This window comes from Rhizobium favelukesii, from assembly GCF_000577275.2.
Lineage (GTDB): Bacteria > Pseudomonadota > Alphaproteobacteria > Rhizobiales > Rhizobiaceae > Rhizobium > Rhizobium favelukesii.
Genome location: NZ_HG916855.1, coordinates 1,256,806 through 1,314,476, shown reverse-complemented (window position 1 = coordinate 1,314,476; position 57,671 = coordinate 1,256,806). Strand labels below are relative to the sequence as shown.

General features: G+C 59.7%; 48 protein-coding genes and 7 pseudogenes (2 of these 55 only partly in view). 30 read left to right on the top strand and 25 right to left on the bottom strand.

Features of this window, described 5'->3' with window-relative positions; translation table 11 throughout:
- The 3 genes in view from LPU83_RS69700 to LPU83_RS69690 are tightly spaced (at most 54 nt apart) and all read right to left on the bottom strand, a layout consistent with a single transcriptional unit that may run on beyond the window.
- Positions 1-155 carry the 5' portion of an electron transfer flavoprotein subunit beta/FixA family protein gene (locus LPU83_RS69700; RefSeq protein ID WP_040680962.1) on the bottom strand. The gene continues 607 nt to the left of window position 1, outside the view, so only the first 155 of its 762 coding nucleotides appear in the window; the start codon lies at positions 153-155; its stop codon lies off the left edge, out of view.
- 42 nt (positions 156-197) lie between these two features.
- On the bottom strand, positions 198-788 hold the full coding sequence (locus LPU83_RS69695; protein ID WP_024315973.1) for a dimethylsulfoniopropionate lyase: 591 nt from the start codon (positions 786-788) through the stop codon (positions 198-200).
- A 54-nt stretch (positions 789-842) separates the two neighbouring features.
- Entirely contained in the window at positions 843-2,879 is a 2,037-nt protein-coding gene (locus tag LPU83_RS69690) for an NADH:flavin oxidoreductase (protein WP_024315972.1), read from the bottom strand.
- Between the two features lie 146 nt (positions 2,880-3,025).
- On the opposite strand from LPU83_RS69690, the gene LPU83_RS69685 reads away from it, so the two are divergent.
- The 8 genes and pseudogenes from LPU83_RS69685 to LPU83_RS69650 all read left to right on the top strand — a co-directional run bounded on the left by LPU83_RS69685 (position 3,026) and on the right by LPU83_RS69650 (position 10,775).
- Complete coding sequence (locus tag LPU83_RS69685; protein WP_024315971.1) at positions 3,026-3,655, top strand: TetR/AcrR family transcriptional regulator; 630 nt, start codon at positions 3,026-3,028, stop codon at positions 3,653-3,655.
- A gap of 11 nt (positions 3,656-3,666) precedes the next feature.
- A complete protein-coding gene (locus tag LPU83_RS69680) occupies positions 3,667-4,461 on the top strand; it encodes a pyrroline-5-carboxylate reductase family protein (protein ID WP_024315970.1) in 795 nt (264 codons plus the stop codon).
- A 71-nt stretch (positions 4,462-4,532) separates the two neighbouring features.
- Positions 4,533-5,534 (top strand): ABC transporter substrate-binding protein, encoded by a 1,002-nt coding sequence (locus tag LPU83_RS69675; RefSeq protein ID WP_024315969.1) that lies wholly within the window; start codon positions 4,533-4,535, stop codon positions 5,532-5,534.
- Positions 5,535-5,629: 95 nt separating this feature from the next.
- Entirely contained in the window at positions 5,630-6,517 is an 888-nt protein-coding gene (locus LPU83_RS69670) for an ABC transporter permease (RefSeq protein WP_024315968.1), read from the top strand.
- Positions 6,510-7,589, top strand: coding sequence for a quaternary amine ABC transporter ATP-binding protein (locus LPU83_RS69665; protein WP_024315967.1), 1,080 nt, complete (start codon positions 6,510-6,512; stop codon positions 7,587-7,589). Before LPU83_RS69670 ends, LPU83_RS69665 begins: the two co-directional genes overlap by 8 nt.
- A 22-nt stretch (positions 7,590-7,611) precedes the next feature.
- Positions 7,612-7,749 (top strand): annotated as a pseudogene (locus tag LPU83_RS69660) (DUF3422 domain-containing protein); the annotation flags it as partial.
- 36 nt (positions 7,750-7,785) lie between these two features.
- Positions 7,786-9,771 carry an oxidoreductase gene (locus tag LPU83_RS69655; protein ID WP_024315966.1) on the top strand — a complete coding sequence of 662 codons (1,986 nt, stop codon included), beginning with the start codon at positions 7,786-7,788 and terminating at the stop codon, positions 9,769-9,771.
- A gap of 11 nt (positions 9,772-9,782) precedes the next feature.
- Positions 9,783-10,775: an Ldh family oxidoreductase gene (locus LPU83_RS69650; RefSeq protein WP_244656161.1), complete on the top strand. Its 993-nt coding sequence runs from the start codon at positions 9,783-9,785 to the stop codon at positions 10,773-10,775.
- Between the two features lie 326 nt (positions 10,776-11,101).
- On the opposite strand, the gene LPU83_RS69645 is transcribed toward LPU83_RS69650, so the two are convergent.
- The 5 genes from LPU83_RS69645 to LPU83_RS69625 form a co-directional block, all read right to left on the bottom strand.
- Positions 11,102-12,082 (bottom strand): ABC transporter ATP-binding protein, encoded by a 981-nt coding sequence (locus LPU83_RS69645; RefSeq protein WP_024315965.1) that lies wholly within the window; start codon positions 12,080-12,082, stop codon positions 11,102-11,104.
- A gap of 3 nt (positions 12,083-12,085) precedes the next feature.
- Positions 12,086-12,910, bottom strand: a complete 825-nt coding sequence (locus LPU83_RS69640) for a carbohydrate ABC transporter permease (RefSeq protein WP_024315964.1) — start codon at positions 12,908-12,910, stop codon at positions 12,086-12,088.
- Positions 12,907-13,770: a carbohydrate ABC transporter permease gene (locus tag LPU83_RS69635; RefSeq protein ID WP_024315963.1), complete on the bottom strand. Its 864-nt coding sequence runs from the start codon at positions 13,768-13,770 to the stop codon at positions 12,907-12,909. Before LPU83_RS69635 ends, LPU83_RS69640 begins: the two co-directional genes overlap by 4 nt.
- A 57-nt stretch (positions 13,771-13,827) precedes the next feature.
- Positions 13,828-15,102 carry an ABC transporter substrate-binding protein gene (locus LPU83_RS69630; protein WP_024315962.1) on the bottom strand — a complete coding sequence of 425 codons (1,275 nt, stop codon included), beginning with the start codon at positions 15,100-15,102 and terminating at the stop codon, positions 13,828-13,830.
- Between the two features lie 73 nt (positions 15,103-15,175).
- The gene (locus tag LPU83_RS69625; RefSeq protein WP_024315961.1) at positions 15,176-17,509 is read right to left on the bottom strand and encodes a family 78 glycoside hydrolase catalytic domain; all 2,334 of its coding nucleotides are present in this window, start codon (positions 17,507-17,509) and stop codon (positions 15,176-15,178) included.
- Positions 17,510-17,655: 146 nt separating this feature from the next.
- On the opposite strand from LPU83_RS69625, the gene LPU83_RS69620 reads away from it, so the two are divergent.
- Positions 17,656-18,675 (top strand): LacI family DNA-binding transcriptional regulator, encoded by a 1,020-nt coding sequence (locus LPU83_RS69620; RefSeq protein ID WP_024315960.1) that lies wholly within the window; start codon positions 17,656-17,658, stop codon positions 18,673-18,675.
- 306 nt (positions 18,676-18,981) lie between these two features.
- Here the strand turns inward: LPU83_RS69620 and LPU83_RS74950 are convergent, their stop codons facing one another.
- The 9 genes and pseudogenes from LPU83_RS74950 to LPU83_RS69575 all read right to left on the bottom strand — a co-directional run bounded on the left by LPU83_RS74950 (position 18,982) and on the right by LPU83_RS69575 (position 26,640).
- Positions 18,982-19,200, bottom strand: a complete 219-nt coding sequence (locus LPU83_RS74950) for a hypothetical protein (RefSeq protein WP_024315959.1) — start codon at positions 19,198-19,200, stop codon at positions 18,982-18,984.
- 121 nt (positions 19,201-19,321) lie between these two features.
- Positions 19,322-19,503, bottom strand: a pseudogene (locus LPU83_RS74945) (hypothetical protein); the annotation flags it as partial.
- 8 nt (positions 19,504-19,511) lie between these two features.
- Entirely contained in the window at positions 19,512-20,441 is a 930-nt protein-coding gene (locus LPU83_RS69605; protein WP_024315958.1) for a TIM barrel protein, read from the bottom strand.
- Between the two features lie 67 nt (positions 20,442-20,508).
- Positions 20,509-21,450, bottom strand: coding sequence for a sugar phosphate isomerase/epimerase family protein (locus tag LPU83_RS69600; RefSeq protein WP_024315957.1), 942 nt, complete (start codon positions 21,448-21,450; stop codon positions 20,509-20,511).
- An 82-nt stretch (positions 21,451-21,532) separates the two neighbouring features.
- Entirely contained in the window at positions 21,533-22,705 is a 1,173-nt protein-coding gene (locus LPU83_RS69595) for a Gfo/Idh/MocA family protein (protein ID WP_024315956.1), read from the bottom strand.
- A gap of 54 nt (positions 22,706-22,759) precedes the next feature.
- Positions 22,760-23,662, bottom strand: a complete 903-nt coding sequence (locus LPU83_RS69590) for a sugar phosphate isomerase/epimerase family protein (RefSeq protein WP_024315955.1) — start codon at positions 23,660-23,662, stop codon at positions 22,760-22,762.
- Positions 23,663-23,757: 95 nt separating this feature from the next.
- A complete protein-coding gene (locus LPU83_RS69585; RefSeq protein WP_024315954.1) occupies positions 23,758-24,570 on the bottom strand; it encodes an ATP-binding cassette domain-containing protein in 813 nt (270 codons plus the stop codon).
- 9 nt (positions 24,571-24,579) lie between these two features.
- On the bottom strand, positions 24,580-25,575 hold the full coding sequence (locus LPU83_RS69580) for an ABC transporter permease (RefSeq protein ID WP_024315953.1): 996 nt from the start codon (positions 25,573-25,575) through the stop codon (positions 24,580-24,582).
- A gap of 87 nt (positions 25,576-25,662) precedes the next feature.
- On the bottom strand, positions 25,663-26,640 hold the full coding sequence (locus tag LPU83_RS69575; RefSeq protein WP_024315952.1) for a substrate-binding domain-containing protein: 978 nt from the start codon (positions 26,638-26,640) through the stop codon (positions 25,663-25,665).
- Positions 26,641-26,800: 160 nt separating this feature from the next.
- On the opposite strand from LPU83_RS69575, the gene LPU83_RS69570 reads away from it, so the two are divergent.
- Complete coding sequence (locus LPU83_RS69570) at positions 26,801-27,835, top strand: LacI family DNA-binding transcriptional regulator (RefSeq protein WP_024315951.1); 1,035 nt, start codon at positions 26,801-26,803, stop codon at positions 27,833-27,835.
- 12 nt (positions 27,836-27,847) lie between these two features.
- Positions 27,848-28,132 (top strand): annotated as a pseudogene (locus LPU83_RS69565) (FCD domain-containing protein); the annotation flags it as partial.
- 116 nt (positions 28,133-28,248) lie between these two features.
- Here LPU83_RS69565 and LPU83_RS69560 read toward each other — a convergent pair.
- Positions 28,249-28,749 (bottom strand): Lrp/AsnC family transcriptional regulator, encoded by a 501-nt coding sequence (locus LPU83_RS69560; RefSeq protein WP_024315949.1) that lies wholly within the window; start codon positions 28,747-28,749, stop codon positions 28,249-28,251.
- 107 nt (positions 28,750-28,856) lie between these two features.
- On the opposite strand from LPU83_RS69560, the gene LPU83_RS69555 reads away from it, so the two are divergent.
- From LPU83_RS69555 to LPU83_RS69540, 4 genes and pseudogenes are all read left to right on the top strand, one after another.
- Positions 28,857-30,068 carry a diaminopropionate ammonia-lyase gene (locus LPU83_RS69555; RefSeq protein ID WP_024315948.1) on the top strand — a complete coding sequence of 404 codons (1,212 nt, stop codon included), beginning with the start codon at positions 28,857-28,859 and terminating at the stop codon, positions 30,066-30,068.
- Positions 30,065-31,299 (top strand): annotated as a pseudogene (locus LPU83_RS69550) (hydantoinase/carbamoylase family amidase). The gene LPU83_RS69555 and the pseudogene LPU83_RS69550 overlap by 4 nt, the downstream one beginning before the upstream one ends.
- 1 nt (position 31,300) lies before the next feature.
- Positions 31,301-32,461: a M20 aminoacylase family protein gene (locus LPU83_RS69545; protein WP_024315947.1), complete on the top strand. Its 1,161-nt coding sequence runs from the start codon at positions 31,301-31,303 to the stop codon at positions 32,459-32,461.
- Positions 32,462-32,514: 53 nt separating this feature from the next.
- Entirely contained in the window at positions 32,515-33,309 is a 795-nt protein-coding gene (locus tag LPU83_RS69540; RefSeq protein WP_024315946.1) for an aldolase, read from the top strand.
- 201 nt (positions 33,310-33,510) lie between these two features.
- On the opposite strand, the gene LPU83_RS69535 is transcribed toward LPU83_RS69540, so the two are convergent.
- Together LPU83_RS69535 and LPU83_RS69530 are read right to left on the bottom strand one after the other, a co-directional pair.
- Positions 33,511-34,218, bottom strand: a complete 708-nt coding sequence (locus tag LPU83_RS69535) for a type 1 glutamine amidotransferase domain-containing protein (RefSeq protein WP_024315945.1) — start codon at positions 34,216-34,218, stop codon at positions 33,511-33,513.
- Positions 34,219-34,471: 253 nt separating this feature from the next.
- Positions 34,472-34,561: pseudogene (locus tag LPU83_RS69530) on the bottom strand (nuclear transport factor 2 family protein); the annotation flags it as partial.
- Between the two features lie 329 nt (positions 34,562-34,890).
- Here LPU83_RS69530 and LPU83_RS75520 point away from each other — a divergent pair.
- The 3 genes from LPU83_RS75520 to LPU83_RS69520 all read left to right on the top strand — a co-directional run bounded on the left by LPU83_RS75520 (position 34,891) and on the right by LPU83_RS69520 (position 38,905).
- Entirely contained in the window at positions 34,891-35,142 is a 252-nt protein-coding gene (locus tag LPU83_RS75520) for an MEDS domain-containing protein (protein ID WP_024315944.1), read from the top strand.
- Between the two features lies 1 nt (position 35,143).
- The gene (locus LPU83_RS69525) at positions 35,144-38,086 is read left to right on the top strand and encodes a PAS domain-containing sensor histidine kinase (RefSeq protein ID WP_024315943.1); all 2,943 of its coding nucleotides are present in this window, start codon (positions 35,144-35,146) and stop codon (positions 38,084-38,086) included.
- Between the two features lie 135 nt (positions 38,087-38,221).
- A complete protein-coding gene (locus LPU83_RS69520; RefSeq protein ID WP_024315942.1) occupies positions 38,222-38,905 on the top strand; it encodes a response regulator transcription factor in 684 nt (227 codons plus the stop codon).
- Positions 38,906-39,166: 261 nt separating this feature from the next.
- On the opposite strand, the gene LPU83_RS69515 is transcribed toward LPU83_RS69520, so the two are convergent.
- The gene (locus tag LPU83_RS69515) at positions 39,167-40,252 is read right to left on the bottom strand and encodes an NAD(P)H-dependent flavin oxidoreductase (protein WP_024315941.1); all 1,086 of its coding nucleotides are present in this window, start codon (positions 40,250-40,252) and stop codon (positions 39,167-39,169) included.
- A 287-nt stretch (positions 40,253-40,539) separates the two neighbouring features.
- Between LPU83_RS69515 and LPU83_RS69510 the strand changes: the two genes are divergently transcribed.
- The 5 genes from LPU83_RS69510 to LPU83_RS69490 all read left to right on the top strand — a co-directional run bounded on the left by LPU83_RS69510 (position 40,540) and on the right by LPU83_RS69490 (position 45,822).
- The gene (locus tag LPU83_RS69510) at positions 40,540-41,265 is read left to right on the top strand and encodes an SDR family NAD(P)-dependent oxidoreductase (RefSeq protein WP_024315940.1); all 726 of its coding nucleotides are present in this window, start codon (positions 40,540-40,542) and stop codon (positions 41,263-41,265) included.
- Positions 41,259-41,729 (top strand): RidA family protein, encoded by a 471-nt coding sequence (locus LPU83_RS69505; protein ID WP_024315939.1) that lies wholly within the window; start codon positions 41,259-41,261, stop codon positions 41,727-41,729. Before LPU83_RS69510 ends, LPU83_RS69505 begins: the two co-directional genes overlap by 7 nt.
- A 37-nt stretch (positions 41,730-41,766) precedes the next feature.
- On the top strand, positions 41,767-42,753 hold the full coding sequence (locus tag LPU83_RS69500) for an enoyl-CoA hydratase/isomerase family protein (protein ID WP_024315938.1): 987 nt from the start codon (positions 41,767-41,769) through the stop codon (positions 42,751-42,753).
- A 155-nt stretch (positions 42,754-42,908) separates the two neighbouring features.
- Positions 42,909-44,951 (top strand): GAF domain-containing sensor histidine kinase, encoded by a 2,043-nt coding sequence (locus tag LPU83_RS69495; RefSeq protein ID WP_024315937.1) that lies wholly within the window; start codon positions 42,909-42,911, stop codon positions 44,949-44,951.
- A gap of 496 nt (positions 44,952-45,447) precedes the next feature.
- Positions 45,448-45,822 (top strand): response regulator, encoded by a 375-nt coding sequence (locus LPU83_RS69490; RefSeq protein ID WP_024315936.1) that lies wholly within the window; start codon positions 45,448-45,450, stop codon positions 45,820-45,822.
- A gap of 53 nt (positions 45,823-45,875) precedes the next feature.
- Here the strand turns inward: LPU83_RS69490 and LPU83_RS69485 are convergent, their stop codons facing one another.
- The 4 genes and pseudogenes from LPU83_RS69485 to LPU83_RS69470 form a co-directional block, all read right to left on the bottom strand.
- Positions 45,876-46,352, bottom strand: coding sequence for an adenylate/guanylate cyclase domain-containing protein (locus LPU83_RS69485; protein ID WP_082321389.1), 477 nt, complete (start codon positions 46,350-46,352; stop codon positions 45,876-45,878).
- A gap of 213 nt (positions 46,353-46,565) precedes the next feature.
- Positions 46,566-46,691: pseudogene (locus tag LPU83_RS74940) on the bottom strand (VOC family protein); the annotation flags it as partial.
- Positions 46,692-46,706: 15 nt separating this feature from the next.
- The gene (locus tag LPU83_RS69475) at positions 46,707-47,303 is read right to left on the bottom strand and encodes a peroxiredoxin family protein (RefSeq protein WP_024315934.1); all 597 of its coding nucleotides are present in this window, start codon (positions 47,301-47,303) and stop codon (positions 46,707-46,709) included.
- A 44-nt stretch (positions 47,304-47,347) separates the two neighbouring features.
- Positions 47,348-49,108 (bottom strand): MOSC and FAD-binding oxidoreductase domain-containing protein, encoded by a 1,761-nt coding sequence (locus LPU83_RS69470; RefSeq protein WP_024315933.1) that lies wholly within the window; start codon positions 49,106-49,108, stop codon positions 47,348-47,350.
- 603 nt (positions 49,109-49,711) lie between these two features.
- Between LPU83_RS69470 and LPU83_RS69465 the strand changes: the two genes are divergently transcribed.
- The 7 genes and pseudogenes from LPU83_RS69465 to LPU83_RS69435 all read left to right on the top strand — a co-directional run.
- Positions 49,712-50,890: an HlyD family secretion protein gene (locus tag LPU83_RS69465; RefSeq protein WP_029710150.1), complete on the top strand. Its 1,179-nt coding sequence runs from the start codon at positions 49,712-49,714 to the stop codon at positions 50,888-50,890.
- Positions 50,883-52,436 carry an MFS transporter gene (locus tag LPU83_RS69460; RefSeq protein WP_024315931.1) on the top strand — a complete coding sequence of 518 codons (1,554 nt, stop codon included), beginning with the start codon at positions 50,883-50,885 and terminating at the stop codon, positions 52,434-52,436. The genes LPU83_RS69465 and LPU83_RS69460 overlap by 8 nt, the downstream gene beginning before the upstream one ends.
- A 142-nt stretch (positions 52,437-52,578) precedes the next feature.
- On the top strand, positions 52,579-53,538 hold the full coding sequence (locus LPU83_RS69455) for an aldo/keto reductase (RefSeq protein WP_024315930.1): 960 nt from the start codon (positions 52,579-52,581) through the stop codon (positions 53,536-53,538).
- Positions 53,539-53,674: 136 nt separating this feature from the next.
- Entirely contained in the window at positions 53,675-54,289 is a 615-nt protein-coding gene (locus LPU83_RS69450; protein WP_024315929.1) for a TetR/AcrR family transcriptional regulator, read from the top strand.
- A 187-nt stretch (positions 54,290-54,476) separates the two neighbouring features.
- Positions 54,477-56,283, top strand: a pseudogene (locus LPU83_RS69445) (acetolactate synthase 3 large subunit).
- 26 nt (positions 56,284-56,309) lie between these two features.
- Positions 56,310-56,906 carry a G/U mismatch-specific DNA glycosylase gene (mug, locus tag LPU83_RS69440; protein ID WP_024315928.1) on the top strand — a complete coding sequence of 199 codons (597 nt, stop codon included), beginning with the start codon at positions 56,310-56,312 and terminating at the stop codon, positions 56,904-56,906.
- Between the two features lie 93 nt (positions 56,907-56,999).
- Positions 57,000-57,671 carry the 5' portion of a GlxA family transcriptional regulator gene (locus LPU83_RS69435; RefSeq protein WP_024315927.1) on the top strand. It continues 303 nt past the right edge of the window, so the window shows 672 of its 975 coding nt (coding positions 1-672); it begins with the start codon at positions 57,000-57,002; its stop codon lies beyond the right edge, outside the window.

The window sequence follows — 57,671 nt, the reverse complement described above, 5'->3', positions numbered from 1 at the left end:
GCTTCCCTCAGCCGCAGCGCCTCCTCGACCGAGATCTCGTCGAACGGGTTCATCGACATCTTCACGTTCGTAAGCTCGACGCCTGTGCCATCCGGCTTCACGCGGATCTTCACGTTGTAGTCAACCACCCGCTTCACGGGGACGAGAATTTTCATGGGGACCCCTTTTTGTATTTCCTGTTGCCTCGTTAGCTGGTCCTAAGCGCATAACGCCCAGAACGCGAAGAGTGGCGTGTTTAAGGACCGCATGGCGTGTTTGATGTTCGGGAGATTGTAGAAGGTTCCTCCCTTTCCCGGTGCAAACCAGGCACTATCCCCCTGTCGAAACTCGCCGTCGGATAGAACGAGGTATGTTTCTTCCGGAGCGTGATTGTGGTCAGGATAGCGCACGCCCGGCGCCATGAGAGTGACGCCCAGCCACACGTCGTCCCGGTCCTCCAGCCCGCCGGGGCCGACGATCACTGCGTTGGCGTGGCCATCGACGAAGTTCTCACTCGCAGTGTCGTCGTATTTGCTACGGCGCCTCCATTTAAGGCGCGGCTCCAAGGCCTCGAAGCGTCCAAGCATATGCTGCAGCAGAGGGTCGTCGACCTTAAGAGCCAATGCCTCGGGTAGCCATTCGCAGACAGGAAGCCGGCTGCCGGTCCCGTGCTTCTCGACGCCCTTGTGCTCCAATAGACCGAAGATCTCGAGGATCGAGCGGCGACCGTTGAGGTCCTCGACCTGCCTGTCGAAGACCGCGAAGGCCGCATCGATGAAAAGCTGAAGATCCGCGCTTCTTTCAATCATGTTGTCGTTCTGCCTAAGGGGGACGGCGGCCGGGAGGGACACCGGCCGATCAGATCAAAGATCCTTCGCGATTCTGAGCCCATCGTAGATCGCAGCATGGGTGTTGCGGGCTGCGACCGCGTCGCCGATCCGGAAGAGCTGGAACTGTCCGTCCGGATTGCGGACGACCGACTGCGGCTTGCCGGAGAGGAGCTGGTCGTACGACGCCTCGCCAAGATTTTTAGAGAGAGGCTTGAGTTCAAAGTATAACTCGTCCAGCGGGATCGTGCCATGATTGACCACGATCTGGTCGACGACACGCTGCTTGGCAACGCCGCCGTAGTCGCTACCCACCTTGGCGACGATCTGGTTGCCGGTCTTTTCCGCCGATTCCAGCCGGAACGTGACAGTGAATGTCACGTCGAGCTTCTGCAGCGAACGCATGTAGGGTACCAGGTTCATCGCCATGACTTCAGGAGCGAACGATCGGTCGGGCGTCATGATCTCGACCCTGGCGCCCGCCTTGGCCAAGAATTCCGCCGCCTGAAGACCTGCGTGGTCGCCGGCGTCGTCGAAGACGAGGACGTTCGATCCCGGCTTAACATCGCCGGAGATGATGTCCCACGAGGAAACGACCAGTTCGTTACCTATCGACAGCACGTCCGTGTGCGGGAGACCGCCTGTCGCGATGATGACCACGTCGGGGTTTTCCGCAGTGATCGTGTCGCCCTCGGCCCAGGTGTTGAATTGGAAGGTGACGCCGAGCTTTTCGCACTGGCTCATACGCCAATCGATGATGCTTATCATCTCCCTGCGACGCTCGCTTTGCGCGGTCAGCCTGATCTGTCCGCCCGGATTGTTCGCGGCTTCGAAGACGACAACCTCGTGGCCGCGCTCGGCCGCCACGCGTGCAGCTTCAAGACCGGCCGGGCCCGCACCGACGATCACGACCTTCTTGCGGACCTCCGCCTTCTGGACAATGTGAGGCATCGTCTCCTCGCGGCCAGTCGCCGCATTATGAATGCAGAACGCCATGCCGCCTTGGTAGATGCGATCCAGACAGTAGTTCGCTCCAACGCACGGGCGGATGTCGTCTTCGCGCTTCTCGATAATCTTACGGACGATGTGCGGGTCCGTCATGTGGGCTCGCGTCATCCCCACCATGTCCACCTTCCCCGCCGCGATCGCATGACGGGCGGTGGCTACATCTTGAATCTTCGCCGCGTGGAACGTCGGAAAGTTCGTCGCCGCACGAATCTCTCCAGCGAAATCGAGATGCGGCGAGTTGGCCATGCCCTGGATGGGAATAACGTCTGTGAGACCCGCATCGGTATCGATATGGCCGCGGATGACGTTGAGGTAGTCGATCAGACCGCTGTCACGCAGGCGCTTCGAGATCTCGATGCCTTCCGCCTTTCCCGTGCCGCCGGGAAGACATTCATCAGCGGTATAGCGAACGCCCAGAATGAATTCGTCGCCGACCCTGTCGCGTATCGCCTTGAAGACGTCGAGACAGAAGCGCATGCGGTTCTCGATCGATCCGCCGTATGGACCGTCGAGTTCATTGGTGAGCGGAGACGTGAACTGATCGATCAGATGGCCGTAAGCCTCAAGTTCGACGCCGTCCATGCCCCCGACCTTCATGCGTTCGGCCGCATCAGCGAAGTCTTTTATGATGCGTTCGATATCCCAGTCTTCGATCTTCTTCGGAAACGCCCTGTGCGAGGCCTCGCGATGGTGGGACGGAGCGACGACCGGCAGCCAGTCGCCCTTGTCCCAGCGGGTACGCCGGCCGAGATGGGTGAGCTGGATCATGATGGCGGCGCCCTGCTCGTGCACGGCATCGGTCATTTCCCTGACCCACGGAACGATCTCGTCCTTGTAGGCGAGCAGGTTGTTGAAGACTGGTGGGCTGTCTCGAGAAACTGCGGCCGATCCTGCAGTCATCGTCAACGCCACGCCGCCTTTCGCCCTTTCGACCGTGTATGCGCGATATCGCTCCTTGGGCATGCCATCCTCCGGATAGGCCGGCTCGTGCGAGGTGACGATGATGCGATTGCGCAGTTTGAGATGCTTGAGCTGATAAGGCTGGAGAAGAGGATCGTTCGACATGTGCCCGGGCTCCGGATTAGGTATGCAACGGGACGCTAAACATTAATGTACACATGTGTCAACTGAAGAAAACACCGAGGTCATCTATGTTGACACAAATGTACATTTTTGTTGTGCAAGCTTTTGCGATTTGCTACGAGACATCCATGGATCAGAGTGTGAACGACAGCGGTTGGCGCGGATCACAAGACGGGTGGCTGGAAGCGGCCTACGACTCTTTGTTGGAGTCCGGCGTCGATTCCGTGAAGATTCTGCCCCTTGCCAAGAAGCTCAACCTCTCCAGAACGAGCTTCTATTGGTTCTTCAAGGACCGGGAGGAACTGTTGAGCGCGCTCGTCTCACGTTGGCGGGACAAGAACACGGGCGGCATCGTCAAGCAGTCGGAAGCTTATGCGGAGAGCTTGGCGGAAGCGATGCTCAACGTCTTCGACTGCTGGCTGGACCAGACGCTTTTCGACAGCAAGTTCGAGTTCGCGGTCCGAAGCTGGGCCCTTCAGTCCGAAGAAATTCAGGCGGAGGTTCACAACGCCGACCGGACGAGAATGGAAGCAATCGCGACCATGCTCAGACGCTTCGGCCTTCCCGCAAATTCCGCGGACGTGCGGGCGCGTACAACATATTTGGTTCAGATCGGATACATCTCGATGCAGTCTAACGAATCCATCGCAGTTCGCATGAAACGGATTCCCGAATACATCGCCATCTACACAGGCGAAATACCCGCGCGACGAGAACTGGATCGCTTCTACGCGAGACACGGATACAAGCCGGACTAGGAAGGATCGAAATGAGCGGTTCACTGCGCATTGGTGTGATTGGTGGGGCCGGCTGGCTCGGCGGAGCCATTGCCGGCGCAGTCCTCGACGCAGGCGTCGTCAAGGCATCTGATCTCGCCCTATCCTACCGCCGCGAGAAGCCTGGAATCCTTCCGGATGCGTTCTGGACCGCCGACAACCAGGAACTGGCGGACCGATCCGACGTCATCATTCTCTCAGTGCGGCCACAGGACTGGCGCTCTTTGAAGGTCGATGCATGTGGGAAGCTCGTCATATCGGTGATGGCCGGCATCAGGCTCTCCTCCCTTTGTAACAACCACCAGACTGAAAGAGCGGTCCGTACGCTTCCCAACGCGGCCGCAGAGGTCGGACTTTCCTACACGCCCTGGGTGGCGAGCCCCAATGTTCGCGAAGACGATCGCACGATCGTGCGGGCCATCTTCGAGGCATGCGGGGTCCAGGACGAAGTCGCCAGCGAATCTCAAATAGACTACCTGACGGGCCTCAGTGGCTCCGGACCGGCTTTCCCCGCTCTACTGGCCTTAGCGATGATCGAGCATGCCAAGGGCCAGGGGCTTTCCGCCGAAGTCGCCCATAGGGCCGTCGTGACCGTTCTTAAGGGTGCGGGCCGTCTCATGGAACGACGGGAAGAGTGTCCCAGCGACGTTGTCCGAACGTTTGTCGACTATCGCGGGACGACCGCGGCAGCGATCGAGGAGATGCGCGCATCAGGCTTCAACGACGCAGTCTCAAGGGGACTGTCGGCTGCATTTCAGAAATCGGTGAGTATGGGAGACGCTTCCTAACGGCCGTGGGGCGGGTTTTCGCGGCAGCCCGCCCGCCCAAGTAAATGCCGCAAGAAAAAAAGGGAACGAGAATGAAAAAACTATTGGCATCAACGTGCATGATGTTCGGGCTGCTCGCAGTGGCCTCTCATGCGAACGCCGCCGACTGCGGCTCCCTGACGATCGCCAGCATGAACTGGCAGAGCGCCGAGGTTCTTTCCAATCTCGACAAGATCATCCTCAACGAAGGATATGGCTGCCAGGCTGAGATCACCGTCGGCGATACCGTTCCGACGATCACCTCGATGGCCGAGAAGGGTGAACCGGACATAGCTCCGGAAGCCTGGATCGATCTTCTTCCGGATGTCGTGAAGAAGGGCACTGACGAAGGCCGCATCGTCAAGGTCGGGTCGCCTCTCCCCGATGGCGGGGTCCAGGGTTGGTGGATCCCGAAATATCTTGCGGACGCACATCCAGACCTGAAGACAATCCCCGATATGCTCAAGCACCCGGAATTGTTCCCTGATGCGGAAGATTCGTCCAAGGGCGCAATTTACAACGGCCCGCAAGGCTGGGGCGGCACGGTTGTCACCTCACAGCTTTACAAAGCCTTCGATGCAGAAAAAGCCGGCTTCAAGCTTGTTGATACGGGCTCGGCCGCCGGCCTCGACGGCTCGATTGCAAAGGCCTACGAGCGCAAGGAAGGCTGGGTTGGATACTATTGGGCACCGACCGCTTTGCTTGGAAAGTATGAGATGGTGAAACTCGGGGCCGGCGTTCCGGCCGACGCTGCCGAGTGGAAACGCTGCAACACGGTCGCTGATTGCGCAGATCCGAAGCCGAACGCCTGGCCGACCGACACGATCGTGACACTCGTCGCAAAGCCCTTCTCCGAAAAAGCTGGTCCTGACGTCATGGCTTACCTCGGGAAGCGCGCCTGGAGCAACGACACCGTCAACAAACTGATGGCCTGGATGAGCGACAATCAGGCGAGCGGGGAAGACGGCGCGAAGCACTTCCTGAAGGAAAACAAGGACATCTGGACCAAGTGGGTGTCCGAGGACGCGGCGAAGAAGATCGAAGCTTCGCTCTAGTTCCGTGCTGAGGCGGTGTGTGCCGTGCGCGCCGCCTCTTCGAGCTCAGAAAATTGAAAAGACGTGTGACGGCTCTTTCAGAGAAAGGGAACCGAATGGAATGGTTTTACAAATTCCCGCATATGAATGACGACAGCCTGCGTGATCTCAAGAAGGCGATCGACGACGGCTTTCGGGCGTTCACGCGTGCCTACGGCGATGCGATCGAAGGCCTCTTCTCCCCTCTGCAGCACTTCCTGCTCGCCGTCGACCGGTTCATGACGCAGACGCCGTGGCCGATCATAACGGCGCTGATCCTCGTGATCGCGTGGCTCGCGAGCCGCAGTCTCAAGATCATGCTGGGCTGTCTGGTGACGCTCCTCCTGATCGGCTATTTCGATATGTGGGAAGACACGATGCGGACGGTCGCGATGATCTTCGTGTGCACTGTTCTGTCCATCGCGATCGGCCTTCCGATCGGCATCCTGATGGCCCGCTCCGACCGGTTCCAGCGGATCGTGAATCCCATTCTCGACGTCATGCAGACGATGCCGAGCTTCGTCTATCTCATTCCGGTCGTCATGTTGCTGGGGATCGGCCGCGTGCCGGGACTGATTGCCGTCGTCATCTATGCAATCCCGCCGATGATCCGCCTGACCGACCTCGGCATCCGACTCGTGGACAAGGACGTTCTCGAGGCCGCCGACGCCTTTGGGGTCTCCAACTCCCAACGGCTTTTCAAGGTCCAGTTGCCGCTGGCGCTCCCGACCATCATGGCCGGCATCAACCAGACGATCATGATGGCCCTGGCTATGGTGGTCATAGCGTCGATGATCGGTGTGCAGGGTCTCGGCCAGCCGGTTCTCAAGGCGATCGCCAACCAGTACTTCACACTCGGCATCTTCAACGGCCTTGCCATCGTGGGCATCGCAATCATCTTCGACAGGGTCAGCCAGGCGTATGGCAAGCGGCTCCAGAAACACCGGGAGATCGTCCATGGCTGATCATCGTTTCGGCGGCATCAAAATCCGAAATCTGTACAAGATCTTTGGACCGGAAGCTTCCAAGCACATCCATGCGGTGAAGCAGGGCATGACAAAGTCAGAGCTCAACCAGGTGCATGGACACGTGCTGGGTTTACGTGACATCAACATCGAGATTCCATCGGGCCGCATTCAGGTCATTATGGGTCTATCCGGCTCGGGAAAATCGACGCTCATCCGTCACATCAATCGTCTGATTGATCCGACAGCCGGCGAGGTTCTGGTCGATGGCGTCGACGTCGTGACGATGAACGAGACCGAGCTCAGACACTTCCGCCGTCATCAGACGGCGATGGTGTTCCAGAAGTTCGCGCTGATGCCTCATCGCAACGTCCTCGACAACACCGTCTTCGGTCTCGAAGTGCAAGGGATCGATCGCGCCAAGGCAGTCGATGTCGCAATGAGATGGTTGGAACGCGTCGGCCTCAAGGGGTTCGAGCAGAAGTATCCGAACCAGCTCTCTGGTGGCATGCAGCAGCGCGTCGGCCTGGCCCGCGCACTGTCCAACGACGCCCCTGTGCTGTTGATGGACGAAGCCTACTCCGCGCTCGATCCCTTGATCAGAACGGACATGCAGACGGTCCTCCTCGATATCCAGAAGGAGATCAAGAAGACGATCGTCTTCATCACCCACGATCTCGACGAGGCCCTTCGACTGGGTGACCAGATCGCCATCCTCCGGGATGGAAAGGTCATCCAGCAAGGAACGAGCCAGGATATCGTCCTGCGACCAGCCGACGAATACGTCGCGAGCTTCGTCAAGGAGGTCAACAGGGGGCGTGTTGTGCAGGTCGAAGCGATCATGCAACCCTGGTCCACCGGCGCTTCGCCAGGCCGGACCACGGTGGCGGCGGGATCGACGGTCGAAGAGGCTGTTCGCAAGCTTGCCTCGGCCCCGGAAGGCGATGTCACCGTCATATCGGCCTCCGGCCAGCCGGTCGGCGTCGTCACGTTGCGCCAGCTCGCCACCGCAATGGTGAATTCCCATGGCGAAGCCGAAGGGAGCTCCGACCCCCTCGTCGCGTCGCTCTAAACTCTAGGGAAAGTGGCCGCAGATGCCGCTCCGATCCGAACATCGTCTGCGCAGGGAACTTCACAACGGGCTCCAAGCGCGGCCATCCCTATACTTCGACGGCGATACCGACGTCTGGCACGTGGCGGTAGTCGGCGAGAACGGTCCACCGCCGATCCCGACATTGATTACACCGCACGCATCTCGAGGATAGATGATGTCTAAGCTGTTTCCACGTCTGAATTCACCCGTCGGACTTCGAGGACGCACGCTGCGAAACCGTATCGTGTTCGGGGCGCATACGGCCAACATGGCCCGTGACGGGATGCCGACAGAACAGCACGTCGCCTACTATGCAGAGCGAGCAATCGGCGGTGCCGCGATGATCGTCGTCGAGCCAATGCCCGTCCACCCGGCCGCGGTGCTAACTCGGGGCAACTTCCGCCCCGGCGACGACGCGGTCGTTCCGCACTTCAAGAGCGTGACCGCGGCGATCAAGAACAACGGCGCCGTCGCCATCCAGCAGCTCTACCATGTCGGAGCTCATGGAGACTCCGACAACTCCTACCATGCCCACTGGTCACCGTCGGGTCTTCCAAGCTACCATGACAGCGACGGATCGCATCCGATGAGCAAGGCCGAGATATGGGAGACCATAAGGGGATTCGTCGATGCGGCGAGGCGCTGTCGCGACGCCGGTTTCGATGGCGTCGAGGTCTGGGCGGCCTACCTGGGTCTCGTCGAGCAGTTCTGGACGCCCTGGTCGAACCGGAGAGAGGACGAATGGGGCGGCTCAATTGAGAACCGTACGCGGTTCTCGCGCGCGATCATGGAAGGGATCAGAGCTGAATGCGGCCCCGAATTCATCATCGGGCTGGCCATCAGCGACGAACCCGATCATAGCGTCACCCTATCCCGTGATGACCTAGCCGAGATCGTCGCGCTGCACGACGAGCTTAGTCTGGTGGACTACGTCACATGCGGCTCGGGAGGGTATCTCGACTTCCATAAGCTCATGCCGACCTTCGTCTATCCGGAAAAGCTGGGCGCCGACCTGGCCGCCACGATCAAGAGGTCGGTCAGGCACGCCCTGGTCATCGCGGAGAGCCACATCAGGACGCCGGAGAATGGCGAGACCGTCCTTGGCGAAGGAGCGTGCGACCTCGTCTCCATCGTTCGCGGCCAGATCGCCGATCCCCATCTTGCGCGAAAGGCTGGAGACGATCATCCGGAGGACATTCGTGGCTGCATATCCTGCAATCAGATGTGCTGGGGACGTCGCTCGCGCGACTATTGGATAAGCTGTCTCATCAATCCATCGGCAGGCCGTGAGCATCTCTGGGGCGGCGACCGTTTCACGCCCTCCAACGATCCAAAGCGCGTTCTGGTCGTCGGCGCCGGCCCGGCCGGCCTCGAGGCGGCACGAGCCTCGGCAGAGCGAGGTCACCATGTGATCCTGGCGGAGGCCTCCAGTCGGCTGGGCGGCAACTTCCTGCTCGCCGGCATGCAGCCGCGCCGCGCACAAATCCTTGATCTGATCGAATGGTACGACCGACAGCTCACCAAGCTGCAGGTCGATGTACGATTGAACACTTATGTCGACGCCGCCGACATCGAGGATCTGGGCGTCGACGTCGTGATCATGGCGACGGGCTCCTATTCGCCTGAGACCGGATTTCAGAAGGCCCTGCCCGCGGTCGAAGCACTGCCGGGTATTGAGAAAGGAAATGTCTTCACAGTCGAAGCGGTCATGGCGAGACAGGCAAGACCGGGAAAGCGGGTCTTGCTTTTGGACGAAGGTGGAGGATGGCGCGGCGGCGGCACGGCATGGAAACTCGCCGAAGATGGTCACACCGTCACCATCCTGTCGCCGGATCCGTTGATTGGGAAGGAGTTGCTGCGGACCACCGCAGATGTTCCTCTTCGAAAGGCGCTGAGGAAGCTCGGCGTGACTTGGCACCTCGAAGTCAGCGTGACGGAATGGCACGGCAACGGTGTCACGTTGCTCGATCACAATACAGGAGAGACCCAGTTCGTCGAAGGCGACTGCCTTGTCCTGGCGACCACCAACCTTCCCGCGAACTGGCTCGCTGAAGAGGTTCGCCCCACTGGCCGGCAGATGATCGAGATCGGTGATTGCGCGGCGCCACGGCAGGCTCCGTATGCATTCTACGAAGGCAGGAAGGCGGCTCTCGCGCTATGATGCAGGACACCATGACAACGCTTTCGGCAGATGAAGCCGCAAAGCTCGCGACCGGCGCCTGCATTGCATGCGGGGCCAGCCCTGCCATGGCGGCTTCGCTCGTCACCGCCACTCTTTCGGCGGCCCGTTTCGGGCACAAAGATCTCGGATTTCCTCACTTGATGGATTACCTGGAGGCGTTAAAGGCTGGCCGCATCAATGGAAACGCGCGACCCAGCATACGGCCGGTCCTCCCCGCGTTCGTTCACGCCGATGCAGACGGCGGCATCGCCCAGCTACCGTTCGACCTGGCCTACGACGACTTCCGCAAGAGGGTATGCACTTTCGGCGTGGCCTTGTACTCCCAGAAAAACAGCTACACTGCCGGCGAGCTCGGCTACTACGTCAGGCGACTTGCGCTCGATGGGATCGTGTCAATCGCCGTCGCCAACGGCCCCGCCCTCATGACGACCGCGGGGTCAGGAACGAGAGTCTACTGCACGAACCCGATCGCGTTTGGCGTGCCGACGGGCGCCGGGCAGGCCCCTGTTGTCATCGATCAGGCATCCAGTGCCACCGCGTTTGTCAGGGTGAAACGAGCCGCCGATCTGCATCAGGAGATTCCGGAAGGGTGGGCAGTCGATCGATCCGGCCAGCCGACGACTGATGCGCGCGAGGCAATCGAGGGTGCGCTTCTCCCCTTCGGCGGCTACAAGGGCGCCAACATCGCGCTGATCGTCGAACTTCTGGCCGCCGGCCTTACTGGTTCCTCCTGGTCGATGGACGGTGCGGACTTCCTCACCGGAGACCGCTCGCCAGACACTGGGATGACGATCATCGCGATTGCGCCCACCGCCGCTGACAAAGGTTTTTCACAACGCGTCCGAACACATGTCGAGCGCCTGACGGACGTCGGCGTCCACGTTCCAACGCAGAGCGTAGAAACAGACTGCGAGACATCGGATCTGGAAGTTTCCGAGGGTCACTTGAGGGTTCTCCGAGAGATAGTGTTCGACGCATGCTAAATTAGTCGCGCGCCCTCTTTCCCTTCGCGGGGCTTCGCTCGAAGGACCATCCGGCGAGTAGCTCGTGGACGTTCTTCGCGTCAATTTTGAACGCGCAGGTCACACTCAATCGAAGTGCAAACCACGTCACAAGCAAACTGGGGCACTCTGGTGATGTTGATGAGCCCGGTGGTGCTGACGGCAAGCGGCGAGCCGCCCGTCAGACCGTCACTTTTGACTTGAATTTTTCTTGGGCAAGCTTGCCCCCTCGCACGGATCCGCGATCATCGCGGCGTGTCGATGCACCGAGCGACTATGACCGCGTCTCAAGCCCGCTCGTCGCCATGTCAGGAAAACCTGTGCTCCTTGCCGTTCGAAGGTGACGCAAACAGCGTTTCTCCGATCGAAATCGGGCGATCGCCATCCGTGCGAACGACCAGCGATGGCAGGTCAGGGACGTCAAGATAGACAACGGTGTCTGCACCGAGCCTTTCGATGTGCCGCACGACACCACGCCACTTTCCCTCCATCGTAGAAAGCGAAATGTGCTCAGGGCGCACGCCATAGGTCCGGCATCCTTCCCGTGCGGCAACCTCCCCCTCGAAAACATTCATTTTGGGTGAGCCGATAAAGCCGGCAACGAACGGGGTGGCCGGATGGTTGTAGAGTGTCATCGGCGTTCCGATCTGCTCGATCCTCCCACCGTCGAGAACGACGATCTTGTCGGCCATGGTCATCGCCTCGACCTGGTCATGGGTGACGTAGATCATCGTCGCGCCGAGCTTGGCGTGGAGTTCGGTGAGTTCGATGCGCATTTGCGAGCGCAAAGAAGCGTCGAGGTTGGACAGCGGCTCATCGAACAGGAAGACTTTTGGATTTCGGATGATGGCCCGACCGATTGCGACGCGCTGGCGCTGTCCGCCAGACAGTGCCTTTGGCTTTCGATCCAGCAGATGGGAAAGCTGAAGAATGTCGGCGGTCTGCTTGACCTTCTCGGCGATCTCCGCCTTGGGGCGTTTGGCAAGCGACAGGCCGAAGCCGATGTTTTCGCCAACCGTCAGATGCGGGTAGAGCGCATAGGATTGAAAGACCATGGCGATACCGCGCTTTGAAGGTTCGGCGTCGGTCACGTCCTTGCCACCGATGAATACCTTTCCCGAACTCGATGTTTCAAGTCCTGAAATGATCCTCAGCAAAGTCGACTTTCCGCAGCCTGAAGGACCGACGAATACGCAGAACTCTCCTGCATCCACCGTCAGATCGACACCCTTCATCACATCCAGGCTGCCGAAGCTCTTGCGGACATTTTCAAGCACTACGCTTGTCATGGCTTATCCTTTCACTGCGCCTGCAGTCATGCCTGCCACGATCTGCCGGTTGAAGAACACGAAAACGATGAGGGGCGGAATGGTCACCAAAAGGATGTTCATAAACAAGAGGTTGAACTGTGTCTGGAACTGTCCCTGGAAATTGTAAAGTGTGAGCTGCACCGTTACGTTTTCCCGACCCGGCAGGTAGTACAGTGGATTGGTGAAATCGTTGAAAATGGCGATCGACTGCACCACGATGACGGTCACCGTGACTGGTTTTAGCAGCGGAAGGACGACCCGGAAAAAGATCTGCAGCGGCTTGGCGCCGTCGATAATCGCTGCTTCATCGAGATCGCGCGGTATCGTCGCGATGAAGCTTCTAAACAGCAGGACGGTAAATGCGAGACCATAGGCGACCTGGATCAGGATCATGCCCGATATCGACTTGAAAAGACCAAGCGACTGTAGCACCCAGATGGTGGGAACAACTGCGGGCGGGATCATCAGGCCCGCAAGAACGCAACCATAGATCACCGCGTTCCAGCGCGAAGGGCGGCGTTGCAAGACGTATCCCACCATCGCGCCAAATAGAACGAGAAGTGTGACAGCGACCACCGTGATGACGGTTGAGTTGAAGTAGGCCAGCAACAACATGTAGTTGCGCGCCTGAAGCACCTCGAGAAAATTTTCCCAAAGGCGCCATTCAACAGGCAACCTAAACATCAGCGACGCAGCATCCTGCTTTGTCTTGGCTGCCGTGATGAAGATGAACAGGAAGGGCAGCACGAAGAGGACGCCGCAGGCGAGAAGCGCTGCGAGGCCCGTATAAAGTTGGCGACGCTTCAAAGATCCACCTCCTTGCGGTTGAACCATACCGTAAGAGGCAAGACGATCAGCCCTATGAGGACGAACAGGATGACGTTCCCGGCCGTCGACAGTCCATAAAAACCGGCTTGGTATTGCTTGTAGATGACGCTCGCCAGCACATCCGAGGAAAAGCCTGGCCCACCACGCGTCATCGCCCAAATCAGATCGAAGCTGCGCAGACCACCGATCAGCGACAGCGTAATGACCGTAACGGTTGCGGGCTTCACCAACGGAACGGTGACGCGAAAGAACATCTGGCGAGGGGTCGCGCCATCGATTCTGGCGGCCTCGTAGTAATCTGGGCTGATTGACGCAAGCCCTGCGATAAAAATGACCGTGGCAAGCCCGATGCCCTTCCAAAGATCGACGAAGACGATGGAATAAAGTGCGAGCGCCGGATCTGTCAGCCAACCCGGGCCGTGAATACCGATGGCAGCAAGGGCGACGTTGATGAGACCCCGGGTCGGGTGCATCAAAACCGAAAACGTGATCCCGACGCCGATGGTCGACACGAGAACCGGGAAGAAAATAACCGTCCGCAGCAACCCCTGCGCCCAAAGACCCGATGTCAACAAGACTGCCAGGAGCAAGCCCAGAACCGTTTTCGTGCCGGAGGTCAACACGGCATAGATGACGGTGTTAATGAGGCCCTGAATGAGAAACGGCTCACGGAAGAATTGCCGGTAGTTCTCCAGACCGATGAACTGCGTGGTGAAGAGGTCCCAGCGCGTGAGGCTGAACCAGAAAGAGGCGATCGTCGGCGCCAGAAAGAGAACGGTAAAAACCACCGCCGCTGGCAGGACGAACCAGTAGGGATAAGGCGATTTGCGCGTAGCCATGAGGTCTCCTTGAACACCCCCACCCGGACGAGCACCGGGTGGGGATCGGCTGGGAGGTTACCAGTTTGGCAAGCCGAGCTGCTTGGCCTGCTTCTCGACATCCTGGTCGTAGAGTGCTGCTGCGTCCTTGGCCGAACGAATTCCCGTTCCCACTTCAACCGTGATCTGCTCGAGTGCCGGTCCTTTTACCGGCGACAGGAACTCCAATGCCGGCGCAGCACGCCCCTCGGTTTCGAAATAGGGCAGCATGTCGGCAACGACGGGCGGAATATCCTTCGGAAGTTCGCAGCCCTTGACCAGATACGGGCCGGAAGAAACAGCCTTGGCCATGAGGTCGCACGCCTCCTTGGTGCCAATCCAGTCGAGAAACTTCTTGGCTTCCTCGACATGCTCCGACTTTGCCGAGACATAGAGCGCAGACGGCATCCACACCGTCAGCCCATTCTTTGCAGCGTCAGTGCCCGGTTGAGCAAAGAAGCCCAAGTCTTTGAGATTGTCAGGAAAATTCTGTTGGACGTTGCCGATGCCGAAAGTCAGGTTGGGATAGTGGGCAGCCTCACCGGTGGCCACCATTCGCATGCCGTCGTCAAACGTCGCGGCGCCGAAGTCAGGGTTAAGCAGACCGGCTTTTGCAACCTCTTCAAGGTGCTCGAAACCGCGCGTGGCGGCTGGCGTATTGGCATATTTGAGCTTGTTGGCGGTGTAGTCGGCGGCGAAATTCGGAACTTCCGCCTGGACGTTATAGTAGTCGGCGAGGACGAAGAGCTGCGATGTCCAGGTGGTGCCATAGGTCTGCGCGACGGCCACCTTTCCGGCTGCCTTGATCTTCTCATTGTTGGCCATGAACTCTGCCCATGTCTTGGGCGGGGTAAGGCCGAGCTCGGCATAGATCTTGCGATTGTAAAAGATGCCGCCACCCATGGCAGGACCAAACGGCGTTCCACGCACGTGGCCATCTGGGCTGGTGACCACCTTCTTGAAGCTGTCGAGGATGCCGGCCTGCGACGGAAGATCAGAAAGATCTGCCAGCGTCTCTTGCGGCTTCAATGCCTGGAACAGCGAACCGCCATTATACTGAAAGATATCGGCCATTTCGCCGGTGGCGAGACGCGTCTTGATGATGTTGTCGCCTTCCGAGCCGCCGGCACGCTGCTCCACGTCAAAGCTCACATCAGGGTGCTTTTCGGTATAGGCCTTGGAAACGACGTCGAACGAGGCGATCGTTTCCGGGTTTGTGTCGATCAGGATGCTAAGCGTCACATCGGCGTGAGCGACGCCCGCAGCCAGCGACGTGATAGTTGCGGCAAGGATGCTGCACTTCGTCATTCTCATAGTCGTTTCCTCCTCTTGAAGACCGGAATGATTTGGGCTGCTCGCTTGCGGGCAAGGACCGCAAGCTACCGTATCAGATGGAAAAGGTGATCGTATGCTCCCCCTTGCCGAGCCTGACCTCTTGTCCGGGCGCGACCAGTGCGCCATCCGCCGTCAGCGACTTGCGGTCCTCTGTGCCCTTCAGGCGCGCCGTCACGCCTTGCGGCAGTGAAAGGCGGCAGGTGACGGTTTGCGCATCCAGGCTCCATCCGGCCTCAATGCGTCCGAAGCGCGTGTCATGCCACGCCGAAACGGGTGAGAGAGCCGGAAGAATCGCGGGGTCGAATGCCACTTCCTCAAATCCGGGCTTATCTTCCAGCGGTTTTATGCCGGCCACATCCTCGAAGAGCCATTGGCACACGGCGCCATAGGCATAATGGTTGTAGCTGTTCATGTCGGGATCGTAGATCGTGCCATCCTCGGAAAGTGCATCCCACCGCTCCCAAATCGAGGTCGCCCCATGCTCGACCTGATACAGCCAGCCGGGGACTTTGCGGTTCAGGAACATCTTTTCCGCAAGATCCAGCATTCCGAGACGCGTGAAGGCCGGGAGCAAAGCGGGGGTTCCAATGAATCCGGTTCCAATCACGCCATCGGTCTCCTCAGAGACCCGGCGGAAATAGTCGCGACCGGCCGTCTCGTACTCCGGCGGAACAAGACCGTACAGGAACGCCAAGGCCCAGGAGGTCTGGTCGTTGTGCGCGATGCGACCCGATGGCGCAAAGAACTCATGCTTGAAGGCGGCCCGGATTTCCTCTGCTCGGGCATCGAGCCTGGTGGCTTCAGCGCCCTTCCCGAGGATGCGGGCGATCTTTGCGGCCAACTGCGTCGAGATAAAATGGTAAAGCGTCGCTGCACAATCGTCCGCAACCGTTGGACGCGGCTTGCGATTGTCGCCAACGGGCTGCAGCCAGTCGCCGAAGGTGAAGCCACGGTCACCCCAAACTGCCGGCGGCCGGATGAGCGGGCCGTCGGAAATGCCCCAGAGATAATCCAGCCAACCCAGCATGGCCGGAAAGCACTCGTTGAGAACCGAGGCATCGCCGTAGTGCAGATAGAGCTGCCAGGGGATGATGACGATGGCGTCACCCCAGCCTGTCGATCCCGCCCAATCGCCGCGTCCGTTAATCGGATGAAGTCGTGTCGGGTCTGGCGAAAAATGCGAGACCGCTCCATCAGCACGCTGATCGCGTATCACATCACGAAGATATTTTCTAAGGAAGGTTTCACTGTTGGCAAGCCAGCAGGCGGTGCCGGCAAAAACCTGGGCATCGCCCGTCCAACCCAGCCGCTCATCGCGCTGCGGGCAGTCGGTTGGGACCTCGATGAAATTCGATCGCTGCGACCAGATCGTGTTCTCGACGAGCTTGTTGACCGCGGCAACGCCGCAGTTAAAACCGCCCGCGCTCACGGGCACTGAAGAGATCGGGACCATGGTGATGGCCACCAATTCGGCCTGCCCCGTCAAGGTGACGCGCGCATATCGGAACCCCATGAAGGTAAAGAGCGGCATGTAGACCTCTTCGCCCTCTCCGCTCAGCGTGTAGACCAGTTCGGCCCGCGCGCTGCGATAATTGCGATTGTCGAAAAACCGGTCGGGTCCGAGCACTTCAGAATGTTCAATCCGAACCTGCGCACCAGCCTCGCCCTTTACGCGAATGCAAATACAGGCGCCGGCGTTCTGGCCGAAATCATAGACCTTTCGGCCATCCGCCTCGGCCCAGCTTGTGATCGGCGAGCGCCCATCAAGCGCCTTGACCGCCGTCGTCTCGTGAGGAACGAGCAACCCTTTATCGAAGGTCAGGACCTCGACGCCGTGCGTGTCTTTCGGTTCGATGCGTGCGTCGTAGTCCTCGCCAAAATAGATGCCGTTGCGGGTAACCGGTGTGTAGCCGCTCTTCCAGGTCCCATCCGTCTTCAACAACGGTGCCCCGCCGGCGCTTAACTCTGCAATCGCCGCCGTTTGCTCGCCCCAGCAGTTGATGATCGGGTTGGAGGCCCACATGAGCTGGCTGCGGTACCAGCCGTCGCCCAGCCAGATCTCGATGCGATTGTCGCCTGAGCGCAGCAGGTCCGTGGCGTCATAGGTCTGGTAGGCAATGCGGTCGTCGTAGCAGGTCCATCCAGGCGTAAGCAGATCGTCCCCCACGCCGCGTCCATTGATGAAAGCACGGTAAAGGCCAAGCGCGGAAATGCGCAGTATCGCCTCTGCCGGCACCTCGCCCAGCCAGAACTCGCGGGAAATGAACGTGCCTGCTGTTGCCTGACCACCGTCGCAAGACGGTGCGACCATCGATGCTGAAAACTGGAACGCAGAACCAGCAAGGCCGCTGGCCGCGGCAGCGCCGTGGTCCAATACAACCTCCATCATGCAAACCTCCTCAACCGGCATCCCCGTCGGGGACCAGAACGCGTCGTGTATATCGTTCTATGTATATCATTCTACACAAACGATTGCCGCGCAAGAGTTTTGTGCCTATAGTTTCTGGAAACCCGGAGACAGAGAAATTTATGATGAAACATCCGTCTGTTAGCGCGCCACAGGACAGGATCACCATCCGCCATGTGGCAAAGGATGCCGGGGTTTCCATCGCGGCAGTCTCCAAGGTGCTGCGCAACGCTTACGGTGTCAGCGAAGTTTTGAGGAACAAGGTCGAAACCTCGATCGAGAAGTTGAACTACCGCCCGTCCGTAGCGGCACGAGGAATGCGCGGTCGCACCTATACGATTGGCGTTCTCGTGATAGAACTGTCCAACCCGTTCCTTGCTGGCGTGATCGAGAGTGCGAACGCCTCTTTGTCAGAGAGCAATTACAAATCGCTCATTGGAATTGGTCGCTCGGCCAGCTCGATCGAAGCCTCTATGATTGAATCGATGATCGACAACCGGATGGACGGGGTCCTGATTATCGCTCCGCGAATATCAGGCAAGGTTTTGGAACGCTACGCCCGTCAAATCCCGATCGCCGTGATCGCGCATCACGAGCCGCATGCGCAGACGTACGACACCATCAATTCCGACGATCGGAAGGGTGCCCATCTGGCCGTCGAGGCTGCGCTGCGTCAAGGTTATCGGGACATAGCCATGCTGAGCTATGATCTCCTGGATTCGCCTGCGTCTGTCGTCGCCGTTCAGCGCGAGATGGGCTACCTGGAGGGAATGAAGCAAGGCGGCCTGGAAGGCAAAATCATTCGGCTTCCGCCCGTCGCCGCGGATCGGAGCACCGCGATCAAGAACTTCCTGACGTCGCAGCATCGACCCCGCGCAGTCTTCGTCTGGTCGGATCTTGACGCCGTGCCGTTGCTCAATGCGGCCAGAACCAGCGGCGTACGGGTTCCCGAAGATCTCGCCATCATTGGGTATGACAATTCTCCCCCTGCCGCCATCCCGCTTGTCGGCTTGACCAGCGTCGATCAAAACGCCGCCCAACTTGGCAGGACAGCCGGTGAGATGCTGCTCAGCCGGATCGACGGCCGCGAACATGCCCAACACGTGCTGATCGAACCGCATGTGGAGATGCGCGGCAGCGTATGACGGATGCTATGGTGTCGGGCGAATTGCCGTTCGCATAAGTCCGTTTGCGTTCGTATCATATTGAAAATAAATAGTTATTTTCCTTTGCAGATTCGCGGAGATTCGCTATTGTTGCGCCTGCAACCTGCTTCGGAAGTGGGGAAACGAGTGGGGAACGGATTGTCGTGAGGACCGGACAAACTGTCAGCTTCGTTCGTCTCGTCCGATAGGCCCGGGCGGGCCGACACACATCTGCGGTACGTTGATGCGCAGCTGTAGCCAGAAGCCTGCGGTCGAGGCATTGGTTGCGATCCACTAAAGCCTCGCTCAGTGCTTTGAACTCCTGCCACGGTAGGTCGCTGGCGCTGGCAACGCTTCGTGCGCCTTCGCCAGCGTCTCCAACCACGCAGCAAGTTCAGCCGGAACTTCCTCGTTCCCAGCCTCTAGCGCTTCGATCCATGATAGCTCGCACTGCAGCGCCGACGCGATATTGATCGGGGTCCATCGGATATGGAGCAGACATTCGCTAAATCGTTCCGGGGTCATGGTTTGCAACAAGCTCCTCGGGTTGCATCTGAAGTGAGCTAGCCTCTCATATAGGTCGGTGGAGTCAATCGGAGCGGGAGACTGCCAGTGCGCTATGCTTGAGCAGTATCGCCAAAAAGGCGCCTACCCGCGTGATCAGCCTGGTCCTAAGACCAAGCCTTGCGGCGCCGCAGGCAATGTTGGTCGGGCTTCACTGGTGTATTTATCGAAGGATCCCATGTCCTCCAGACGACAGCCTTATTGTGCGCCATAGAGATCGACGCCGGCGCGGCCCATCGTGATAGCGCCAAATGTCTTGATCATGTTGTGCCTCAGAAACCAACTGACTTGAGGAAGGCCCGGCTCGATGTCAGGTCGTCGAGAATGGAGCCGGCGTTTTTCGGATCGCGCTCCTGCTCGATGGTGATGTAGCCGCCGTAGCCGAGCTCGGCAAGCAGTCGCCGAACGGCGACGTAGTCGATATTTCCCCTGCCTATCGGACACATCACGCCCGTGGCGCAGGCTTCGAAGAAGCGGATTCGCTCGTCCATTACCTCTTCGAAAACCACCGGATCGATGTCCTTGAAGTGGATGTAGTCGAGGCGCTTCCAATATTTCCGGAGCGTTGCTACGGGATCCATGCCGGCATAGGCAAGATGGCCGGTGTCGAGGCAGAGGCCGGCGAGATCCGGATCGAGATCGTGAACGAGCCGCGCGAGCTCGTCTTCGAACTCGATGTAGCCGCCTGCATGGGGGTGGATGGTCGCTCGCACCCCGAACTCGTCGCGGGCGAGTTTTGCGATCGCATTGATGTTTTCTATCATTCCCGACCATTCCGCGTCTGCCAGCCGCGGCGCACGATCGGAATGGCCGGCGGCGTAGTCGCGCTCGTCGTGTCCCCAATCCATCACCGTTAGAAACGGCGCAGGAAAACGCTGTCCCTCGTGAGTGGTGGGTCTGGGCAGCGCCGTGATCAACGCGCATATTTCACCGGTCTGCCGGAGGAGATTGCCTTGGTTCGACGGCGATACGAGATCGTCGAAGATGGTGCCGGCGACGATCGCCAGTCGCCGTTCACGAAGGGCCTCCGACATGACGGAGACGTTGAGCGGCATATACCCGTACGGACCGAGTTCGAGTCCGCCGAATCCTGCCGCCGCCGCCTCGTCGAGGACCTTCGTCCAGGGCGGGAGATTGGGATTGGAGACGTCGTCGACACCCCAGCAGCAAGGCGCGCAGGTGACCGTGATCAGGTTGGACATCGCAAGGCCTCGTCGAAAGCGATTGGAAAAAGTGAGGCGCTGGCGTGTTCTCGCCAGCGCCAGTTCATCAGCGGCTGATCGTTGCCTGCAATGCGTCGATCGAGGACTGGATGCCTGCCTCCGTCGACATGGTGAAGTCTTCCATCTCGAGGCTGACCCAGCCGTTGTATCCGACCATGCGCACGACGGAGAAGAATTCCTTCCACCATTGCAGGTCGTGGCCAGCGCCGACGGCCACGTAGTTCCATGTGCGTTTGGCGACGTCCGTGACTTCCTTCAGTTCCAGCAGGCCGTTGACGTCCGCCAGGCCGCGCTCGATGCGCGTATCCTTGCCGTGGCAATGATGTATCGCGGAGCCGAGACCCCGTGCAGAAGCGATCGGGTCCGCTCCCATCCACATGAGATGCGACGGATCGAGGTTCATCCCGACGGTTGGCCCGACCTCGTTGCGAAGACGGAACAGCGTCTCGGGGTTCCATACCAGCATCGCCGAGAAATTCTCGAGCGCATACTTTTCGACCCCGACTTCCTTTGCGAGCTTTACGAGGTCGTGCCAAAGCGGAAAGGCGCGGTCCTCCCACTGGTACCGGTCGCGCTCCGGCATCTCGTCCGGCCAGCTCTTGGTGTAGACCAGCCAATTGGGGACCGTGTCACCAGGGGCAGCCTCGGGGAGCCCCGACATCGTGACGATCGTCTTCACGCCAATTTCACCGGCCAGGCGGAGGGTCTGCTCCATCTCCTTGCGATGACGCTTGCCCATGTCGCCGGGATCGAGGGGATTGGCCGAGCAGTTTAGAGCGGCGATCTCAAGGCCGCGGGCCTCGATCTCCTTGAGCTTGGACTTGAGCAGTCCCTTGTCCTCCAGCAGCTCGTCGGCGCAAAAATGAGGCGCGCGCGACCAGCCGCCGCCTGTCATTTCAATGCCTTCGACGCCGAGCTTAACGCACTTGTCGAGCATTTCAGTGAAAGGGAGATCGCCCATTACGTCGGTGCAGATCGATAGTTTCATGGCATGGTTTCCTGTTCGAGAAGTGTCGGGGACGCGCTCTTGGGAGTAGGTTGGAGGAAAACCGCGCGCGCCCAATTGCAAGTTATTTAAAGTCGACCCAGGCTGCGCCTGCGTCAGCCGAGCGGACGCAGTTTTCGAGCCAGCGGACACCCTCGGTGCCGGCGTTGATGTCGGGGTAGTGATGGGTCTTCAGGAAGGCCTCGTCATCACGCCGCTTTGCATCGATGGCCTGGGCGATCCAGAGATAGATGTTGGACCAGCTATCGCCCAAACCTTCGGTGTGAAGCGCTCCCATCCGGTCGACGGCGAGGCTCTCCTCTTCAAGGTATGGCATGCCATGGTGCATGATCCGGTTCGGCTCGCCCTGGACCTCGTAGATCAACTGGTCGGGATGGGCGTCGGACCATTCAATCGACGCCTTGGAACCGACAAAGCGATAACGCTGCGAGCCCATGTTGCCGGCGTTGACCGAGGACACCCAGAGGCGGCCGCGGGCACCGTTATCGTAATGCATCAGAACGGTCGCATGGTCTTCAAGCGGCGCGCGGGTCGGAATGAACGCCTTGCGGTCGCAAAGCAGCTTCTCGATCTTCAGATGCGGGAGTACGATTTCGGAGAGGTAGTAGAGATGCGTTCCGATATCGCCAAGGACGAAGGTGGGACCCGCTGTCTTCGGGTTGGTGCGCCACTTCAAGGCGTCGCCCGCGCCCACGTCGTCCCCGGAATTGAAGCCATGCGTGTACTGAAGGTCGACGATCCGGATATCGCCGAGCATCCCCTTCTTCACCATCGCTGCCATCTGGTGAACCAGCGGGTGACCGGTGAAGCCATAGGTGACGCCGACGATCAGGCCCTTCTCATCGGCGAGCCGGGCAACCTCGTCACATTCCTCGACCGTGAAGAAGAGAGGCTTCTCGCAGATGACGTGCAGGCCGGCCTCAAGGCATGCCTTGGTGATCTCGTAATGCGTGAAGTTCGGCGTCGCGATGGACACGACCTCGACGCCGTCCTCGCGAGCGGCCTCCCTTGCGATCAGTTCCTTGTAGTCGGCATAGCACCGGTCGGCAGTAACGCCGATCTTCTTGCCGAAGTCGCACCCGCGTTCGGCGTCGAGATCGAATGCACCGCACACGAGGCGATAGGTACCGTCGCGTTGGGCGCCGGTCCTGTGCTTGTAGCCGACCTGGCCGGTCCGGCCGCCGCCAACCATGCCCCAACGCAGTGGGCGCTCTATCAGTCTTTCTCCGTTGATCATTTTCCGTCCTTCCAGGAAGCCGCGCGCCTTGCGCGCCGCAGGGTCGCTGAGGCGTCACTTCGCTGCGTACGTGTCGACGTAACGCTGCATTTCGGTGCACATGAACTTGCCGGACTGGTCAGCCTTGTCTTCCCAGGCGAACACGCAGGACGTCATGATGCCGTCGAAGCCGATCTCGGCGAGCGTTCCGAAAAAGTCGTCCCACGGGACCTCACCCTGGCCGATGTTGAGATGCTGGTGAACGCGGGCATTGGTGCCGGGAGGATTCAGGATGTAACGGAGACCCGATGATGCCTTGTGGTTGAAGGTATCGCCGACATGGACGTGGGCGAGAACGTCTTTCGCCTCGCGCAGCATCGCCTTGGTGTCGTCGCCGAAGTAGAACGTATGCGGCGCGCAATAGAGGAACTTGACGTTCTTGGAGTTGACCGTCCGGATGATGTCAAGCGCCGGCTGCAGCGTCTCGCACCAGTCTTCCGGATGCGGCTCGACATTAAGGTTGATGCCTTCGCGTTCGAAGATCGGAACGAGTTCCTCCATCGACCGCCACCAGGCGTCCTCGCATGCCTCGATCATCGATCCCGTGTGGCAGCAGTAGCAGGAGCCCTTGTCGGGATGCGGTCCCCGACCGAATTCGGAGTTCATCGTGTCGACGCCGAGTTCGACGGCGATCTCGATGGCGCGTTTCCAGTGCCGGACGGCTGCCTGCCGCTCAGTCTCGTCATTGGACGCCCAACGATACATCGGCAGGAGCGACGCGATGCCGACGTTGGCGTCAACGAGCGCCTTCTTGAAGGACTTTATCCTGGACGGGAACACCCGCGGCGCCTTGAACCACTCGAGAAAGTCGGCCCGAGGGCTGAGCTCGATCCACTCATAGCCGAGTTCGGCGACTTTCGAGGGGAGCTGCTCGAGCGAAAGGTGGCGATGCATAAAGGGGTCGAGCGCGATTTTCATGACTGTTCACCCGTAAGATGGTTACACTTGCCAGCCCCACCCGCGAGGGCGGGTGAGCCGATGTCGTTGTCTTGTTGTGTCCGTTCCGCGGAGGGTCAGACCGCTATTGGTTGTCCGCTATTGGCGGACGAGTGAGCTTCGATCTCGGCTTCAAGTTCGGCCATCGCCTCGCCGCCAGCCATGAGGTCGGTGATCTCCTCTCGGGTCTTCTCGCCCTTGCGGAAATCGGCTGCTTTCTCGCCCTTGATCAGGACGGCGAAGTGGTCGCCGACGGTCATCGCATGGATGACGTTGTGGGTGATGAAGATCACTGCCAGGCCGCGACGCCGCGCCTCGAGCACGATGCGCAGAACGTGCGCGGCCTCCTTGACGCCGAGCGCCGCCGTCGGCTCGTCGAGAATGAGCACTCTCGCCCCGAAATGGACAGCGCGTGCGATCGCCAGCGATTGTCGTTCACCGCCGGACAACCCGCCAATCAGGCGGTCTCCGTCGTCGATGCGCGTGATGCCGAACTCCCGCACGGCCTTTACCGCGATCTCGTTGGCCTTCTTGCGATCGTAGATCTTGAAGGGGCCGAAGCCCTTGGTCGGTTCCCGGCCGACGAAGAATGAACGGCCGATGCTCATCAACGGGAAGGTACCGCCGAACTGGTGGACAGTCGCGATGCCCATATCGGCGGCTTCGCGCGGATTGTTGAAGGTCAGGGCCCTTCCTTCGAACTTCACCGTGCCGCTCGTCGGCTTGTAAACGCCGGCGAAGGTCTTGATGAGCGTGGACTTGCCTGCACCGTTGTCGCCAAGCAGACATAAGACTTCGCCTGGATGAACCTTCAGCGTGATGTTGTGCAGGACGTCGATCGGACCGAAGGATTTATTGACGTTCTCAAGCTCGAGAATTGGCGTTTTCATATCCTGTCCTCACTTCTTCTTCGGCGAGTAGGTCAGCGCCATGTGACGGAACGTGTTGTTCATGAGCACGGCAATCAGAAGCATCACGCCGATGATCAGGCTCGACCAGTTGCGGTCGAAGGTGGTGAAGTAGATGCCCTGATTGACGACCGCGAAGGTGATCGTGCCGAAGAAGATGCCGATCACGGATCCGAAGCCTCCGGTCAGAAGCACACCGCCGACGACGACCGAGATGATGGCGTTGAAAATGAACGTCATGCCTCCCGAGACCTGGGCCGAGTTGAACAGGATCGCCTGGCACATGCCGACGAACGACGCGCTCGTGGAGGAAAGAACGAACAGGATGATGGTCAGCCCAGCTGTCGGAATGCCTGCATTACGGGCGCTGACCCTGTCTCCGCCCATCGCGAAGATCCAGTTCCCATAGGGAGACAGATGGATGAAGAAGACGAAGAGGGCGGTGATTGCAATCCACCAGATGATGATCACCTGGAAGGAGCCTAACAGGAACTGACCGAAGAGGAACTTCGCCCAGGGATCCGCTGTTAGCGGCACGCTGGTGGTTCCTGTGACGAGAACCGATACGCCGAGCATCAGGCCCTGGACCGCAAACAGTGTGCCGAGCGTGACAATGAGTGAGGGAACCGCGGTTCTGACGACCAGATAGTCATTCACGAGCCCCACTATGAGCCCTATGCCGATGGAGCCGAGCATACCAACCCAGATCGGGAGACCGTAGAAGCCGGAGATGATTGCGATGGTCATCGATCCTGCGGGGATCATGGCACCGATTGAAATGTCGAGGTCACCGGCGATCATCAACAGGCCGATCGGCAGGGCGACGATGCCGAGGTTGGCGGCGACGTTCAGCCAGCTTGCTGCTCCGGCCGGTTCGAGAAACTTGGTGCTTCCAAAGATGATGAAGAACGCAAGCACCCCGACGAGCCCGAGGAACGCGCCCGCCTCGGGGCGCCGCAAGAGGTTGCCTACTGACAGAGTGTTCATGTGCAAAATCCTTACAAGGCTTCGAACCGAAGTGCTGTTCGTCTTCGACCCGCAGCGGTCCTGCGGGTCGGGCTTGACGAGAACCGACTATCGGGCGCCGCTTTTGACGCCGGCCATGGTTGCATCGATGTTGGATGCGTCGACGATGCCTGGGCCGGTCAGGACCGGCGCAGTCGGAAGGTTCGTTCCATAGTCGAGATGCGACGCCAGCAGCGTCACACTGAGGATCGACTGCAGATACGGCTGCTGATCGATGGCGAAGGTCTGCGCGCCATCCTTGATGCGGGCCAACCCCGAAGCGTTGAGATCGAAGGTACCGTGCGATACCTTGCCGACCTTTCCTGCCTGGTTGATCCCGCTTGCGGCTGCATCGGCATCTGTTGCGCTGACATTTATGATACCGTCAATGCTGTCGTCCTGGAGAAGCGTGGCCTTCACCGCCTCCGCAATTGCGGTCTGATCCCCGAAGCTCGTCGCAGGAAGGGGAAGCTGCTTGCCCTGTCCGCCTTTCGCCGCAATACCGTCGATCACGCCTTTACAGCGGGCTTCCTGATTGGCAGCACCTGGAACCGTGTTGACACAAATGACATTTTTTGCGCCTTTCGATCCGAGATATTCACCGCCTGCCTTGCCTGCCACGTACTCATCGGAGCCAACATAGTTGATCGCGCCCAGTTCACGCGCCTTTTCGATGTTGCCGGCATTCATGAGAATGACTTTGATCCCCGCCTGGACCGCAGCCTTGATCGCCTCGTCCTCAGCTTCCGGAACCCAGTCCGGCACAACGATACCCGTGACGCCCTGGCTCATCGCGGTGCGAACGAGCTGGGCGGCGTCCGGACCAAGATTGTCATAGGTTTGAAGCTGAAGATAGCTGACCGAGCCACCATTCTTTTCGACAACCAGACGAGCATCATCCACGCCCTTCTTGATCCGGCTCCAGAACTCGTCGTCTGTCTTGCCGCCGACAACTGCGATATTGGCGGCCAGCACGGTGGATGCGCCGAGCGCCACGACGGCTGCAAGGGACAGCGCCCCTTTCAGGACGGCTTTTGAAAACTGCATAGAACTTCCTCCCAAGTTGCACGCGGGATAACATCTCCCTGAGCGATCCCGGCAACGCGAGAGAAGAGTTAGCAAATAGAATGTTTATTCGAAACAACCATTGCATTGGAATAGATATTTTGTATCTTCTATATCAATGCAAATTGATGCGGAAAATCTCATGAAGACACGTCCCACGATTGCCGATCTCGCTCGCACAGCGAACGTCAGCGTTGCTACCGTCAATCGGATTTTGGCGGGCTCGGCGTCCGTGCGCCCGCGGACGATCGAGAAGGTCGAACGCGCGGCCGAGCAAATTGGCTTCTATGGTCTCGGCGTGATTGAGGATCGCTTGCGCCACGCCCTTCCAAGTTACAGATTCGGTTTTCTGCTCCAGCAGTCGAGCCGGGATCTTTATCGACTTTTCGGATCGAAGATCATCGAAGCGGCATCGCGACGGGTCAATGACAAGGTTGAGCCCATAGTCGAATTCGTCGACGTCCTCGAACCCCAGAATATTGCAAATCGGCTCGCTGCGCTCGGCGAGCGGTGTGATGCCGTTGCCATTATCGCCGGAGATCACCCCCTTATAGGACAGACGATCCACTCACTGCGCACCAGTGGCAAGCCGGTGGTGACCTATATCACGGATCAATCGGCGCCTGATCGGGCGGGCTACGTTGGAACGGACAATTGGAAGTTGGGGAGGACTGCGGCATGGTTTTTGGCCCAGACGATCCCCGACGCCGGCCGGATAGCCGTCTTCATTGGGAACCATCGATACCAGTGCCAGGACATATGCGATGCGAGTTTCCGTTCCTACATGCGCGAGCACGCGCCTGATCTCCAAATCGACGACAGCCGACCGACACACGAGGAATCCCACCAAGCCTATCAGATGGTTCGCGAGCTGCTCGCACATTCGGACGACTTGCGAGGGATATACATCGTCGGCGGCGGAATCTCTGGCGTTTTGAAGGCGCTACGCGAATGCGACGATGTAAGGCGCAGCCGGGTGCGCGTCATATGTCGCGACATCGGCCCCGAGACGCGCAAGGGGTTGACCGAGGGTCTGATCACGGCAGCCTTATGTCATCCGTTGGACAAGATTTCCGAGGAGTTGATCGCAACGATGGTGACTGCACTGGAAAACCGCGGAGACACGATACTGCAGCGCGTGGTGCCGTTCGAGATCATCACGCCCGAGAGCGTATAAGCAACCGCGCCCCACGCCGGCAAGAACCAATATCTGGCCTCCTTCTACGAGAAGCTTCTGTCCCAGGGACAGCGGATGCTGCACCTCCACTTCGAATATCTTGAACGGACTCACGAGGGATATCTTCTGACCGACGAGCACAGCCAGATGCTGGAAGCGATCCGCGACAGGAACGTGGATCTCGCCGACGAACTCGCCCACGCGCACACCCGGCATTTCCACGACAACTTCATCAACATCATGCGCGAGAACGACACGACGGACGTCACGCTCGGACCACTGCGCGCTGCACAGTAAGATTGTGAGGGCAAAGAGCGTCGGGCTCGTCGCAACAGGCGCCATCACCAGACCCGCACGGGTCGGCGCCGCCGGCGAAGCGCGTGGCAGGCTCGCCCCTAAGGATGATCGCAAACTTAAGCGGCGCCTGATCGACGGTTGATATCGATCGCCAAGCCGACCTTCACCCGATCCATGGCAACGAACGTGCGGAAACGCTTGACGTTGTTGTTGCCGAAGAAGAGCCGTCGCGTCAGAGCCTCGTAGTCGGCCATCGTGGGAACGACGATGACCAGGACGAAATCAGCCTCTCCGGTGACATAGTAGCACTGCTGGATCTCCTGAGAGGCTGCGAACTCCTTCTTCGCGTGCTCGATCTGCTGCGCGGTCTCGCTGATGACCTCGACTTCCACGAAGATGGTTATGGACTGCCCGACGGCGTCCGGATCAACGATTGCAACGTCGGCCTTGATGACCCCTTCTTCCCGCATTCGCTTGATCCGTCTCTGGACGGCGGGTGCCGACAGGTTGACCGCGTCGCCGATGGTCCTGAGCGGCGTCGTGTTGTCCCTTTGCAAGACAGCCAGGATCTTCCGATCGAACTCGTCCAGACGAGACGCCTGCAGTCGGTTGTTCACACAAGCTCTCCGATGAAACAAAATTGCAAAAACTTCCCCGAATATCAGCGCTTTTTTCGTCGCCCTTGCAATAGATTCGCGTCGGGCCCACCAGACAGGCAGACAAAATGTTTCTTTCGAACACGACTGACCACTATTGCCAGGCGCTCGATCAAAGGGATGTCTCGATGCTCGGACCCGCTGCCGCCCGGCAGGTGGAGCATCATCTCTCGTTTCGGGACAATCATTTCGAAACGCCGCTCCGGTCCCTCCCCGGGCTTGCCGCCGAACTTGGCGTCGCCTCCATACATATCAAGGACGAGGGCCACCGGCTTGACCTTGGAAGCTTCAAGGCGCTCGGCGGAGCATATGCCGTCATCCGCCTCGTTCTCGAGGAAGCCGAACGAAGGTTCGGTCGCCCGTTTGGCATGGCCGACTTTCAGTCCCCCGAGGTTCGGGCCGTTGCTTCGACGATGACGGTCGCATGCGCGACCGACGGCAACCATGGCCGCTCGGTTGCCCAGGGGGCTGAACTGGTCGGCGCCCGCGCTGCCATTTTTGTGCACTCGGGCGTCAGCGACGAACGCGTTGCCGCCATCTCCCGCTTCGGCGCCGAGATTGTCCGTGTCCAGGCAACATACGACGATTGCGTGAAGGAGGCCGCCCGGATGGCGGAGGCAAACGGCTGGACGATCGTGTCGGACACGTCATGGCCGGGCTATGAACGTATCCCCGGACTGGTCATGCAGGGTTACACCGCCCTCGTCAGTGAGGCGCTCAGGCAAATGCCTGAGGTTCCGACACACGTCTTCATCCAGTCCGGCGTCGGTGGGATTGCTGCAACCGTCGCCGGCCATCTGGCGATTAAGTTCGGCAACGCGCGACCGATCTTTACCGTCGTCGATCCAGAACGTGCCGCCTGCCTTTTGGAGACGGCACGCGCCGGAACTCCCGTCGCGGTCGCCCACGGCATGCCGACCATCATGGCGATGCTTGAATGCTACGAGCCTTCGCTTGTCGCGTGGCGTGTTCTGTCCCGCGTCGCGGATGGCTTCATGACTGTGGACGAGGCAGACGCGGTCGACGTGATGAACCGTCTCGCCAATCCCGTCTGCGGCGACCCGGCGATCGTGGCGGGCGAAAGCGGTGGCGTCGGGCTTGCCGGTCTGATGAAGGCAGTGGCCGATCCCTCCATCAAGGCCGCGCTGTCGCTTGATCGACATTCCCGCATCTTCCTCGTCAACACCGAAGGCGCGACCGACCCTGGCAAGTACGAAGAAATCGTGGGCGTTGCTCCATCTGACGTCGCAGCCAGGAACGCGGCTGGAGATCATGCATGAGCAGCCACTCGATAGATAGCGCGCGCCTGCTCGGGCGCATCAGAACGCTCGGCGACATCGCACGGGAGGCGGACGGCCGGCTGTCGCGGCTTGCAGCTTCTAACGCGGAGAAGCTCGGACGGGACCAGTTTGTCGCCTGGATTGCGGATGCGGGGCTGGAAGTCGCGGTCGATCGCATCGGAAACATCTTTGGAATTTGGAGGGCTGCGGCATCACCGACGCAAAGCCGCTGATGTTGGGCTCTCATATCGATACCGTCATCGATGCCGGCATCTATGACGGCTGCTACGGAGTGCTGTCTGCGCTTGAGGTGATCCAGACACTGAAGGAAGACGGCTTTGCTCCTTCCCGGCCGATCGTCGTCGCCGCCTTCACGAACGAGGAAGGCGTGCGCTATGCGCCCGATATGATGGGATCGCTGGTCTACGCCGGGGGCCTTCCCACGGAGACGGCCCTCGCCACCGTTGGAGCCGACGGGACGATGCTTGGAGGAGAGCTTGGTCGCATCGGATATGCAGGACCACATGAACCAGGATTTCTGTCACCGCACGCTTATATCGAGCTTCATATCGAGCAAGGGCCAGTTCTGGAGCGTGAAAGCATTACGATCGGAGCTGTGGAGAATGTACAGGGCATCTCGTGGCAGAAGGTGACGGTCGAAGGCGACGCCAACCATGCTGGAACAACGCCGATCTCCATGCGCCGGGATGCAGGTTATGCCGCGGCCCGGATCATTACCTTTCTGCGTGAGCGGGCGAAGAACTCGAATTCGCCGACGGTGGCGACTGTCGGCTGCATCAGTTTCGAACCGAACGCCATCAACGTCATTCCGTCTCGTGCAACGCTTACCGTGGATCTTCGCGACCCGGACGAGGAGCGGCTCAGACAGGCCGAAGCGGCGCTTGCCGAATTTCTCGATGCGATATCGCAAGAGGAGCACGTCGAAGTGTCTGTCGAGAGGCTGGCCCGGTTCGAGCCGGTCCGGTTCGATCAGCGCATCGTTGCGAAGATCGAGAAGGCCGCAAAGGATCGTGGCCTGACAAGCAGGCGGATGACTTCCGGCGCTGGCCACGACGCCCAGATGATCGCAAGGATCGCGCCCGCGGCCATGATCTTCGTTCCAAGTGTCGCTGGCATCAGCCACAACCCGAAGGAACGGACCAACGATGAACATCTGATCGCCGGCGCGAACGTTCTTCTGGACGTCGTCGGTGAACTTGCGCGGAGGTAACATGGTGATCGATCGGGATTTGCTCCATCGGGAAATGATGGCCTGGAGACGTGATTTCCATGCTCACCCTGAGTTCGGCTTCGAAGAGCAGCGAACGTCGAAGTTCGTCGCCAGCAAGCTTCGGGAATTCGGCCTTGATGACGTTGTTGAAGGCGTCGGTGGCACTGGCGTTGTCGGCACCCTGAAGCGCGGCACCGGGAACCGCGCGATCGCGCTTCGTGCCGATATGGATGCGCTGCGCATCAATGAACAGGCAAACCTGATCTATCGCTCTCAGACCCAGGGCGTCATGCATGCGTGCGGCCATGACGGCCACACCGCGATGTTGCTCGGGGCAGCGAAGATCCTGGCTGAGGAAGGCGGGTTCGACGGCATCGTTCGGTTCATCTTCCAGCCGGCGGAGGAATGGGGAAAAGGAGCTTTGGCGATGATCGCTGACGGCCTCTTCGACAGGTTCCCGTGCGACGAGATCTACGGGGTTCATAATATGCCTGGGCTGGAGGTCGGCACGTTGCATACGCGCCCGGAAGCGATGATGTCGGCCGAGGACAATTTCGAGATCACGCTCACGGGCGTTGGCGGTCATGCCGCGCGGCCGCATTGGGGCAACGAAGTGCTTGTCGCGGCCTGCGCGCTCGTGACCAACTTGCAGACCATCGTTTCACGCCGGCTGGACCCGGCCGACATCGGCGTCGTATCCGTCACCGAACTGATCACCGACGGGACGAGAAATGCGTTGCCAGGAATGGCGCGAATCCTCGGCGATGCCCGCAGCTTTCGCACGCAGATCAGCGAGACGATCGAAAGACAGATGCGCCTGATCGCCGAGGGCACGGCATTCACCTACAATGTCAAGGCCGAGCTCGTTTATACTCGCGAGTTCGTGCCGCTGATGAATGACCCGGCGCTGACGGAGGAGGCGTTGACCGTAGCGCGCGATCTCTATGGCACCGCAAATGTCGCCATTGCGGGCAATCCCATGACTGGTTCGGAGGACTTCGCGCAATTTCTCGCGCATGTGCCCGGTTGCTTCGTGTTCCTTGGCAACGGCAAGGATTCGCCGCCCCTCCACAATCCTATCTACGACTTCAACGATGCCGGTCTTCTCTTTGGGGCAGACTTCCACGCAGGGATCATTCGCCGGCGGCTTCAGGCGAGTTGATGGGCTGCGATGTGTGAAACCTTTCATTGACTTCTACAAAACGGAATTTTGCCATGGCGCATTCACTGATCGCTTCACCGAATAACCGCCCCGGCGGCCCGAACCAGCCGAACCTGGAGACTAACGAGATCTGGCAGGCACGTGTCGATCTTGCCGCCTGCTTCCGCATGGCTGCGACCTACGGCATGGAAGAAGGCATCTGCAACCACTTCTCTGCCATCGTTCCCGGTTACGACGACCTTTTCATCGTCAACCCTTATGGCTTCGCCTTTAGCGAACTGACCGCCTCGATGCTGCTGGTCTGCGACTTCCATGGAAACGTGATCTCGGGATCCGGAACGCCGGAAGCGACCGCCTTTTATATCCATGCGCGCATCCACAAGAACATCCCTCGCGCGAAGGCTGCGTTCCATACGCATATGCCTTATGCGACAGCGCTCTCGATGACGGAGGGCGATCCACTCATTTTCGCGGGACAGACCGCGTTGAAATTCTACGGCCGGACTGCGGTCGACCGCACTTACAACGGGCTTGCGCTCGATGAAGGCGAAGGCGACCGCATTGCCTCGGCGATCGGCAACGCCGACATCATATTTATGAAGCACCACGGCGTGATGGTCTGCGGCCCGACCATTGCCGAAGCTTGGGACGATCTCTATTACCTCGAGCGAGCCTGCGAGGTACAGACGCTCGCGCTTTCGACTGGACGCGCCGTCAATCCCGTCGCGCCGGAGATTGCGCAAGCAACGTATCGGCAGATGCGCGAGGGCGATCCGGAATCGGCTCGTCTTCACCTTGAGGCGATCAAGCGTACGCTCGACCGGAAGCAACCGGACTTCAGGCTCTGAAGGCTTCCCAGTCTAGAATCTCGCGGAACGTATTCACCATCTAGACGGTCGGCGAAGTGCAGACGTAGCAGGCTGCCCGTCAAACACAGCGGCACCGATCAGGGCGGTAGATTTCGCGACAGGAAGTCGTGGTCCGCGGTCGCAAGACGGGAGTGTCCTGCGACCACAAAGTAGACCAGGCATTCACGCAACCGGCTCGATCTACGCCGCGGTCGAGCCGGCCGAGGTCTGCATGCTGGAAAGGAGTTTGACCAGGGCCTGAGCCCCGGCGGTCGACGATGCCGGGTTCTGTCCTGTGATCAGTCGTCCGTCCGTGATGGCGAAGCTCTCCCAGTTGGATGCTTTCTCGTACAGTCCTCCGAGCCGCTTCAGTTCATCTTCGACCAGGAACGGCACAACCTTAGTGAGTTGAACCTCTTCTTCTTCGGTGTTGGCAAATCCCGTAACGCGCTTGCCCTTCACGATCGGCGCGCCCTTGTAGGTCACCCGATGCAGCACCCCAGGTGCGTGGCAGACCGCCGCGACCGGCTTTCCGGAATTGTAGAAGGATTCGATCAAGGAGATTGAATCCAGGTTGTCGACTAGGTCCCACATCGGCCCGTGACCGCCCGGATAGAAGACGGCGTCGAAATTCTCAGAGCGCATGTCCTTTAGTTTCGCCGTGGTCGCAAAAACCTTCTGGGCCGCCGGATCCTGCTTGAACCGGGCCATGGCGGCCGTCTGGTTTTCGGGCAGGTCGCTCTTCGGATCGACTGGCGGTTGGCCGCCCTTGGGCGAGGCCAATGTCAGATCGACGCCGGCATCGCGAAAGACATAGTAGGGCGCAGTGCCCTCCTCGAGCCAGAAGCCGGTCTTGCGCCCGGTATTGCCGAGTATGTCATGCGAGGTGAACACCATCAGAATCTTCACTGTCGTCTCCTTCCAATCGGTTCCGCAGTCAAAACGGGCTGCGCGAGGGATTATGTCGACTATCGGCAGGCAATGCAGTTGCACGTTGGTATTGCCAATACCTTGGTATTGGAGGCTTTGGGGCGGCCGCAGATGCGGCGTTCAAGGCCACGAGCCACCCCAGTGATCCTCGAAATGAATAGAGATGTCGGTCGACGACAGTCTCTGCCGCTCTGTGCATGCGGCCTGCGGGGGGGCGAAATGCTCCGACCGTCGGATCTTCGACCGATCCGTGATGATGGAGCTGTCGCCAATCTCCGTTCTTCCGGACGAACCAACCCGTCGTGCGAAACGCGACGTCGAGCCGAGATGCCATCGCATTCGGACGCGTCTCCCTAAAGCTTTGATTTGAAACAGGCCCGGCGTCGAACACGGGCGGCATCCGTCGAGGTCTCACCTTATTGCGGCCGATCCGGTGAGATGACGATGGCAAAACGCGGCAGCTCCCCTATTTTAGGAAGGCGTCGTGTCGGTCAATGGGCGAAAGAACGCCAGGTCCGAATACTGCGTCACCGACACCATTGGATAATTGGAACTCTCCTTCAACCTCCTAAATGCTGACCGCGTGCGTGTTGAAAGAAAGTCATCGAGCGCGTTGCGTGGGTGGCGGGCTGTCGAGAAAGGCAGACGCGGATGAACAGGCCTCCTGCGCACATTCGGTTTGGTGGGTGCGAATTGACTCGCTCGCGGCACGTCTGCGCCTTCTTCAACAGCCCGGACGAAGCGTACAAATCGTCGATGTCATTTATCAGCGAGGGGTTTGCCTGTGGCCACAAGGCAGTTCATTTCGTCAACCCAGGCTCGATCGGAAGCCATCTGGAACGGCTCCAATGTGAGGGCGTCGACAAGGGGTCGCGGGGCGGAGCCTCGGAAATGGACGAGTGATATGAATCGCGCGATGACGCAATCGGATCCGTCCCGCCTTAGAGGCTGCCTCAACAACCTCATATCATTGGTCGCGCTGTCGGCGATGTGGGTGGGCGGTGATCTTTCCGAGATCGGGAGCCGGTTGATCGAAGCGTTGTCAGCCATGCTCGAAGTGGACTTCATCTTTTTGAAGATCGACGTATCCGCGGACCAGAGACTCGAGCTTTCACATTTCGCACAAGGCTTCGCCGCCGCAGGGCGACAAGAGATCCTTGAGTGTCTCATGGCGCTGTTCGGCGCGAATGTCGCCGACTGGCCGACCAAGAGCCGGTTCAGCTCCAACGGCACCACCTTTCACATTGCAAGCGCACAACTCGGCATGAGCAACCTCACTGGACTGCTGATCGCGGGATCGCGCGATCCTAGCTTTCCGAACGAGGAGCAGAGGCTCATCCTCAACGTCGCCTCCAATCATGCAGCCCTTGCCGCGCAAGAAGCTGCAAACCGAATTGCGGAAAGGAAGAAAGCAACCCTTCTGGAGCAGGAGGCAACCAAGCGAACGAGAGAGCTCGCGGTCTCGAACGATGCGCTGATGAGAGAAATCACCGACCGGCGGCGAGAAGAAGCGTTGCGCGACAGTGAACTGAACGCTCGTCTTCTCGTCGACAGCGTGCCGGGCCTTGTCGCTATATTGTCGCCGGCGGGCGACGTCCAGGCAGCCAACCGCCAGCTTCTAACGTATTGCGGCATCTCGATCGAGGAGTTCAACAACTGGGCCACGAACGGGTCGATCCATGAAGAGGATCTGCCGACAGTCGTGAGATTTTCGGAAGCGCTGGCGAGAGGCAAGTCGTTCGAGTACGAAGCGCGGGTCCGCAGGCACGACGGGGTCTACAGATGGTTCCATCTCCGCGGTCTTCCATTTCGCAACACGAACGCCGTCATCGTGCGATGGTACGTTTTCCTTGCCGACATCGAAGAGCGCAAGCAGGTCGAGGCGGCGCGGGAAAGAAACGAGCGCGACCTGTATCAGATCATAAATACGATCCCGGTCATGGCCTGGTCGGCAAAGCCCGATGGCACGATTGACTTCGTCAACCGACATATCCTGCAGTCCGTTGAAGTGCCGCCGGGAGCGGCAAAGGGCTGGGACTGGTTCCATGCCGTCCATCCTGAGGACGTCGAAAGCCTGGGGGCTGTCTGGCGCGAGCTGATGTCATCGCAGGTTCCTGGTCAGGTGGAGGCGCGGCTCAAGTGCCAGGATGGATCTTTCCGGTGGTTTCTTGTGCGCTTCAATCCATTGTTCGCGCAAGATGGCCGCCTGATGAAGTGGTACGGCACCAACACGGACATCCATGACAGCAGCGAGGCGAACCAGGACCTTCGCCGAAGCGAAGCCTTTCTCGCTCAGGGCCAGCGGCTGACGATGACTGGAAGCATCTGGTGGCGGCCTTTGACGGACGATATGTTCTGGTCGACGGAGGCGTTCCGTCTTTTTGAATACCGCCTCGATGAAAAACCAACGATCGAGCTGATGCTCTCTCGGTGCCATCCCGAGGACGTCGGGCAACTTCAATCGACCGTCGCACAACTCAATACCGTGGGATCGCCTGCCGATTTCGAATACCGCCTACGCATGGAAGACGGTCGCATCAAGCATTTGCACGCCGTCCTTCAAAACGTGGGAAGCGAGGCGGGAGACGCCGAGATATTCGGCGCGATAACCGATATTACGGAGCGCAAAATCGCCGAGGACAAGCTGCGTCACAGCGAAATGCTTCTGCTTGCCGGACAGAAGATGAGCCAGACCGGCACGTTCTCATGGTGGCTCGACAATGACAATGTGAGCGGTTCGGAAGAGTTTTATCGGATTTTCGAATTCGAACCAGGATCACCAACGACCTTGGAAAGGATCGCGAGCAGAATCCATCCGGCCGACCTGCCGCTGTTGAGGGAGAAAATCCAGGCGGCGAGAGATGGTCTCGACAATTCCGAATATCAAATCAGGCTCCTCTTCGAAAATGGGGCGATCAAGCATGTCCGCGGCATCAGCCGGATGGTCGAGCACAAGGACGGACGCATAGAGTGTATCGGTGCGACCCAGGACGTGACGCTGAGACAACTCGCGGAAGACGCCAGGGACAAGGGCCGGTCAGACCTATTCCATGTAACGCGGTCGATGAGCCTTGGAGAGATGGCGGCTTCCATCGCTCACGAGGTCAACCAGCCCCTGTCGGGAATCATGACCAATACGAATACTTGCCTGAGACTTCTATCTGCTGATCCCCCCAATCTACCTGTCGCCCTTAAGGCCGTTCAGCGCACCCTTCGCGATAGCCAGCGCGCGGCGGACGTCATTGCGCGGCTTCGCGCGCTATTCAAGAAAACAGCAACAGTTTGCGAGCCTCTCGATTTGAACGAAGCGGCCAAGCAGGTGATCACGCTTGTCGGAGCGGACTTCCAGCGAAGGAAGATCGTAGTACGCACCGAGATGGACGGCGACCTTCCCTTGATCGAGGGCGACCGGGTACAGCTACAACAGGTCGTTCTGAATTTGCTTCGCAATGCGGCGGACGCCATCGACGAAGGAGGAAGCGAGGTCAGGGAGATAGTGCTTCGCACTGGTCAAGAGGCTGATGGCGCTGTTCGCTTGACCGTTCAGGACACCGGCCGAGGTGTCGATCCTGAGAACATCGACATGCTGTTTCAGGCCTTTCATTCAACGAAACCGGAGGGCATGGGCATCGGGCTGTCGGTAAGCCGCTCGATCCTCGAGAGCCACAGAGGACGTATCTGGGCCGAAGGAAGGCACGAAGGTCCCGGCGCCTCCTTTGGCTTTTCGATTCCAAGACATGCGTCGAGCCGAGAAGCAGAGCTGACGGATACCAGGCCCGAGACAAAGAGTCGTTCCGACGTTTCGAAGGAGTACAGGTTCGATGAAGCGCTACGTGGCCGTGATTGACGACGACGTGTCGATGCGCGAGGCGCAATAGAGTGCCTCTTCAAACCGGTTAGCGACGCCGCGCTGTGGCGTGTGCTCGATCCAGCCTTTCAAGAAGAACCGCAAACCGATGGTCGAAGGAAGAAGGAGGATGCAATGTATAGTCTGATTTCAGCCACAAATGGCAGAACGTCGAGCTCAGCGGCTTCCGTCGCCGACATGCCCATCGTCTACGTTGTCGACGATGATGTTTCGATTCGCGAATCTCTTGAACTTCTTATTCGTTCCGCAGGTTTCGAGCCGATGCTCTTCGCCTCCGCCAGGGACTTTCTGTCCAGGTGGCACGATGATGGCCCAAGTTGCATGGTCCTGGACGTCAACCTGCCAGGCCTCGGCGGTCTCGATCTTCAACGCATGCTCACCTCGGGCGGCAACAGGATGCCGATCATATTCGTCTCCGGTTTTGGAGACGTGCCGATGACGGTGAAGGCTTTGAAGGGAGGAGCTTGCGATTTCCTGACGAAACCCATCGATAGCGTGGCGCTGCTCGATGCGATCCGGTCCGCCGTTGCCCGGAGCAAAATCATCCGGCGCGAGGACGAGGAGCTGACACGGCTGCAGCTATGCTACGGAGCTCTAAGCCGACGCGAGCGGGAGGTCATGGTCCGCGTCGTAACGGGACTGCTCAACAAGCAGGTGGCGTACGAATTGGATATCAGCGAGATCACGGTGAAGGCTCACCGCGGACAGGTGATGAGGAAGATGAACGCCCGAACTCTACCGGATCTCGTGAAGATGGCCGCCCTCCTCGGCCTCGGGGAAAGGAGCGGGCTGCACTAGGCACGCCCGTGCGCCCTTCTCCCGGAGCTTCGACGCCGATTTTCGGCTTCCTGCGGCTGGAAACATTGCGACCATGGCCCCTTATATCGCTGCCCCGACGACGAGGGTGCTCGCAATGCCAAGCGCCGGATCGAAGCCTGCGTTCGCGCTGACGACGTGGTTCAAGATCAGACCTGACGACGACGGTGAGCAGTCCCGATGGAAGCGATCGACTTGTGGAGGGTCTCCACCGCAAGTCGGCACAATGATCGCGTTCGCGGATCAAGCTGTCTTTCGACCCTCGATGACGGCGAGAGCATCCTCGTAAAGCGTCCGGGTCAGGTCGGCCGCGCCCATCCTTGGCGCCAGCCTGGCGGCCTGTCCCGACCATAGATTCGTAAAGTCGTTCCGGGACACCGCCTCGGCCTTGGCCCGGAGAGGCGCAAGGGCGGCCCCAGCAGTCGGAAATGCAGGGGCGCTGTCCAACATCGGGCCGAGATCGCGCATGATGCGGTTGACGACCCCTCTGGCGGGTCGGCCGGTGAAAACGTTCGTGATCGCGGTGCTGTCGTCCCCCGCGCTTGCGAGCGCCTCCGCATGAACCGCGGGGATCTTTGATTCTGGGCAGAACAGGTAGGCCGTCCCGACCTGGACGGCAGAGGCTCCGAGCATGAGGGCAGCCGCCACCCCTCGCCCGTCGGCGATGCCGCCCGCGGCAATGACGGGGATATTCAAGGCGTCGACGACCTGGGGAACAAGCGCCAACGTTCCGACCTGCCTCGACATGTCATGCGTCAGGAAGTTGCCGCGGTGCCCGCCAGCCTCGAAGCCCATCGCAATGACCGCGTCGGCGCCGTTCGCCTCCAGCCAGACGGCTTCCGCGACGGTGGTCGCGGAGGATACAATCTTCGCGCCGGTCGCCTTCACACGCTCGACGAGCGTCTTCTCGGGCAGCCCGAAATGGAAGCTGACGACCTCTGGCCTGAACTCCTCCACCACCTCGCAGAAGGCGGCGTCAAAGGGAGCGCGTCCTGCCCCTGCGACGGGAGCTGCGGGATCGAGATCGAACTCGACATGGTATGGTGCAAGCGACGCCCTCCATCGCATCTGAGCGACCGGATCGGCCGATGGCGTGACGTGCGCGAAAAAGTTCACGTTCACCGGCGCCTTTGTCGACGCGCGAATCCCGGTCAACGCCTCCTTCAGTTGATCGACACTCAGTTGCGCGCTCGGGAGCGAACCCAGCCCGCCGGCCTGCGCAGCGGCAACGACCATCTCGACCGTCGTCGCGCCGGCCATGGGCGCCTGGATGATGGGAAGCTTGATGCCGAACAGGTCGAGAATACGTCGGTCGGGCCAGCGTGCCATATCGGTATCCCTTTCATGCATGATGGGCGACCGTCTTACATCCGCAGACCTCTCGGGTCTATTGCACCTTGGTTGCCTTGCCCGCCGATCCAAAGGTATCGGCGACACCTTCGTACAATAGCCGCGAACGGCGTTTCGCGCGATGGTTTCGGCGGAACGGAGGATGGAAACGTCGCCTGTTTCCCGGCCAAGGGCCGGCACCACCATAGAAACGTCGCGATTGAAACGGCGCCCGCGACCATAGCCGTCGGTGACGAGCTATCGCGCCCGTGAGAACGGAGGCGGCAATGAGCATGCATAAGACAGTCGTGATTACAGGTGCCTCCCAAGGGATCGGCGCCGGCCTCGTCAAGACCTTTCTCGACAAGGGTTACAACGTCGTGGGGACATCGCGGCGCATCAGCGAGACGACGCTTTTCGACCGCACAAGTCGGCTGGAACTGATAGATGGCGACGTCGGCGACCCCGATACCGCCGAGCGCGTCGCACAGCGGGCCGTCGAGCAGTTCGGTTCGATCGATGCGCTCGTCAACAACGCTGGGGTCTTCGTCACGAAGCCGTTCCTCGACTACACGATCGATGAGTTCCGGCGCCTTTCCGCGACGAACGTCGAAGGATTCATTCACTTCACCCAACACGCCGTCAGGCAGATGCTGCGTCAGAGGTCCGGTGGAAGCGTTGTCACCATCACGTCGTCGCTGACGGACCACCCGATCACCGGCGTGACGGCATCGTTGCCCATGATCACGAAGGGCGGCCTCAACGCGATCACCAAGAGCCTGGCGCTGGAATTTGCCAAGGACAACATCCGCGTGAATGCAGTGTCGCCCGGCGTCGTCGACACCCCGCTGCATGCGAAGAACCCCAGAGACTATCTCAAATCCCTTTCTCCGATGGGAACGATCACGGCCGTCCAGGAAATCGTCGACGGCGTCGTGTATCTGACCGAGGCCGCAAATATCACCGGGGAGGTGCTGCACGTCGACAACGGAGCACATCTCGGAAAATGGTAGCCCGAAACGCGGAGGCGCGCCTGCAGGAGCTGGCGATCGTCCTCCCGCCTCCCCCGACACCGTTCGGCGCATATGTGGAGGCTATCCAATGCGGCTCGCTGCTTTTCTTAAGTGGCATGCTGCCGGTAGTCGGACACGATCCGATCTTTTTGGGGCGGGTCGGCGAGGAGCTGGCGGTGCTCCAAGGCTACGATGCTGCGCGTACGGCTTGCCTCAGTGGTCTGGCGGCCGCCAGGTCGCATCTCGGCTCGCTGAACAGGATACGGTCCATCGCCAAGCTCGGCGTCTACATCGCAGCGCCCGGTGACTTCCGCGAACATCCGAAGGTCGCGGATGGTGCGTCCGAACTGCTCCGCGATGTCTTCGGTGCAGAAAGGGTCCCACCACGCGTCGTCCTCGGCGTCTCCAGCATACCGCTGGGGATGCCTGTCGAGATCGAACTCGTCCTCGAGATCGAACCCTAGCGAACATTCGCTCCCAACCCTCAAGATGGAGGCAGTCATGAAGATCAGACATGATGAACTCGGCGTCGTTGCCGCTTCCTCGACGTTTCTGAGCGCGGCGGCTTTGCTGATGCTCCCGGCGCTTGCTCTTTCCGGCCAGACGGCGGTTGCAGACAAGGCCGACCGCCCGGCCGAAACGAAGTCCCAGCCTGGAAGCGAGCATGCGCAGATCAGGGTTCAGAAAAGGACGCCCGCCTACTGGCGCGTCACCTTCGACAATCCACCTTTCAACATTTTCGGGCCGGAAACCATTCCTCAGATGGAAAAGGTGGTCGCCGACATCGAAACCGATCCCAACCTCAAGGTCGTCGTGTTCGACAGCGCCGTGCCCGGCTTCTTCCTGACCCACTACAACTTCACGCCACCGCTCTCCGAGTCCACCAGCCTCCCTTCGGGGCGAACGGGGCTTCATCCCCTTCCTGACATGTTGGTGCGCATCAGCAAGGCGCCGGTTGTGTCCATCGCTCTGATTCGGGGCCGGGCGACAGGCGTCGGTAGCGAGCTTGCCCTGGCGAGCGACATGCGGTTCGCGAGCCGCGAGAAGGCTATCCTGTCGCAATGGGAGGTCGGCGCCGGCTTCGTTCCGGGCGGCGGTCCGATGGCCCGGCTTCCGAGGCTGATGGGACGCGGTCGTGCCCTCGAAGTGCTGCTCGGATCCGACGACATCAACGGCGATCTGGCGGAAGAGTACGGCTACGTCAATCGTTCGTTTCCTGACGCCAAGCTCGACGCGTTCGTCGACGCCCTTGCTACCCGGATCTCCGGCTTCGACCGCCAGGCAATCGCCGACACGAAGCGGCTGGTCGACTTCGCAAGCTTGCCGTCCGATCCCGAGATCGGAGCCGGGTGGGACGCTTTCATCACTGCCGTACAGCGGCCCGTCGCGCAGGAAAACATGGGAAAGCTGATGAAAATGGGCCTGCAGACAAACACCGACATCGAAGCGAGACTGGGCCATTACACGCAGACCTTGGCCAAGAACTAGGCCATGGCGGTGCGCCCGCGCGCATCCTCGGCAGGTCGCGCGGACGCCTTTTCTTCGATCGCTGACAAGAGGTCTCGGAGAGGAACATCCGCCAAACTGACAACGTGTTGAGCGCCGTCTTTCAATGACGCAGTCCTGCTTGTAGGGAGTGACACATGCGCGAAGATGCTGCCGCTGACGACCGAGCGCCGGCTGAGCGCACGCTCACGAACGCAGAGCGCGATCTGCAGCTCATGATAGATTCGATCCCTGCTCTTGCCTGGTCGGCGCTGCCCGACGGCACTGTCGACTTCTTCAATAGCCATTACTTGGATTATGTGGGCCTTTCACCGGTCCAGATGCGTGACCGGCAATGGAAAAGCGTCGTCCACCCCGACGATCTCGAAGTTGTCGATGCGGCCTGGAAGAGCTTGTCGGCGGCGCAGTCGGACGGCGAGATCGAGGCGCGACTTCTCCGCCACGATGGACAGTACCGATGGTTCTCCTTCCGCACCAATCCGCTTCTCGACAACTCCGGTGCCGTCGTTCGATGGTACGGGATCAACATCGACATTGAGGACCGAAAATGCGCCACGCGGCTTCTAGCGGGAGAGCGGCGGCTCCTTGAGATGATCGCCTGGGGGCGGCCGCTAAGGGACGTCCTGGAAGCGCTCTGCAAAGTCGTCGAGGAAGCTGCGCCGGAATGCTATTGCGATATTCATGCGATCGACTTGACGAAGAGCCTGATCGAATACAGCGTCGCTCCGTCGCTACCTCACAGCTACACAGACCCGATCGCCGGCACTCCGCTGGACGGCACCAAGCTTCCCTGCGGCATCGCGGTCAGCCAGAAGGCGCAGGTCATAGCGGAAGACATGGAGTCGGACCCTCGCTGGTACCACTCTCCAGTTCGCATCCACGTCCTGAGACACGGACTGCGAGCCGTCTGGAGCACGCCGATATGTTCCAAGGACGGCGTGGTCTTGGGGACGTTGTGCATCGTTCAGCGGCAGTCCAGCCGCCCTTCGGGGCACCATCAGGACGTCATAAGCAGAGCGACGAACATCGCCAGCATCGCCATTGAACGCCTTCGGGCTGAAGACGAACTGCGCCGAAGGGAACACTACCTCAAGGCAGGCGAGCGAACGAGCCTGACTGGTTCGTTCACCTGGGACATGAACACCGACAAGATCGAATTCTCGGACCAGCTTCGACATATCTACGAATTGAACGACGATGCGGACATCACCGCCGACAACGTTCGAAAGCGAATTCATCCGGATGACGAGTGTGTCCTGAACGAGCAGATTGCGCAGATCAGGAGAGGTTGCACTGATATCGAGTTCGAAGTTCGTCTCGTGATGCCGGACGGGCGCATCAAATTCACACATGCGTTCGCCAGCGTCTTCCAACATCCAGACGGCGGACTTGAGTGCATTGGAGCAGTTCAAGACGTAACCCGGCGTCGAACCGCCGAGGATGCGCTCGCCAATGCCCGCGCCGAACTGACGCACGTGACGCGCGTGATGAGCCTGGGCGCATTGACGGCCGCAATCGCGCACGAGGTCAACCAGCCGCTATCCGGGATCGTCACCAACGCCAGCACATGCCTGCGCATGCTCGCCGCCAATCCACCGGATATCGAAGGTGCAAGAGAAACCGCTCGCCGCTCGTTGCGGGACGGTAATCGCGCGTCGGAGGTTATCACCCGTCTGCGCGGCCTGGTGCAGAAGAAGGATCGCGCCGTCGAACACGTCGATCTCAACGAGCTATCGCGAGAGGTCCTGGCCCTCGCCGCGCCGGAACTGCAGCGGCGGGGGATCGTCGCGCAGTCGAGCTTCGACATCGATCTGAAGCCGATCTTGGGCGATCGAGTTCAACTCCTCCAGGTCGTACTCAACCTGATCCTGAATGCGGCAGACGCACTGGTTCCTGTCAAGGAGCGGCCCCGCAGGATCCAGTTGAGGACGTCGCAGGACGTCGCCGGGCGAGTTCGACTGACGGTCAGCGACACGGGCCAGGGCGTGGAACCGACGGACATCGAGAAAATATTCGACGCCTTCTACACAACCAAGCCCGATGGCATGGGGATTGGCCTTTCTGTCAGCCGGTCGATCCTCGAACGCCACAATGGAAGGCTTTTCGTCGACACCCACGAAGGACCGGGCGCCTCGTTCTCGTTTTCCATTCCGATCGCCGACACGAACGATGTCGGATGAGGATCTGGCCAAAGCGTGGTTCAGGAATGACGGCACCGCAAGCCCGTACATCGGTGTCGTACCGTTGAACCGATTGGAATGGTCATAGGGATCGGACGCGGAAGGCTCGAACTCTATTGGACGAAGTTATCGCCGTTGGCTTTTTCGGGAAGTCCCACCAGACTGCCTGGTCGCATCGGTACGCGGTTTGCATGGTCGCCGAACAGACGGGCGCGCCGCTGCCGATGTAGAGTATCCATATCCTCGCGGTGCAAACTGCCGTCGGCGAAACCGTCTACGACAGAGTGCAATTCAAGACACCCTTCAAAAACAACACCTTCGCATAATATACCTGAGGTTGTCGCTCGTTTATACTGCCGGCGAGGAGATGACCCACGCGGCGAGACCGAGCACCGATCCGTTTGGATGACTCCTCGTGCGACGATAGCGGGCCGCCAGAGTCTTTCGTTATTGCGAAGGATTGCGTTTTGGAAATCTGAACACCTCGGAGGCATCCATGGCAGACGGACGCCCGTTGATATCGGTTGTCGATGACGACGAATCGGTACGCGAGTCGCTTCCAGACCTTTTGAAGTCATTTGGCTACGACGTGGATGCGTTCGCGTCCGCGGAGATGTTTCTTCGTTCTACGCGGCTGCGGGATACCCGATGCCTCGTTCTCGACATCGCGATGCCGGGCATGACCGGCCCCGAGCTCCAGCACGAATTGGCGGCGAGCGGCAAGTCCATTCCCATCGTGTTTATCACGGGGGTCGAAGACGAAGCGGCACGCGTCCGACTTATGCAGCAAGGCGCGGTTGACTGCTTGTTCAAGCCCTTCAGCGACGATGCGCTGCACCAGGCCGTGAAGTTGGCGCTCGGTCTAGGCTGACCTCGTTAGCGACGTTCGGCATATGACGCCGTACCCCTGAAGCAAGCTATTTCTCAACGGGCAGCGCAGGGCAGCGTGCCTGTTCGCGCTGTAGGCTTGTCGCTCATTTTGGCAACCCTGCCTTGGTCGACATGCTCATGGACCGTATGGCTGATGAGGACGCTTCCCGGTTCGGCCATGGCCTCCAGTCGTGCCGCAATATTGACGCAGTCCCCGAACACGTCCTCATAGTCAGTCAGGATGTCACCGAGATTGATGCCAGCGCGAAAAGCCGGTCGTAAATCATCGGCGACACCTTCGTTCCGATCCGCTATCGCCTGCTGGAAATCGACGGCGCAACGAACCGCTTCGATGGCGCTGGCAAATTCCGCCAGGAGCCCGTCGCCTGCTGTCTTGACTATGCGTCCTTTGTGTATTCCCACCGCTGGCCGAACGACGTCCCGCAAGACCAGTTGCAACCGCGCGTGAGTTCCCTCCTCGTCCCGCTCCATCAAGCGACTGTAACCTGCGACATCAGCCGCAAGTATCACTGCCAGCTTCCTCTCGGGTCCGGCAGAAACCAAGATTTGGTCGTCATCGTCCGGCATTCGGTAAGGTTACGCCGCACGAAATGTGCCTTCAAGCAAGAATGTCCGCTGCCGCTAGGGGCCAACAGAAGGGACTACCGGCGTCCCGGCTTAGTGGTGGATCAGGTCGGAACACGTGCGCGCTTCGGTATCCGACACAAGATGCAGGCGCTAGGTCGATCCAGGTCTGGCCACCGTGACGTTATTCCCGAACGTCACGGAGAACTCGGGTCCCGGCGGCGTGAACTGGATCACACGATAGTCGTCGCCCTGGAAGTCGATGTCCAATCTCCAGCCCAGCCTGCCGCTGCGCCCATATCAGATCTCCTCTCCGAGCGTTTCTGAGAAGGTTTTGCCGTATGGGAAGAAGAGCTCCTTGTGTCCCTGTTGCCACGCAGACCGCAGCTCTGGCTGCGTAATGTCCCAGTCCGGCATGCATTTCTTGCAGACGGCACGCAGATCCTGCCGGAGATCTTCCACAGTTGGCCGACCGAAGAACCAGTACCCGTTGTAGATCTTGTAGACGACGAGTCGCGGTTCCAGGACGATGACATGGGGGATCATGGGATTGTGTACCGGATCGGTATACTCCGCGATGTCCAGGTCCTTCTGTACCGTGCGCCTCGGATCGGACAGAAATGGCCAATGCGCCCCAACACCGCTGCGAAACTCGTGCGTCTCAGCGATGGTGTCGGTGCTGATCGTGACCAATCTGCAATACGCCACTTCCATTTCCCGATGGAGTTGCAGCAGACCTTCGGCCTGGCGACGGTCCTTTGGACAGAAACTGCCGCGGCTAAGGACCAGCACCATTGGCTGCCATCCCTGAAGGTCGGAGAGCTTTCGACGTTTGCCGGCATGATCGCTCAGCTCGTAATCTGGAAAGACGGCCCCTGGTACGATGTCCGATCTCATTTGAAGTCCTCCGTTTCTTGCGCTCTGATGGCCGTCGCAGGCCGCTACAAATCGATCACGATGTCACCTGTGGGCTGCGAGCAGCAGAGCAGCACGTTGCCATCTGCTGCGGCATCGATTGGGCTTGGCTCATAGGAGACTGATCCGGAAACAATTCCGGTTTCACAGGTGTGACAGACGCCGGTCCGACACGACCACCGCGCCGGCACGTCACATGCCTCCGCCAGTTCAAGCAGGCTGTGGTACTTCAAGTTCCATCGGACATTGAGGCCGCTGCGGGCAAACGAAACCAACACCCCCGAGCCCGCCGTGCCCTCCGGTGCATGCGGCGGTCGGCGCGGCGAAGCTGCAATGCCCGGCGTGATGGACGAACCCGCACCGAACATTTCGGTATGGATGCGGCTCGGCTCGACCCCCAGCCTCACAAGGCCGGCGGTGAGACCGCTCATGAATTTTGACGGTCCGCAGAGATAGAAGTCGCCGTCGCGTGGAAAGTCCAGCTTCTCCAGCGTTGCCACATCCAAACGGCAGTGGGCGTCGAAATCGATACCTGGCCGATCGGATGCATCGGGTGAGCTGTAACATATCTGGCTTCGAGCATTCGGCAGCGATCTAAGAAGCCCTCGCACCTCTTCTGCGAACGGATGTTCCCGACTGTTACGGGCTCCGTAAAGCCACCAGGTTTTTCTCTTCGACTGTTCGTCCGCCAAGGCATGAAGCATGGAGAGTACCGGCGTCACTCCGATCCCGGCGCTTAGCATGACAACGGGCGTTTCACCCGGCAATAATGTGAAGCTGCCGCGCGGGGCACTTGCCTGCACGATGTCGCCAACGTTCAGTTCTTCGCTGACGTAACTGCTGGCCGCGCCATGAAGCTCGCGCTTGATGCTTACTCGGTAGTGTCTGGCCTTGGGCTCACCCGATAGCGAATAGCTGCGCAGAAGACGTGCGGCAGACGGCGGCTTCAGCTCCAGCACGACAAACTGCCCCGGCAAGAAATCGGCAAGCGGCTTTCCATCCGTCGGTTCGAGTTCAAGAGACATGACGCGATCGCTCTCGGGCGCCTTGCGCAACACGCGAAACGGACGAAAGCCATGCCACGCCGGACCGGGGCGGGACAGCCCGGTCAATCCGGCATTTCCCGTCGACGGCCCATCCTCACCCGATTGCAATAACAGCGCTTCGAATGAGCTGCGCCAGCCTGCGCTCAACGCCGGGATCGCGAGTGCACGCTTCAGTCGATCACGGGGATGGCCTGGCTTGTAAAGCAGGGCATTGATTTCGGACACGGTCATGCCCTCCTTCCCGGACGCCGTCTGTATGACGTCATCGCCCGCCTGGACCGCTCCTTCCTCCAACACGCGGAGATAGAAGCCTGGTCTTCCGTGTGCGACCAGCAGCGCCGCCATCTCAGGGACGCCCATCCTTATCCCCAGCCGGTAGCAGGTGACGCGGGGTTGGGTCACCTCGAAGAGGGCGCCGCCGATGCGATAACGGTCTCCGATGCAGACCTCCGCGTCCGGCAAGCCGTCCACGGTAAAATTTTCCCCGAACTGCCCACAAACGAAGTCGCTCCGGCCGAGGTGGCTTTCCCAATACCGGTAGGAATCAATCTGGTAGACGAACACCGCGCGGTGCTCGCCGCCATGTCCAGCGAGGTCCGCCTGCCCGTCGCCGTCTATGTTCAGTCGACGAACCATGCGGGGACCATCCACCGGACTTTTCCAAATGGCGGTGTTCACGGTCCTGCCCTGCCATTCGACGTCGCGCGGCAGGCCAACATTGACCGAAAGTAGACGAACCATCACACGCTCTCCGAAGCTCTTCGCGACGCCTCAATGGATATGGAGACGTCGTTGCGAAAGGATAGTCACGATCCTTGGGTCGACGGGCCAGCTTTCAACAGCCATTCCGCCTCCATCCAGACCGCGTTCTTGGAATACAGAACAACTGAAGCCGCTTTCGATCCATTATACGATGGTGTCGCCGATACTTTCGGTGGGGTGCCTTCGCCCCTCCGATGCTGATTTCATCTGCTTGCCAACTCCCAGGTCGCGGGATGCTGAGGACCTGGACAACTCCGTTTTTTTACAAACACCTCTTGATAGAACGATACGTATCGTTTATATGAGCTGCAACAACCTTGATGGACCGGTTGAGACGGTTTTGTGGGATTTCCACTCCCGCCACTTTGAGGCCACCGGGTGATCGGTGAGCTGATCCTCCTGGCGGAAAGATGCGGAGGCGGGTCGGACGGCTTCGCTCTGTCCAAATCACGAAGCAACGAACTGGCGAGCCGCATCTGCTGCGTAATCCTGAAAGCCTGCGCAGCCCGCCATGTGAGCGAAGCAGCCCGTGGACGATTCGTTGAACAGCGGACCTCGGGTCCTATGAAACGGATGAAGAAAATGGCCTGGTTGCGAAACAAGAACCAAGTAAACGAACAATCTGGAACCAACGTTACGGCTTTGGTGCCGGGCGCCAAGGAAAACGTGGCCGCGCCTGCTCCCTCCCCCGCGGTTTTGCCAAATAGGGCGTCAGCGGCGTCATTCATAGCGCCGGTGTCTGCAATTGCCGTCGCGCTTGCAGCGGTGGTTGGAGCCGGGGCGAACTGGAATTCGTGGGTCGCCAGCCGAACGGTCCAGTCGACGGACGATGCCGCGGTGTATGCGGACGTTTCCTCCATCAGTGCCCGCGTAAGCGGTACCATCGACCTGGTCTCGGTTCACGATTACGCCCACGTCAAGGCAGGTGACCTGCTGTTCTCGATCGATCGCAAGCCATACGAAGTTGCGCTTCGAGCCGCAAAAGCGAAGATCGAGGCTGCTCGGGCTCAACTGGAGGACAACGACAGCCAGCGCACGTTCCAACTTACCCAGATCGATGTGGCGGCCGCTCAGCAGCTGGCTTCCGCCGCCGACGAGATCCAGGCAAGCAAGGAGTTGGAGCGCCAGACCAGACTTGGTCTCGACGGTAGAGCGAGCTCGATCCAAACCCTTGAAAAGGCCACGGCGGCTCACGAGCGGGCACTGGCCAATTCAAAGATGACGGAAGCGACGGTCGTTGCTCAGCGCGTGAAACTCGACGTGCTCTCCAAGCAGCGGGATGTCCTGAAGGCAAATGTCGACACGGCCGCCGCAGACGTAGCCGCGCGCGAACTTGAGCTGAGTTACGCAAATGTACGCGCGCCAGTCGACGGCGTCGTTGCCAAACGGAACGTACAGCTTGGGAACTACGTCAGCGCAGGCACGAGCCTGATCTCGATCGTCCCGCTTCCTCGGGTGTACATCCTGGCGAACTACAAGGAAAACCAGTTGGCCTCGGTTCGCGAAGGACAACCGGTCGACATTTCCGTCGATCTGCTGCCTGGAGAGAGCCTTCATGGGACGGTTGCCAATATCTCGCCCGCGAGCGGGTCGACGTTCGCGCTGCTGCCACCTGACAATGCGAGCGGAAACTTCACCAAGGTCGCTCAACGTTTGACGGTGCGCATCGAACTCGAACCCAACCAACCGAACTTTGATCGTTTGCGCCCTGGCATGTCGGTCATAACCCATATCACCACAAAGGCCGAGCATCATGCCTAAGATGGTTCATCCGAGCGACCGTCCCCGTCAGGGGTTCGTCGCAGTCGCCGTAGTCATGGCCTCCATATTGACCGCCTTTGACGTCCGCACCGCTAGCATTGGGCTGGCGGATCTGCGCGGAGCCTTCGGCTTGAGCTTCGACGAGGGCGCGTGGTTGAGCACCTTCGCCACGGCGCCACAGATTCTTGCTGCTCCATGCGTCGGTTGGTTGATCGCCGTCTTTGGCGTGAAGAGAGTGATGATCGGGCCGACTATCCTCTATTCGGCGATATCCATCCTCATTCCATTCTTTAGCAACTTCGAATCCTTGGTTGCGCTGCACGCGGTCAGAGCGGTGTTGCTGGGTCTATTCGTCGGAGCAACGCTTATGACGGCCTTTCGCAACCTCGACCGGAAATACTGGATCTTCGCGCTTGCCTTCTACGTCTTGAGAATCCCGTTCGCGCAGAATCTCGGTCTGTACACCGCCGGGAGCTACACCCAGACGATAGGGTGGCAATGGCTGTACTGGCAGGGCGCCATCGTTGCGCCGGTAATCGGCGTTCTCTTCTGGTGCGGCGGCAAACCGACGGGGGTCGATCGGGAGCTGCTCAAGCGCGCCGATTGGGGCGGAATGGCCATCTTTGGCGTGGCTTTGACGACGCTTTATTTCGCGCTGGATCAGGGCAATCGTCTGGATTGGTTTCGCTCCGGCCTCGTCGTGTCGCTCCTTGGCGCGACAGGGTTTCTCGTATGCGTCTTTTTGTGGCACGAGTTTCGCGTCAAAGAGCCCTGGGCGCACATTTCGATACTGTTCTCGAGAAACATCGCGTTGGGTTTCGCCGCCATTGGCTGCTTCATGACCGCAAGTCTCGGAAGCTCCCTGCTGGAGCCGAACTTCCTGATTTCGGTGGCACGCCTGCGTCCGGAGCAGATCGGCGACTTCGGTGCCCCTTACGCGATCCTCCTGCTCGTAGGCGCGACCGTCACTGCCGTCGCCCTTGTCCGGACGGTCAAGCAGCGGGCCACGTTGACGATAGGTTTCAGCTGTTTTGCTCTGTCGGCGTGGCTTGGCACGCAGTTGACCAGCGTGTGGTCGCTGCCGGAGTTCAGGCTGATCGTGATCTTGCAAACCTTCGGCGAGGAAATCGTGTTCCTGGCAGCCGTCGCAACATTGTTCAGCAATGTAAACCCGGCTCGTGCGATATCGCTGACCGCCTACGTACAGGTCATGCGGCTGATATGCTCGGAAACCGTCGCGACCACGATGGCGACGTGGATACGTCAGCGCGAACAACTGCATTCATACCTCATCGGCCTGCATGTCACCGGCGCGACGCCGGGATGGAATTCGATCCTGGGCCAACTGGGCTCGGGTTCGACGGCTGGCGGGTCGCAGGCGGACACGCTGAAGCGGGGCATCGGCGTGCTGGCGGGCATCGTGCAAAGGGAAGCGAACGTACAGGCTTACATCGATGGTTTCTGGATCACGTTCGTAGCGGCGATTGCCGGGTTGATTGTCGTCTCGCTCATGGCCCCCTCTCCGGCGCATCCGCTGACGACGTGACACCAAGGTACAATAGGCCGGGACAGCATCCTGTTTTAAAAAGGAAGGATACTATGACGTCAACGCAGTTGGTTTGGCTTGTGCGCGCCAAGGAACGGTCGCGCCCGTGCATCTTTTTGCTCTAAATCGAAGGAGTTCGCTCATGGAAGCTCCCGACATGCTTCGCTATAAAAGGATTCCACTTGCAGACGGCGCCGGGGCGATCCCAGCCGTTGGATTTGGCACGCTTATCCCCGATGCAAGTGTGACCAAGCAGGCGGTGAAGGCAGCCCTTGCAGTCGGATTCCGACATCTGGATTGCGCGGAACGATATCGCAACGAGGAAGCGGTCGGAGATGCGATGCGCGAAGCGTTTGCTGCGGGAACGGTTCGCCGGGAAGACGTCTTTGTTACAACGAAGTTGTGGAACACCAATCATCGTCCGGAACGGGTGCAACCCGCTTTTCAGGCAAGTTGCCAACGCCTGCAGGTCGATTACGTCGACTGCTATCTCATCCATACGCCCTTCGCGTTTCTACCCGGCGACGAGCAGGATCCGAGAGATGACCGCGGTCAGGTCATCTACGATTCCGAGGTCAAATTGATAGAGACGTGGCGCGCACTCGAGCAGCTTGTCGATAGCGGCCAGTGCAGGTCGATCGGCCTGTCGGACGTTACGCTGGAAAAGCTGAAGGAGATCGTCGCGGTTGCGCGGATCAAGCCTGCGGTGGTGCAAGTGGAGGCGCATCCTTACCTGCCTGAGTGGGAGCTGCTCGATTTTTGTCGAGAGCACGGGATTGTCCTGCTCGCATTTGCAGCCCTCGGACATGGAATGGAGCCGAACTTGCTGGACGATCCGGTCATTACTGGCATCGCCGATCGCGTCAACAAGACACCGGCGCAGGTGGCATTGGCTTGGGCCGCACAGCGCGGCACCGCTTTCCTGACCACTTCGGTTAGACCCAGCCGGATTGAGGAAAATTTCGACATTTCCCCCTTGCCTGACGACGCGATGCAGCAGATTCGAGACCACATCGGGACGAACATACGGTTTAACAGTGTGGTCGAAACCGGGGTGCCGGGCTTCATTCCACGGGCCGGTTCAGGGCAAGGCAGTCGGTGAGATCGAGGCCCTCTCTCCAGGGCGATGATCCGACGCCATCCTTTGCCGCCCGCGACGATCGCCTGGGCTTAAACAATGGGGACACCTGCCTCATTCGTTGTTGATCGGCGGCATCGACTTGAGCTAGGCCTGATCCATGACCACGAAGCTAAAGCCCGCCCACTTAAGAAAACGCACTTCGATTGGATCGCGTCGCAATCCGGAGGCAGAGGCCGCTGTCCTTGCTGCCGCGAGGGAACTGATTTCGGAAAAGGGCTACGCCGGATTTTCTGTCGATGAAGTCGCCCGTCGAGCCGGGGCTGGAAAGACGACCATCTACAGATGGTATCCGACCAAAGCCGATCTGTTCATCGCGATCTATACCACCGAACGATCGACGTTTGTGCCGGTCCCGGACACAGGCAACCTGGTCGAGGAGCTGGTGCAATATACGACGAGCTTATGGCGGTTTTGGGCGTCCCACCCAGCCGGTGCCGCCCTGCGAGGACTGATTGCCGAGGCGCAGGGTACGGCAGATGCATTAAGCGCATTGCGGGACAGATTTCTTCCCGACCGCACGGCCGATGTAAGACGAATGTTGACGCATGCTGTGGCCCGCGGCGAATTGCGCCCCGAGGAGGTCGACGACAAGGTCGCGCTCTGGGTGGGATTTAGCTGGTTCAAACTGCTGATCGGCGAACTCCATCAGGAAGACACCATTCACTCTGTGATGATGCAGATCGCGGGCATCTCGAGCCATCCTCAGCCGTAACGCTGGTCCGCGATTGACCGCAAGGCCTCCCCAGTGTCACGGCGACCGGCATGGTCAGCACGACTGGCTGCAAACGACGTGTAGTTGTCCGTTTTTGCCGTCACATTGAGATTCCGGACAAATCCCACTCGCCTATAGTGGGTCATACTGAAGCGGAAGGCTTCTGCACTGGCGATTGGAATGAGGCATGACATCTAATCTTTCAACTTCGACAACTTTGTCCGCGCACGACGAGGAAATGACAGGCGCAGAGATGGTGGTGCGGGCATTGGTCGATCAGGGCGTCGAAGTCCTGTTCGGTTATCCAGGTGGCGCCGTTCTGCCTATCTATGATGCCCTGCTCGGCGAGCCTCGGCTGCGCCATATTCTCGTTCGCCACGAGCAAGGCGCTGCTCACGCGGCTGAAGGCTATGCGCGTTCGAGCGGAAAGCCCGGCGTCGTTCTCGTCACAAGCGGGCCAGGCGCGATCAATACGGTCGTGGGGATCGTCGACGCGCTGATGGATTCAATCCCACTGATCGTCATCACCGGCCAGGTGCCAACGCACCTGATCGGCACGGATGCGTTCCAGGAGGCCGATACGATCGGTATCACGAGGTCGTGCACCAAGCACAGTTACCTCGTCAGGAACATCGAGGACCTTCCCCGTGTCATGCATGAGGCATATCGCATTGCGACGACCGGCAGGCCGGGGCCGGTCGTCATCGACATCCCAAAAGATGTTCAAGTCGCGCGGGGTCGATACATCGGTCCTCGGGATTCCAAGCCCTTGCACGTTTACGAACCACAGACAAAGGGCAATCCGGCAAGCGTGGCGGAGGCAGTGCGACTGCTGTCCGAAGCGCGACGGCCCATTTTCTATACAGGTGGCGGCATCATCAACTCGGGTCCAAGGGCGAGCCGACGGCTGAGGGAATTTGCGGCGCTGGTCGGGGCGCCTGTCACGTCGACGCTGATGGGCCTCGGAGCTTTCCCTGCCTCGGATCCTTCATGGTTGGGGATGCCTGGCATGCATGGTGCATACGAAGCCAATCATGCGATGCACGACTGCGATGTCATGCTCTGCATCGGTGCCCGGTTCGACGATCGCGTTACCGGCCGTCTTGACGCCTTTTCGCCGGGTTCGAGGAAGATCCACGTCGATATCGATCCGTCTTCGATTGGAAAGACGGTCCCGGTGGATGTCGGCATTATCGGAGATGCCTCCTCGGTCCTGGAAGACCTGATCGCGGCATGGCCCCGCGATGGCCAAGAGAAAAGAAACGAAAAGCTTGCGCCCTGGTGGCTTCAGATCAATAACTGGCGGGCGGGCACGCAGAGCCTTCAGGTACCGCAACTCGTCCACCGTCATCAAGCCGCAATACGCCCTGGAGCGCTTGCGAGCCCTGACGCGTGAACGAGACGTCTATGTGACGACGGAGGTGGGCCAGCACCAGATGTGGGCGGCGCAGTTCTTCCATCTGAACGAGCCGAACCGCTGGATGACATCTGGAGGATTGGGAACGATGGGCTACGGGCTGCCGGCAGCCATTGGCGTTCAACTCGCACATCCAGATAGTCTCGTCATAGACATAGCCGGCGAGGCGTCGATACTGATGAACATGCAGGAGATGTCGACAGCGGCGCAGTACAAGCTGCCTGTGAAGATCTTCATCCTCAACAACGAATACATGGGGATGATCCGTCAGTGGCAGGAACTGCTGCACGACGAGCGGTACAGCCACTCGTATTCCGAAAGCCTGCCGGACTTCGTCAAGCTGGCGGAGGCGTATGGAGCTGTCGGCATCCGTGCCGAGACGCCCGACGAGCTGGACGGCAAGATCATTGAGATGTTGGATACGCCTCGGGCGGTCATTTTTGACTGCCGCGTCGAGAAGACTGAAAACTGCTTGCCAATGATCCCGTCGGGGAAGCCTCACAATGAGATGATCCTGTCTGACGAGGTGGTGGATATGGGCTCGGTGATCACGGCCGAGGGCCGTGCTTTGGTTTGATTGACCTCGAAAGGCGTGAGAAAGCCATGTCGGCGGATACCGATCGCAATGGAGATCAATTGACGCAGGCTACCGGGCTGTCGGACGTGCTCGCGCCCGGCCTTTCAGTTGTTTTCTGCGGACTGAATCCGGCTCTCTCGGCGGTTCTCGACGGACACAATTTTTCGGCGCCGAGCAATCGCTTCTGGCGGGTATTGCACCTCGCCGGATTTACGTCGCGGTTGCTACGGGCGGAGGAAGAGCGCGTGTTGTTGCAGCATGGGTGCGGCATCACAGCCGCAGTGTCGCGCGCAACCAAAAGCGCGAACGAACTGACGTTGAACGACTACCTGAAGGCCGCGCCCGCATTGGAAGTCAGAATGCGAAAGTTTGCACCAGCCAATCTGGCATTTCTCGGGAAGGCAGCGTTCGCAGCGATCAGTGCTCGACGGGATTGCGACTGGGGTAAGCAAAGCGAGGTGTTTGCGGGGGCAAATACCTGGGTGCTGCCGAATCCGAGTGGTCTCAACAGAGCGTTCAGCTTAGATCGTTTGACCGAGCACTACCTTGACCTAAGATCTAGCTTCCATTCGGCAGGATCCGGAAGCGTGAATGGGCGCACAGACGCCCCGATTGATGCATGAGCCGCCTTCGCCGACAATGAACCGAGCCGGACAGCGATCAAAATATGGCCCGGCACATATGTCCGGGGCACTCGAAACAGCCAGGGGCGCACCATGCGTATCGCCATTCTTGCCATTCCAGGGGTTCAAATGCTCGACGTGGCTGGCCCGATGGATGTGTTTTCCGAGGCCACCACGCTGCTGAAGGGGCGGTCCGGATACACCATCAAGATCGTGGCGTTGTCCATGGAACCGGTGACAGCCCTCAACGGCACTCGATTTTTGCCGGACATGTCGATCGAGGAGACCCTTGAGGGCTTCGATACGCTCGTGATCGCGGGAAGCCCCGGCGTCCGCAAATATGAGGACCATCGCGAGTTGGTCGAGTGGATCATCCGGGAGTCGCGTCACGTCCGAAGGCTGGCCTCGATATGCACCGGCGCCTTTCTCTTGGGGAAGGCCGGGCTCTTGAATGGCCGGCGGGCGACGACGCATTGGAATTCGACGTCCCGGCTCGCAGAAATGTTTCCCAAGGTTAGACTGGAACCGAATACCATATTCGTCAAAGACGGGCCCATCTACACAAGCGCTGGCGTCACTGCGAGCATGGATCTTGCGCTTGCCCTTGTCGAGGAAGACTTCGGTCGCAGCATTGCTCTGCGGGTAGCAAAGGAACTCATTCTTTTTCTGCAGCGACCCGGCGGCCAATCTCAGTTCAGCGTACATCTTGAAGCGCAGGTCGCAGAAATCGGCCCGATTCGCGATATCGCTCAGTGGATCGTCGAT

What these genes read in the sequence shown, in the direction of transcription:
- LPU83_RS69695 (WP_024315973.1), bottom strand. Translation starts at nt 788, where the DNA reads ATGATTGAAAGAAGCGCGGATCTTCAGCTTTTCATCGATGCGGCCTTC.
- LPU83_RS69690 (WP_024315972.1), bottom strand. Translation starts at nt 2,879, where the DNA reads ATGTCGAACGATCCTCTTCTCCAGCCTTATCAGCTCAAGCATCTCAAA.
- LPU83_RS69685 (WP_024315971.1), top strand. Translation starts at nt 3,026, where the DNA reads ATGGATCAGAGTGTGAACGACAGCGGTTGGCGCGGATCACAAGACGGG.
- LPU83_RS69680 (WP_024315970.1), top strand. Translation starts at nt 3,667, where the DNA reads ATGAGCGGTTCACTGCGCATTGGTGTGATTGGTGGGGCCGGCTGGCTC.
- LPU83_RS69675 (WP_024315969.1), top strand. Translation starts at nt 4,533, where the DNA reads ATGAAAAAACTATTGGCATCAACGTGCATGATGTTCGGGCTGCTCGCA.
- LPU83_RS69670 (WP_024315968.1), top strand. Translation starts at nt 5,630, where the DNA reads ATGGAATGGTTTTACAAATTCCCGCATATGAATGACGACAGCCTGCGT.
- LPU83_RS69665 (WP_024315967.1), top strand. Translation starts at nt 6,510, where the DNA reads ATGGCTGATCATCGTTTCGGCGGCATCAAAATCCGAAATCTGTACAAG.
- LPU83_RS69655 (WP_024315966.1), top strand. Translation starts at nt 7,786, where the DNA reads ATGTCTAAGCTGTTTCCACGTCTGAATTCACCCGTCGGACTTCGAGGA.
- LPU83_RS69650 (WP_244656161.1), top strand. Translation starts at nt 9,783, where the DNA reads ATGACAACGCTTTCGGCAGATGAAGCCGCAAAGCTCGCGACCGGCGCC.
- LPU83_RS69645 (WP_024315965.1), bottom strand. Translation starts at nt 12,082, where the DNA reads ATGACAAGCGTAGTGCTTGAAAATGTCCGCAAGAGCTTCGGCAGCCTG.
- LPU83_RS69635 (WP_024315963.1), bottom strand. Translation starts at nt 13,770, where the DNA reads ATGGCTACGCGCAAATCGCCTTATCCCTACTGGTTCGTCCTGCCAGCG.
- LPU83_RS69630 (WP_024315962.1), bottom strand. Translation starts at nt 15,102, where the DNA reads ATGAGAATGACGAAGTGCAGCATCCTTGCCGCAACTATCACGTCGCTG.
- LPU83_RS69625 (WP_024315961.1), bottom strand. Translation starts at nt 17,509, where the DNA reads ATGGAGGTTGTATTGGACCACGGCGCTGCCGCGGCCAGCGGCCTTGCT.
- LPU83_RS69620 (WP_024315960.1), top strand. Translation starts at nt 17,656, where the DNA reads ATGAAACATCCGTCTGTTAGCGCGCCACAGGACAGGATCACCATCCGC.
- LPU83_RS74950 (WP_024315959.1), bottom strand. Translation starts at nt 19,200, where the DNA reads ATGACCCCGGAACGATTTAGCGAATGTCTGCTCCATATCCGATGGACC.
- LPU83_RS69605 (WP_024315958.1), bottom strand. Translation starts at nt 20,441, where the DNA reads ATGTCCAACCTGATCACGGTCACCTGCGCGCCTTGCTGCTGGGGTGTC.
- LPU83_RS69600 (WP_024315957.1), bottom strand. Translation starts at nt 21,450, where the DNA reads ATGAAACTATCGATCTGCACCGACGTAATGGGCGATCTCCCTTTCACT.
- LPU83_RS69595 (WP_024315956.1), bottom strand. Translation starts at nt 22,705, where the DNA reads ATGATCAACGGAGAAAGACTGATAGAGCGCCCACTGCGTTGGGGCATG.
- LPU83_RS69590 (WP_024315955.1), bottom strand. Translation starts at nt 23,662, where the DNA reads ATGAAAATCGCGCTCGACCCCTTTATGCATCGCCACCTTTCGCTCGAG.
- LPU83_RS69585 (WP_024315954.1), bottom strand. Translation starts at nt 24,570, where the DNA reads ATGAAAACGCCAATTCTCGAGCTTGAGAACGTCAATAAATCCTTCGGT.
- LPU83_RS69580 (WP_024315953.1), bottom strand. Translation starts at nt 25,575, where the DNA reads ATGAACACTCTGTCAGTAGGCAACCTCTTGCGGCGCCCCGAGGCGGGC.
- LPU83_RS69575 (WP_024315952.1), bottom strand. Translation starts at nt 26,640, where the DNA reads ATGCAGTTTTCAAAAGCCGTCCTGAAAGGGGCGCTGTCCCTTGCAGCC.
- LPU83_RS69570 (WP_024315951.1), top strand. Translation starts at nt 26,801, where the DNA reads ATGAAGACACGTCCCACGATTGCCGATCTCGCTCGCACAGCGAACGTC.
- LPU83_RS69555 (WP_024315948.1), top strand. Translation starts at nt 28,857, where the DNA reads ATGTTTCTTTCGAACACGACTGACCACTATTGCCAGGCGCTCGATCAA.
- LPU83_RS69545 (WP_024315947.1), top strand. Translation starts at nt 31,301, where the DNA reads ATGGTGATCGATCGGGATTTGCTCCATCGGGAAATGATGGCCTGGAGA.
- LPU83_RS69540 (WP_024315946.1), top strand. Translation starts at nt 32,515, where the DNA reads ATGGCGCATTCACTGATCGCTTCACCGAATAACCGCCCCGGCGGCCCG.
- LPU83_RS75520 (WP_024315944.1), top strand. Translation starts at nt 34,891, where the DNA reads ATGAACAGGCCTCCTGCGCACATTCGGTTTGGTGGGTGCGAATTGACT.
- LPU83_RS69525 (WP_024315943.1), top strand. Translation starts at nt 35,144, where the DNA reads ATGAATCGCGCGATGACGCAATCGGATCCGTCCCGCCTTAGAGGCTGC.
- LPU83_RS69520 (WP_024315942.1), top strand. Translation starts at nt 38,222, where the DNA reads ATGTATAGTCTGATTTCAGCCACAAATGGCAGAACGTCGAGCTCAGCG.
- LPU83_RS69515 (WP_024315941.1), bottom strand. Translation starts at nt 40,252, where the DNA reads ATGGCACGCTGGCCCGACCGACGTATTCTCGACCTGTTCGGCATCAAG.
- LPU83_RS69510 (WP_024315940.1), top strand. Translation starts at nt 40,540, where the DNA reads ATGAGCATGCATAAGACAGTCGTGATTACAGGTGCCTCCCAAGGGATC.
- LPU83_RS69505 (WP_024315939.1), top strand. Translation starts at nt 41,259, where the DNA reads ATGGTAGCCCGAAACGCGGAGGCGCGCCTGCAGGAGCTGGCGATCGTC.
- LPU83_RS69500 (WP_024315938.1), top strand. Translation starts at nt 41,767, where the DNA reads ATGAAGATCAGACATGATGAACTCGGCGTCGTTGCCGCTTCCTCGACG.
- LPU83_RS69495 (WP_024315937.1), top strand. Translation starts at nt 42,909, where the DNA reads ATGCGCGAAGATGCTGCCGCTGACGACCGAGCGCCGGCTGAGCGCACG.
- LPU83_RS69490 (WP_024315936.1), top strand. Translation starts at nt 45,448, where the DNA reads ATGGCAGACGGACGCCCGTTGATATCGGTTGTCGATGACGACGAATCG.
- LPU83_RS69475 (WP_024315934.1), bottom strand. Translation starts at nt 47,303, where the DNA reads ATGAGATCGGACATCGTACCAGGGGCCGTCTTTCCAGATTACGAGCTG.
- LPU83_RS69470 (WP_024315933.1), bottom strand. Translation starts at nt 49,108, where the DNA reads ATGGTTCGTCTACTTTCGGTCAATGTTGGCCTGCCGCGCGACGTCGAA.
- LPU83_RS69465 (WP_029710150.1), top strand. Translation starts at nt 49,712, where the DNA reads ATGGCCTGGTTGCGAAACAAGAACCAAGTAAACGAACAATCTGGAACC.
- LPU83_RS69460 (WP_024315931.1), top strand. Translation starts at nt 50,883, where the DNA reads ATGCCTAAGATGGTTCATCCGAGCGACCGTCCCCGTCAGGGGTTCGTC.
- LPU83_RS69455 (WP_024315930.1), top strand. Translation starts at nt 52,579, where the DNA reads ATGGAAGCTCCCGACATGCTTCGCTATAAAAGGATTCCACTTGCAGAC.
- LPU83_RS69450 (WP_024315929.1), top strand. Translation starts at nt 53,675, where the DNA reads ATGACCACGAAGCTAAAGCCCGCCCACTTAAGAAAACGCACTTCGATT.
- mug (WP_024315928.1), top strand. Translation starts at nt 56,310, where the DNA reads ATGTCGGCGGATACCGATCGCAATGGAGATCAATTGACGCAGGCTACC.